Below are 56401 nucleotides of genomic sequence, written 5' to 3'. Positions count from 1 at the left end.
CAGGAAAGTTCGAGCCTGAGCACAACAAGGCGCTGCCAGATACGCTCGACCCGAGATCGAACATCGAGGTTAAAGTCGGCGATCTGCTGATCACCTGCGCTGGCCCTCGCGCGCGCTGCGGGATTCCGGCGCTAGTTCGGCACACGCGCGAGCGCCTGATGATGTCCGGGAAAATGTATCGCCTCCGTCCCAAGGATCGCATCGACGCCCGTTTTCTCGAAATGTATCTGTTGAGCCCGTTCGCGCAAGAACGTATCGACGACATGAAAACCGGAATCTCCGACAGCGGCCTCAATCTGACTCATGACCGTTTCGTGCAGCTCCCGGTGCCGGTCCCGCCACTTGAGGAGCAGCTCAGCATTGTCTCCATGCTTGAGGATCACCTGTCCAGGATCGACGCCGCAGACGCCTATCTCAGCGCCGCTGAGCGCCGAGTCGCGGCATGGCAGTCCGCCGCCAGCGCCCAGGAACTCTGGCATGGTGACCCGCCGATGATGGCCGTCGGACGCATGCTCCGCGAGCCGATGCGGAACGGGCGCTCGGACCGGGCAGCCGAAGGCGCCGCGGGTGGCACTCGAACGTTGACCCTCACCGCAGTCACGCAGAACAGCTTCACGGACCAGTTCACCAAGGAGACGGTCACGCCTGCATCGGTCGCTCAGGGGCTATGGCTCGAGCCCGGCGACATCTTCGTGCAGCGGGCGAATACGCCCGAGCTGGTCGGGACGGCGGCGCGCTTTGACGGCCCCCGGAACTGGGCAATCTTCCCGGACCTACTGATCAGGGTGCGCCCAGACGAATCGCTCGTCGACGGACGCTATCTGGTTGCTGCCCTTCGTGCTGAGCGAGTACACCGCGCACTTCGCGCGCGCGCAAAGGGGCTGGCGGGCTCGATGCCCAAGATCGATCAGCGCGCTGTCGCCGAAACGATGGTGCCTTTCCCAGATGCGGCCCGCCAGCGCGAGGCTATTGGTCGTCTCATCAAGATCGACGCGGCAGCTGGCGCCGCGATTGATCAGCTCCGCATCCAGCGACGCCGATCGGCTGCGCTCCGTAACTCGCTCCTGAATGCTGCGTTCGCCGGCGAACTCACTAATTCGACAATCCGTCCTGATCGAGGAGGTCTCAATGACTGACGCACGCCGTCTGGTTGACAAGCTCGATTCGTTCCGCAACCTTCTCCGTGATGACGGCGTCGGAGTGCTCGACTACATCGAGCAGCTCACGTACTTGCTGTTCTTGAAGATGGCGCATGAGCGTGGCACGCGGAAGCTCCGCCCCCGGCAGATCGTGCCCGACGAGTATTCGTGGCAGCGGCTGCTCGACGCCGAAGGTGCGCAGCTCGAGTTCGAGTACACACGGATCCTCGTCGGCCTCGCGCAGCAGCCCGGCACACTCGGCGTGATCTTCCGGAAGGCACAAAACCGCATTCAGGACCCCGCGAAGCTCAAACGACTCATCGTCGACCTGATCGACCGCGAGCAGTGGTCCGCATCGGGCACCGACCTCAAAGGCGATGCCTACGAGCAGCTGCTGGCTAAGGGGGCGTCCGACAAGGGGTCCGGCGCCGGCCAGTACTTCACGCCGCGTGACCTGATCCAGGCTATCGTCGACGTGATCCAGCCCTCGCCGGATGACACGGTGCTCGACCCAGCCTGCGGTACCGCCGGATTCCTGCTCGTCGCTCACGACTACGCCTCGCGCGCGGCCGAGCACCTCACGCCGACCCAGCGGGATCATCTGCGCGACGGGTTCGCGCACGGGACGGAACTGGTAGACGGTACAGCGCGCCTCGCCGCGATGAACCTGCTGTTGCACGGCATCGGTACGCCACAGGGCGAGTCGCTGATCGACGTACGCGATGCGCTGATCGCTGATACGGGCGAGCGGTACTCGGTCGTGCTGTCCAACCCGCCGTTTGGCAGGAAGTCGTCGCTGACCATGGTCGGCGCGGACGGGCGCGAGGCGCGCGAGGACACCGAAATTGAGCGCGCCGACTTCGTTGCGACGACTTCGAACAAGCAACTCAACTTCGTGCAACACATCATGACCGTACTCGACATCAACGGCCGCGCGGCCGTCGTGCTGCCCGACAACGTGCTCTTCGAGGGCGGCGCAGGCGAGGTGCTGCGCCACAAGCTGCTCGACGACTTCGACCTGCACACGATGCTCCGACTGCCCACCGGCATCTTCTACGCCCAGGGCGTAAAGGCCAACGTGCTGTTCTTCGACAAGAAGCCAGCCAGCGAGACACCGTGGACGCGCAAGCTCTGGGTCTACGACCTGCGCACAAACATGCACTTCACGCTCAAGCAGAACCCGCTCCGCCGTGCGCACCTCGATGAGTTCGTCGCATCGTTCCTACCCGGCGCATCCCGGAGCGAGCGCCTCGAGGCGGCCGAGGGTGGCCGTTGGAAGTCGTTCACGTACGAGGAACTGATCGCACGCGACAAGGTCAACCTCGACATAACCTGGCTACGCGACGACTCGCTTGATGATCTCGAAAGCCTGCCGGCGCCCGATGCTATCGCCCGCGAGATCATTGAGGACCTCGCCGCAGCTCTCGCGGAGTTCGAAGCCGTGGCGACGGCGCTCGAAGGGACAGCGGCCGTCGACGAAGACTGATCTCGTCGGGTATTCCGAACCGTTTCGAGGCTCCGTCGACCTCGTGCGGCTAGCGCCGTCGACGCCTCCGTCGCGCCGTTGAGCCGGCTTCCCGCCGCAGGCCCGTCACCGACACGCTCAGCCGATGGCACGCGTGGCCGGAGCGAACCGGGTCGACCGAGTTTCCTAGGCCTCGATTTCGCGCGGCGGGGCCCCAGGGGTTGCGATGCCGAGAAGGGAGTCCACAGCGCCAGGAGCGAGATCTCGTCCGAGCTCCAACACGTTCAGAGCCGCTGAGCTTAAGTCCGTCAAGGTAGCACCGGTATCCGCGACGACCAGGCCCTCGTCGTAACGAATTTCGAGATTGGTCAAGCCCTCTTGATTACCGGGCGCGGGGGCCCGGACTGTTACTCGGTCGACGAAGTAAGCGTCGTCCAATGACTGGGTCACCTCCTCGACGTCGGCGCGGATGTCAGGACTCTCCTCCGCAGTCAGCCGAACGGAGCGGCGGATTCCTTTGAGCTCGATACTCCCAATCCTTTGTCCATCGAGCGTGGGCTGCACGCGGGCCCACGCCGGAGAGACGCTTCCTGGTCGCTTCTTCAACATCGTTCCGCGGTGTGCGAGGTAGAGACGGTGGCTGCCGATGTCCACCCCCAGCGCCCCGTTCTCAAAGGACCACTGACCATCCCGCGGTTTTTCCGGTTCGTCAGAGGAAACGAGAAGGACGACGTAAGCACGCTTTGCATGCCACTGGCCCGCGTTGGCGTGTACGAGCGGGGAGACGTCCAGACCGGCGAGATCGTGTCGGATGCCCTCGAGGTCCTCAAATGTAAACAGCGTGCCCGCATAGCGCCAGAAGGCGGCATTCGATCGGGCGTTCTCCTGCCGCAGCAACCAAGGCAGCAAGCTGCGGAGCTCTGCCAGGGAGAGCTGGCCCCTGACCGTCGGGGCGGCCTGCTGCTCCCGGTCGAGTGCAAGAGCGATGAGCTCCGCTGTACGTGTGATTCGAGCTGCGGCGTCCTCGGCGAAGCTCTCCGCGATGAGCGACTGGGTCTGCTCTCCGGCTGCGGGGGTGAGCGCCTCATCCATCTGGAGCAGCTGTTCGGCTCTGGCGGGCCCTACATGGCCTCGAGCGCCTCGCAAGAAGTTCGCCTGCACAAGCGTGGTGAGCGGACGGGCTTGGGCCGACTCGTGGGATCCGATGACGTCGACGGCAGCGGTGTCCGTAACCAGAAGGCGCGATCCGACGGTGAACGATGACTCTCGAGCTTCGGGCTCCTCGTTTGCGGGCCGGAGCGCTACGACCATCGCATCGGCGTCCGCGAGGTATTGCTCGTCGTCGGCGTCATCGACGGACTCATAGGAGTGGCGGAGGAATACCTCTCGCTTGGCCCGTTCACCCTCCCAGGTCACGACGAAGTCAGGAATGGCACTGTGATTGAAGTAGTGGGTGTCTTCGATCCTGGCCGTTGCGTCGAGACGCTCGAACTCGGCCATGACGGTCTTGACGCGACTGATGTAAGCACGGGGGTCTGGGGTGTCCTCGGCGGATGCGAGGAGATCAGCAAGCGTCACAGTGTCGATTCCTTACGCTTGAGGGCTGCGAGGGCCAGGTCGAGCTCGTGCCGCTCGAGAGATAGCCGCGCCTGTTTCCTGTTGAACACCAATACCCACGTTCGCTCTGCGACGACGGCGGCGAGGTCAGGGTCGATCGGAGCGCCGCCAAGAAAATCTCCATCCTCCTCCAAAGCAGCCTCGAGGGCAGAAACGACGGTCTCGCGGGTAGCAAGCTTCGACCACTGCGTCATGGAACCGAAGGGGTGCGTCGTGACCCAAAGGAATTCGGCGTTCTCTTCGCCCACGTCCCGAATCCCTCGCGCGGTTGCGCTGTAGCAGTTGACCAGGAACTCCCGGAACTGGTTGGGCTGGTCGCCCGCCGAGCTGTAATCCTTGTTCTCCACAAAAACCGCCTGCCGATCTCCGGTGAGGAAGTAGCCGGCGAGATCCCACCGCTTCCTGGAGCCGTTGAGCAGCGGGATGGTGCAGTATCGCGTGTTCTCGTAGACGTTCCACTGGAGCTCAATGAAAGTTGTTGCCTCGAGCCAGCGCTTGACCATCTGGACACCGCGTCGGCCCTGCTCTTGGACGGCTTCGGCGGGCATGGTTCGGACACTAGAGGATGTCTTCGAGGAACCCCGCACGCCGCGCTGAGCGTTAGCGAGCAACGCTCAGCGGGAGAGCCCTCCGCGTTCGCGCTGCAACGCGCGGTCGTGCGTGCCTTTCTCCCGCGACCCGTGTGCGCCGCAGCCCAGCCGACCTCGGTCCGGCGATTGCGCGGTCGAGCGCCCGACACCAGGTACGGGGTGATCAGGCCCGAGGATGATTGTGTCCACCAGGATCGCGAATCACGTCGACGCGGGCAACCAGGTTTAGCGGCCTTGATCGTGCCGCCGATGTCGCAAACGGGTCAACAGATCCGTCGAGTGCTTGTGTTCGACTTTGGGCGTACCGGATGTACCGCGAAGGTGGCGTTTTCCGCAACGATGACACCTTGGGCAGGCCCCCATGCCTCATGCTGAATGTGCAGGAAAGTGTGTTCATGAGGTCAGCGGCAGCAGGCAACCCGCGCGCGGTCGTATGGAAGTCTTGTGTTGACGTCGCGAGGTTGTGCACGAATTCCAAGCGGCCGTCGGCCCGCATCGTTGCAATCTCGGGCCAACGACGCTTCGGGCTCAGTGCAAGAACTTCGCGACGAGTTTGTGCACGGTCGTGTATTCGGCGCCCTGTTTCGCCCTCGGTGAGCTCATGCAGCTAGCGCCGCCGCCGCTTCCGTCGCGCTGCGTCGCGCTCCCGTCGCAGTCCGGGGCTGAGTTCCTCCGGCACGTCAAGGGTGAGCGAGTCGACATGAAGGATCGCGACGCTTCGGGCCGTGCGGTTGCGATCGAGAAGTACGCTCCGGATCTCGAACGGCTCCTGGTCGGCAGGTTGCAGCAAAACCTTGGTGTCTAGGTGTCGGTGATAGTGCCCCGACACGACGAGCTTCGGTCGCACTTGTTCGACGCCGCGGTGAAACATGACCTGTCCCGCACGCGCGTATGCGGAACCCTTCTTTGTCCAGAAGTGCCGATTCTTCGCGATGTGTCGATCGAGTGCAGCTGTGACCGGAGCGTCATGACCGAGGAGCACGTCGACGGTTTCGGTCCCGAGAGCGCATAGATCCTCTTCCGTGATCTGCTCTTCCGCGTGCCATTGGCCGATGTGACCGCCGATGGACTCGCGGCTGCCGCGGCTGATGCTGTTCGCACCGCCGAGGCTGGCGATCACAGTTCCGGCAGCTGTTCTGCCGCGCCAGCCTCGGGGGAGCCAGATGATGCGACGTTCGAGGCGTCGGTAGCCGTACTTGTCGGGTTGGCGCCACTTGTAGAGCGTCGGATAGCCCTCGTGGTTCCCGCCGGTGACGAACATGTACTGGTCGCGGGCGAGGAGTGCGTTGTTGAGTTGCCTGATTCGCTCGCGCTCGTAGGGGTTGCCGTTGGAGAGGAAGCCAAAGTCGCCGAGTGCGTGAACCTGTCGGATGCCGGCTCGAGACAGATTTCGGATGGCGAGTTTCGTCCACTGGAAGTCTGCGTGCGGGTCGCCGAGGAGTCCGATGCGGTCGTCGACCTTCGCGTGTCGATCAGGCTTCACGACGCGAGTTGTGTGCGGGCGTCATTCTCCGTCGTGACCGAACCGGCCCGCACGTCGGGGAATGAAACAGGGTTGGGCGCGAGCCGGACCAGCAGGGGCGCGTCCCCCTTCGTGCGGACGCGGCCGGTGCGTCTCGCTCTGCCGCGTGGCCATCCTTTAGCCGGCAAGCTGGGCAAGAACGTGAGGTGGTCGTCGTTGGACTCCTCTTCGACCAGCTCGAGGCCGGCTTCTTCCATCGTGCGGATGAAGTGGCGCCGGGCGGTGTTGTCGCGGCTCTGCTGGGTGATCTCGAGCACACGGCCTGGTGTCCGGTTGTAGATATTGATGCCCAAGTGGGGAAGGCTGTACAGGGCGCCGATCCGGCGCGCGAGGATGCTGCCGTATGGCGTTTCGTGACTCCGATCCGTGGCGATGGACGCAGCTTCCTCTGGCGTCACGGGGCCGCCCGTCAGAAACACGAGGTCGTCGTCTGGGTTTGCGAAACTCGTGATGGTCTCAGACCAGTCGCGATCGGACACTCCTGCCAGGACCACAGTGGCGTCGATGCCCTCTTGGAAGAGCACGACGCCCCGGTTGCTGGGACCGTGTCGTAGCGCCGGGATCCCGTTGGCCCAGCAGCCGCCTTCGAACGACGGGTTGATGCGCCATGCGAGTTGCCGAATGTTGAGATCTGGGCCCGGGTGGATGACGAGGAGTCGTTCGTAGGGCTCGACGTACTCGATGGCGCGTTCGACGCTGCCGGGCGTATGGCCGAAGGCGAGCGAAGGGAAACGATCGAAGATTGCGCCTTCCAGCCGCGCCTGGTCTCCGGTCGGAGTCATCGACAGCTCGTTCGCCTCGAGAAGCTCACGAGCTCTGCGTTCCGGCATTCGCGTCAGTCGAGTCAGCGTGGTGATGTTCACGTTGTTTCCAATCTGTTGTCATTGAGAGGGTGCTTGGAGAGCGGCGGTGTTCAGTTCCGCGGTCGTCTCGTTCTTGCGACTGCGCGTGGCCATGCATGCGCGAGTGCGTACCGAACGACGAGCACGGCCTCGACTGATTCGTTTCGTTCGGCCCAGGGCTTGACCTGACTGCCCGGCCGATTGGCGTATGAATTCGCGATCAGTCGTGCCGTTTCCTCGCCGAGTACCGCCTCGAATTCGACCGACCCGGGAGGGTGCGGTCAATCCGTTGCTTCCTCGCGGGAGTCATTCCTTAATGGCTGCCGCCTGCGAATTGGCGAAACCATTCGTAGAAGCGATGCGGTCGAAGATCATCGGCTCGCAATCCTTCTGACCGCCTCCGGGTCGCCGCCGTCCTCAAGCCAGGCCGCTGGCGTCTTGCGCCCTTCCCCGTAGAGGTCTTCCTGGCGAGTCTCGAAAAAGAAACCGATCTGGAGCGGAGCCCACCTTCGAAGCAGCGCTGGGATGAGTTCCTCGAGATGTGGCAAGGTACGACCTACCGGGCGGGTATTGAACTGCCACGCGGGGATGCGCATCTCTCCGCCGATTTCGACCCCGATGAGGCGGCCCGCCTTGATGAGCGCACGAACGTCCGCGGGTTCGATGTGGAGGAAGGTCGAAACGCTGCGGACGGATCGCGTCTCCCACGCGCCCGCAATCCACGTCTCCATCGGCCCGAGCGCTGCGCCGCCCCGGGCGACGTCCTCGTCCGCCGCCGCGAGAGCCGATTCCGAGATCGCGCCGGAACCTATAACGGCAGCTCGCTGCGCGCCGACGAGCGTGCTCGGGATCACTCGCGGCAGCGACCGGATGAGGGTGACAAGGCCTGCTCTCAACCAGCCGGCATCTCCACCGAGATCCTCGATCGCTTCAAGAAGTTCTGTCTCAGATGCCGTTGTAAGGTTTCTTCTGGGGGCGGATGCTTCCCCGGAGCTAGGCTCGCTGTCTTGATTTCGCATACGACAAGCCTCGCCCGATAAATCGGCCACCACATGGCGGTTTGGAAATCGGGTTCGAATCCGCTCGTTTATGAGCAAAGATAGTTGGACAGTCCGGGCGTGTCGGCATCGACTATATGTAGGCCGCCGAGATCGCTGCGATCTCTGACCCGTCACTTGCCGGGGCTCGCACTCTGATCCCCACCTCGGCCAGCTAGGCGAACTGACGTCGACGTCGACATGTCCCGGGCGCCCCCGGATTGGTGACTGCCGCTCGGATTGTTGTGCTGCTTACGCTGAGCGGATGACCACCACCGGAACAACGCGGCGCTATCTCGTCGACCTCCGTCAGGACCTCATTGCCGAGCTTCATCCCACGCTCAACGGTGACATCGATCCCTCGAAGCTCACGCCCGGCTCTGCCCGGAAGCTTTGGTGGCTAGGTCCGTGCGGGCACGAGTGGGATGCCGCGATCAACAACCGCACGAACGGGAGCAACTGCCCGTTCTGCTCGAACACCCGTGTGCTCGCGGGCTTCAACGACCTCGCCTCCCAGCGCCCCGACCTCGCCGCACAGTGGCACCCGACCAAGAACGTCATCAACCCCGCGGCGATCTCGCCGAAGTCGAACAAGAAGGCGTGGTGGGTCTGCCCCGAGGGGCACGAGTGGGAAGCGAACATCGGCAACCGCTTCTACGGAAACGGCTGTCCGGTGTGCAAGGTTCCGCGCGGTGGGGAGTTTGCCGCGGCCAAGCGCGCCCGTCGCGCTCTCGGCCTGCCCGTGAAGCACCGCGAGAAGGTGGCGGGGAAGCTACCGCAGGGACTCCTCCCGGGCATCAACGACATGGAAACAATCCGCCCGGACCTCGCGCTCGAGTTCCACCCGACGAAGAACGCACCCTCAACTCCGGCGACGACGAGCGCCGGGACCGGTGCCCGCCTCTGGTGGCGTTGCGAAGAGGGTCACGAGTGGCAGCAGACCGGCAATGCCCGCACATCGATGGGGCTCGGCTGCCCGAAGTGCGGCGCTCAGGCAGCGATCGAGTCAGGCAAGAAGCGCTCTGGCTCCGGCCGCAGACTCCACGTCGGCATCAACGATCTCGCCTCGCGTCGGCCCGACGTGGCGGCGCAGTGGCACCCCACGCGGAACGGCGACCTGGCACCTTCCGACGTCACCTCGTCGACCGGCGTCAAGGCATGGTGGCTCGATGAGTTCGGCCACGAGTGGGAGTCGGTGATCGCCAGCCGCACCGGTGGCGGGGTTGGCTGCCCGATTTGCTCTGGGCACAAGACGCTCGCGGGCTTCAACGACCTCGCGACCGTCCGGCCCGACGTCGCCGCCGAATGGCACCGCATCAAGAACGGCGAGCTTCTACCGTCGGTTCTCACCCAGTTCTCCAACCGGATCGTGTGGTGGGAGTGCACCAAGGGGCACGAGTGGAAGTCGACGGTCAACAACCGGTCGCACGAGCAAGGCTGCCCCGTCTGCGCCGACCGAGGCTTCCAGCAGTCAAAGCCGGGCTTCGTTTACTTCCTCGAGCACCGCGGCCTGCGTTCATTCAAGGTCGGCATCACCAACGAGGGCACCGTGCGCCTCGACCTGTTCCAGATCGAGGGCTGGACGATTCTGAACCTCGAGCGGTTCCAGAATGGTGCCCAAGCCCTTCAGGTCGAGTCGGCCATCAAGCGCTGGTGGCGCAAGGACCTCGGTCTCCCAATGTGGCTCGGCCCAGAGGATATGGCGCGCACGTCCGGCTGGACGGAGACCATCTCGAGCGACGAGCTCACCGCCCGAGAGTGCATCGAGCGCATCCGCACAGAGGCGGCAGCGCTGCGCTTACCCGTGCCGCATCAGTTCCCATAATGGTTCTTGACGGATCCCAGAGGTGGGAGGAGATAGGCTCCTCAGTCCTGAACGTCGTCCGGACCATCGGCGTCTGAGTCTGTCATCCGTCGCCAAGCACCGTATTCGGCGAGGAGGACGAACCCGATGCCTAATCAACCCGCTCCGGATCTTCCGGACCTCGGTGTCCATGGCGCGGCCCCAACCCTCGCTCTTCGACACCCGCTCTGGCGATGAGAAACCCGTTCCCCGAGAGCGCGAACAGTCCAGCAGGATGGAGTCATGATCACCGTCGTCCCGGACACGAATGCCCTCTTCGGGGCTCGATGGATGTCTTCGGTCTCCGGCAAGAAGCTCCTCTCGCTCGCGGAGACTGGTGCGTGTCTTGTGCTCCTGCCGGAGGTCGTCGTCGACGAGCTCGAGCGGCAGTACACGGACACCGTCGATGAAGCACGCAAGAAGGCCGTGAGCGGCCTGAAGCTCATCCCGGATGACGTCGACTTGAGCGTCATCGAGGCCGCGTTCGAGAAGCGCGTAAATGAGATCGCCGCCGGCCGCGCGGCTCTCGTCGGGCGGAAGGGATTGAGCACCGCTGCAGCCCCGAACGGCATCGCACGCAACCTCGTCAAGCGCGATCTCGCACGACGTCGCCCGTTCCTGGAGACAGAGCAGGACAACAAGAAGAAGTCGTTCGGCTTCCGCGACGCCGTCATCTGGGAGACGATCCTCGCCTACTTGCAAGCGGACGGGTCTAATGACTCGATCCACTTCGTCACGAAAGACCGTGGGTTCACAGGTAAATCCGCTGGCAAGGCGGTCCTGCATCCGCATCTCCTCGAAGATCTCAATCACCTCGGTATCGATGCAAGCCGCGTCGCGGTCGTCGACACCCTCGAAAACGTGGTGGGGATCGTCGAGACGGCGGTCACCGAAGCGGCGGCTGAGAAGGCCGCAGAGGAAGCAGCCACGACACCATCAACGCTCGCCCTGCACACGGCTGCGGAGGCGAGGATTCGAGCGACGAACGCAGCGCGGCGGGCCGGTCTCGTGCGTGTCGCGTCGTATGCGCTCGAATCGCTGATCAACAAGGAGATCACCGAAGAGATCGGGTACGGCGGCGACTACCAACGGCCGGACTTCGTGCAGTTCGACTTCCCGTCTGCGATGGAGACCGCGATGATCGTCGCGATCGACCTCGAGTCCGACTTCGAGTTCGACGAGCCGAACGGCGACATCGTCACGGCGCGCGCCGACGTCGTCCTGTCCATCGACGGCAACACCTACAAGGGTGACTTCTTCGGCGAGGACGACGATGAGCTGCTCCTCGTCGGAGAGCTGAACGACCACTACTTCGAGACGTCGACCTCAGTCCGGGCGAAGGCAGTCATCGAGATCGACACCGAACACGGGCCTGACGAGCTCGACGTCGCGTCGGTCGTGCTGGAAGACAACCCACACCCGCCGCGCCCGTTCGTGCTGTCCAGCACTGCATTGGACGTGGAGATCGATCCGGAGCTGTCCCCGGAGGTGAGTGCCGAGATTGATCCCGATCCGGGGAACCCAGATCCCTCCGAGTGATCCGTCAAGCCCTGGGGCGTGTGCCGGATCGGCGCCCGGTGGCGTTCAGCAGGCCAGGCAAGAGTCGAGCCCACGAGCAGAGCGCGAGTTCAGTTCTCGCACCCCAGGAGAGGTTAGGTCAGCGTGACTCCTTGGCTGTCGGCGCCTCTCTGGTTGGCCATGTCGCGCCTCCACCGTTATCGAACTTGGCCGGGGGAGTGAGGCCGCGAAGCAGGACGTTCGTGTTGAGGACCGCCCTCACAGATCGGCGGCCTGCCCGGCCCGGCGTGCCTCTTCGACGAGGTCGGCCAGTTCCGGACTCGACAACGCAGCGAGCACCTCGAGCGCCTGCTCGCGATTGCGCGTCCAGCGGGCGTCGTCGGTGACGGGCATCGCTGACTTCGTCGTGACGCGACCCATCGCTGCGGACGCCGCGGGCTTACGCTGCGCTACGGTGCCGGACGGCGCAACGGTCCGCGACCTTTTCGCGCTGTTGCGGAGTCGGCTGGCCATATGGGCACTCTAGGCGAGCAGCAACGAGGAGCACCGAAAAGTCTTCGCGAGCAGCAACGAGGAGCACCGAAAAGTCTTCGCGAGTGTGTCGTGACGTCGTCCGCCTAGGATTCCGTCATGGACACGAACCCAGGCGCCATGTCGCCGAAGGACGCCTACGACGAGCAGGTCGCGGAGGAAGAGCTCGAGTGGCTCGGCGAGGGTGCCCGCCTCGAGATGCTCAGCAACGACTGAATCGGCCGTTGTGACGATCTACGCGCCGCGAGACCTTGCCCGTGAGCTCGGCTACACCGATGAGGCGAGGCCCGGACTCGTCGTGCGGGAGTACCTCAGGGAGCGGTACCCGGAGCACCCGAGACATCAGCGCAGGGTGCTCGACGAGCAGCAGGCCGACGACGTGCGAGCGAAAGTGCCACGCGCGGACGCATGAACCTCGTCGCTCGATCGGGGACCCTCAGCTGCCAACACACGCTTTGTGGGAATCGCGCAGAACGTCGCGACTGGGTGCGCGCCACCCTTGGGGTGTGAGCGACTTTGAGCGTCCCGTGTCCGACCGGTACTTCGAGGACTACACGCCGGGCATCGATGTCACGTACGGTGCCGAGCAGGTGCTCGAGAGCGACGTGCTGCGGTTCGCGCGTGAGTTCGATCCGCAGACGATCCACACGGATCCGGAGGCGGCAGACGGCGGGCCGTTCGGTGGGCTGATCGCGTCGGGCTGGCACACGGCATCTCTGATGATGCAGATCTTCGCGACCGAGATTCTCAATGACCGGGCGAGCCTCGCTTCGCCAGGCGTCGACGAGCTGCTTAGCGCGACTTCTTTGCTGCCGGCGCGGGCTTCACGGGCGTGGCGGCAGGACGGGGCGCGGGGCGGAACTGCATCTGAGCCGGCTGCATGCCGTGCTCGATGACCCGACCCTTCATGTTGTCGGACTTCACCCAACGACCGCTGCTCTGGTTCGCCATGTCGCACCTCCTTCCAGCATTATTGCTTGCGGAGGGGTGAATTGCCTACATCAGTGCTGGGGGTCGCGTTCTATGTGTTCGCGCTGTTCCCGGGCGTCGCGTTCATCTTCGCGCGAGAGGGTCATCAGCCAGCCGCGAAGCGGTCCGTCCTCCGCGAGACGGCGGCACTCGTGTTCGTCAGCGCGATCTGCGACGCGGTGGTCGCGCTCGGCCTGGCCCTCGTCGCCAGCTCCTCGGGCTGGGTCCGGTCGCACCTGGATCAGCTGTTCGCGGGTGACCTGTCGTGGGCACGCGACCACCTGTTGCCGTCGGTGGCGATCGTGGTCTTGGCGGCTGCTGCCGCCACGGTGCTCGGCTACCTGTTCGGCACCAAGTGGATGCACGACCACGGCCTGAAGTGGCTCTGGAAGTCAGCGGTCCCACGCGACACGTCTGCATGGAAGTCGCTGCTCGACCCGGACGAACAAGTCATCGTCGAAGTGACGCTCGTGCTCAGGAGCGGCGCGTGGGTGACGGGCACGATGTACTCGTTCGACAACGATCCCGATCCACACCCGCACAGGTCGATCGTCCTCACGCAGCCGACATACCGGGCGCCTGGCGCAGCAGAGGACTCTGACCCCACTACGCTCGGTGACTACTTCGTCGTCGAGGCCGGTGAGATCGAGGTGCTCCAGGTTGTCCATCGGACCCCGTCTCAGGAAGAGATTGAGGCGGCGGCAACCTCGACGGACGCATGAATCAGCAGGACCTCCTCCACGCGGTGTGCGACGAGGAGCTCATGGGCGGCGTGTGGATGCGGCCGCCGTCGAGCGACGTCTGGTCGCTCGTGATTTGGCTCGCAGCCGACGGCCGGCACGTCGCGATGACGGAGGAGCGCGCCTCGGTCGAGGACGGCTCCGAGCTTGTGACGGACGACGAGTCCGAGGCACTGGACAACCACCTCGAGCGGCTGCGGGCGCTGAGCGCGCTCATTCGCGACGGGCTGCTGTAGCTAACGGCAGCAGCGGTCCGATGTTGAACAGGCAGATCATCGCTCCGAAGAACGCCATGATCACCGCGACAGGGCGTCAGTGCCCCAATCTATGATTCGCTCGTGGGGATGTCGGAGGAGGACGCCAGGCTGCACGCAAAGTTCGTGCACGAGGGCGAGCGTCGCTTCATCTACGCCGCGAGGCGGGACGGCGCACCGGGGTTGGTGCTGCTGCCCGAGGGTGAGGCGCAGAGCAGGCGGTCGGAGACCAAGCGGGCGCTGACGTGCCCCGTGACCGGCTGCGCGACGCCGGAACTCACCACGGTCGACCGTAGCAAGGCAGACCGGCGAGACGGCTACCGGCACTTGGCGAAGGGCGTCGATCACGGCGCCGAGCGGATGCATCACGTTCTCGCGAAGGGGCTGCTCGCGCGGTGGGCGCGGTGGGCGATGCCGGGGGCAGTCGCGATCGAGGAGCATCCCTCGAACGACGTGCGAGAGAGGATCGCCGATGTGCTCGTGACGCTGGCGGACGGCACTCGGTTCGCGCTCGAGGTGCAGTACTCCGGCCTCAGCATCGACGCCTGGCGGGAACGCCACGAGTCGTACCGGCGACAGGGCACCGTCGACGTGTGGCTCTTCGGTCATGCCGGCGAGCAGTCCCGGTGGCGCGACGGGATCATGCGGCTCAACGCGACGCAGCGGGAGATCGCGGCGTCCGGGGCGCCGGTGCTGTGGATCAACCCGCTCACGGACCAGGTCGCCTAGGCGACGAGCAGAGCTTGGTCGAACGGTGCTAGGACGATCCTGGCGCAGGACGAGGGCGAGCTCCGGGTCGTGCCGCTGAGGCAGTGGCGCCTCCTGCCGGAGGGGATGCTCATACGAGAGCTCGTCGCTCTGAAGAAAGCCACCGCTGAGCATCTGGCCTGGGAGGCAGCGGAGGCCGCGCGCCGCGCCGCCGAAGAGGCCGCCCGTCAAGCCCGGCGAGACCAGATCGTGGCGGCACGTGAGCGCGACCATGATGCGTGGTTGACAGGCACGGAGCGGGCCGCGGCGCTGTCGGTGCTCGGGGAGTGGCCTGCGTGGCTGACCGGCGAGGATCCGAAAGGAGCCCGTGTGTCCGGCGAGCGATGGCGATGGTTCCTGTGGTTCGAGGTGATCCGACCATTGACAGCCGATGAGAACGTCCGTTCGGACGACGTTCTCGCGAACCTCGTGGAACGCTTCGGCAGCGCTGTCGGGCCGGTCACTCCTACGCCTGTACCGGGATCTTTGAGGGAGGCGGTCATTGCGATGTTGAACGCGATGAAGCGGACGAGTCTGGTGTCGAGGCATGAGCAGAAGCGCTACGGCAAGAAGCACTTCTGGTTCACGAGAGGGAGTGTCCACGAGCCGCTGACGCCGGATCAGCAGGCGGAGATCACGCGGCAGGCCTCGGAGCGCGAGGCAGCGCTGCGGGACCAGCGAGCCGCCGGCCGGAGCACTCAGGGCGCCGATTACCGCCGAGGACCTGGGAGCAGTGCAGGAGGCGGGTACCGGAGGTCATTCTCAGGGCCGCCATCGACGTCGTCTGCTCCGCAGGCTCGGAAGCCGGGGGAGGGGATCTGCTCGCGTTGCGGGGTCCCGGTCGCTGCATTCCTGGTTGAACAGGGCCTGCTCGCCCATCCGGTCTGCATGAGATGACGGGACAGCCCGTCGAACTGATGCGGCCGACGATTATCCCCTGGGCGGGGATAATCGGGGATAGAGAGACAGACTGCCGGATCGAACGACCGATTGCCCGCGGACCGGGGATCGCGACTTGGCTCGTGACCTACGCGACCAGCTCGGCGACCTTCGCCAGCGTCGCCACGAACTTCTCCCTCGCGCCGGCCTGCGCGAACGACTGCCCGGCCGGGTGCACAGTGCGGAGCACGCGGTAGCGATCGCCGATGTGCAGATCGAGGTGGGCGTCCCAGCCCTCCTGCGCCTTCTGGCCCGAGAGCACGATCACGCGAAGGTCGGGCAGCAGCTCGAGCAGCCCCCGCAGCTCGATCGAGCCCTGCGCGAGATCGGCTGGCGAAGGCTTCACCGACGCTCGGCCGAGCACCCACGGCACGATGTTCACGCGAGCACGTGGTCGTGAAGGCCCACCTGGTTCCGCGTCTCCCAGGCGTTCTTCGCCGTTGGGTCCTCGTTGTCGAGCGAGATGAAGCCTGAGCCGCCCCACTCCAGGACGGTCTTCCGCCCAGGGGCGTCGAGCAGCAGCAGCGCGCGTGCCTTGACGCCGGCCTCCGCCGGATCGAAGTGCGGCAGTACGATGTCGGGCTTCCGAGCGCGACGTCGGTCCTCGACATCTCGGGTCCATGCCTCCGGGGGCAGCGTGCGCTCGGCGGTCGCGAGCATCGCCATGCGGTAGGCGATGAGATCGGGATCGCGGAAGCCGCGCGGGGCGTTGAGGAACATGCCGCGAGCGTAGCGAGAGCGAGTGATGCTCGGCCTCGCTCGATGGAATTCGCTCAGAGTTCCGCGATGGGAGTTCCGCAGACTCATGCGGCGTCGACTGCTTGCCCAAGCCGCCGCATTCGCGCAGCGTCGAGTGCTGCCGCAACATCATCGAGGTCATCCTCGAACAGGTCGGTATAGGTGTCGAGAGTCATGGCCGCCGAGGCGTGCCCAAGCATGCGCTGCAGCGCCTTGACGTTCGCGCCGGCGCTGATCGCGAGTGACGCAGCTGTATGCCGGAGGTCGTGTGGCGTAATCCACGGGAAGAGAGGCGGCGTCTTCTGCCCTCGAAGCTTGGCCTCGGATACCGCCGCAGCGCTCGTGGCCTGCATCCGCTTCACTGCGCCGACGAACCACCCGCGCCGGGAGTCCCCCGGGCGCATGTGCTCATAGCCGTTGCCCCACACGAGGTCGTCGGACGCCTTGCCCGCACAAGTAGCTTCGAACGCTGCGTCGAGGAACGAAGGGTAGGCGACCGAGCGACGCTCATGAGACTTTGGGGTGCCGACCACGATCTTCCCGTTCACGCTGACGGCGTTTTCTTCGACGAGGACCCGTCGAAGCTCGCGATCGACGTGTTTGACTCGGAGACCAGTCGCCTCGCCCCAGCGCAGGCCGGTGTAAGCCAAGAACCGGATGAGGTCCGGGTACTTGGACGTCGATGCGAGTTGCTCCACCTGCTCGTGTGAGAGGTATGCGTGCTTGCCCTTGAGCTTCTTGGGAAGTCGGATCTCGAGCGCCGGGTTGAACATGAGACGACGGTCCTTGACCGCCCCGTCGAGGATCTTCTTGAGGACGCCGTGCACGCGTCGAACCTGGTTTGCGCTGTACCGCGTAGTGAGGTCCGAAATCCACCCCTGGATCTCGGTGTGCGCCAACGATCCCACGGGCCTGTCACCCCATTTCGGCTCGACGTGTATCCGCCAGGACGACTCCTCCGAGTGGAACTGCGACGCCTTCACCGTCGGCTTGTACGCCTCGATCCATTGAACGCCGAGCATGCCGACCGTTAGCTTGCCGGCGCTCGGAGCGATGTACGGCTCGAGGTCAGCGGCCTGCAGCGTGCTCGCGTTGAGCGCGATCGGCAGCACCGCGGCGATCGAACGGATCTCGGCGACGGAGAACCCGAAGTCGATCCGAACCCGCGCCACCCCGATCGACCGCAGGAACCCCCACGGCGAATCACCGAGCAACCGAGCGGAGTTGGGGGAGACGTCGGCCACGACCGCCAGGCCCGACGAAGTGGCTGCCGAGACGTTCGCGGCCGCCGCGGCACGAGCCTTATCGGCGGAGTCCTCGGGGATGTGCAACGAGGTGAACGCGAGCGTCGCACCCGCCTCCGCCGCGGCCGAGAAGGTCGGACCCGCCAACGAAGCGTGCGCCAGGTACGCGCTCGCGCCCAACCGCATCAGCGCGAAGCCCCCGCCCGAGCGGAACCAGCAGCCGAGCCGGCACCGGCACCGGCCGCAGGAGCACCCGCGGCACCGGCTGCAGGAGGCGCATCGATTGCATCAGCAGGCACGGCCGACGACACCAGGTCGAGCGGCGCACCCGGAGCAGACTGCTCTTCGAGGTCAGCCTCGACCGACGCGGACACCCCGAACAACAGCGTCGCCACGAAGCCGACGACGTACGCCACGACGAGCCCCGATCCGTACCCGAGCAGCGCCCATCCGTACCCGGACGACCCGTTCAGCAGCGGCAGGAGCGACAGGTCCGAGGCCCCGATGGCGATCGCCCCGACGGAGTGCCCGAGCTGATCGAACAGCCCGACGACACCGCCGCCGAACGCCCCACCGATGCAGGCCGTGATGAAGGGCCGACCGAGGGGGAGCGTCACACCGTAGATGCTGGGCTCGCCGACGCCGAGGAGCCCGGCGGGCAGTGCGCCACGGATGGTCCGCGAGAGCGCCTCGTTGCGACGGAAGCGCATCCACAGCGCGAGCGCGGCGCCGATCTGCCCGGCACCGCCCATCGCGAGCACGGGCAGCAGCACGGTCCATCCGGTCTGGTCGATCAGGGTGGTGTGGATCGGGGTGAGGGCCTGGTGCATGCCGGTCATGACGAGCGGCAGGAAGAACCCGCCCAGGACGAACCCGGCGAATGCGCCCCCGTTGGCGAGCAGCCACGTGGCAGCGGCACCGATCGCGACCGAGACGACCCCGGCGACCGACATCAGGATGCCCAGGGTGACCGACCCCGCGACGAGCACCGTGACGGTCGGCACGACGATGAGCGCGATGACGTCCGGCGTGTGCCGCCGCATGAAGCGCTCGACCAGCGCGGCGAGGATGCCGCCGGCCAGTGCGCCGAGTACACCGCCCTGCCCGGGAGCGAGCGTCTGCCCGAACACCGTCACGTTGGCGACCCCGGCCGCGACGACGATCGCACCGACGGCGCCACCGAGGATGGGCGTGCCGCCGAACTCCTTCGCGGCGTTCATCCCGACGAAGACGGCGAGCAGGGACAGGAACCCGGACGACAGCACGCCGAGGAACGGCGTCACACCGGGCAGCCACCCCAGGTTCGTCAGGATGCCGTTGATCCCGGCGATCAGACCGCACGCGATCAGCGCGGGGATGAGCGGGATGAAGATCGCGGAGATCTTCCGGATGGCACGCATGGTGCGGCCATCGGCACGGGACCGCGCAGTCGCTTTGATCGACGCCCCGCGCGCAGCGAGCTCGTCAGGCGAGGCCCCACCAGCCGCAGCCGGCGGGACGGACGCGCGCAGAGCCTCCAGGTCGACGGCCACGCGGTCGACGAGACCCGGGCCGAGCACGATCTGCAGGTTCGAGCCGGCCGCGATGGCGGCCATCACACCGTCGGTGGACTTGAGCTCGTCGAGCGCGACGGCGTCGGTCGAGACGACCTCGACCCGCAGCCGGGTCATGCAGTTCTCGACGTCGGCGATGTTGCCGGAGCCTCCGACGGTGTCGAGGATCCGCTGTGCGAGTTGCTGTGCATCGGTCATTGATGGTGCTCCTCGGGGGAAGGAAACGGAGTGGTGCAGGTTCAGAGGACGGCTCGGAGGGAGCCGGAGGCATCGGCGAGACGCTGGCGGACGGTGTCCGCGGAGGCGCCGGTGAGGATCACCGCGATGGCGGTCTTCACCTCGCCGTCGCTCTCCGCCAGGGCAGCGGAGACCGACGCATCAGAGGCCCCGGTCACGTCCTGCACGAGCGTGAACGCCCGGGCGACGAGCTTGGCGTTCGTGGCACGCACGTCGACCATGCGGTTGCCGTACGTCTTGTTGCTGCGCACCATCGCGAGCGTGGTGAGCATGTTGAGGACGAGCTTCTGCGCGGTCCCCGCCTTGAGGCGGGTGGACCCGGCGATGAACTCCGGGCCGACGACGACGTCGATGGCGATGTCGGCGTGCCGCCCCGCGGCCGAACCCGCGTTGCACGCGACCGAGACCGACAAGGCGGAGCGGCGGCGGGCCTCCCGGATGGCGGCGATCACGTAGGGCGTCCTGCCGGACGCGCTGATCCCGACGACCACGTCGTCCTGGGTCAGGCCGAGCGCGTCGAGGTCGCGGACCGCGGCTGCTTCGTCGTCCTCCGCACCCTCGACGGCGGTCGTCAACGCGACCTGGCCACCGGCGATCAGTCCGACGACCTGGGACGGGTCGGTGCCGAAGGTGGGCGGGCACTCGCTGGCATCGAGGACGCCCAGTCGGCCCGGCGTGCCGGCGCCGACGTAGACGAGTCTGCCGCCGCGCGCGAACGCTGCGGCGATCGCGAGCTGGCTCATCCGGCTGCTCATCGCGGCGGGACGGGGCGGAGCGGAGGTGGGACGGAGTGGTTTCGCACAACCGAAAGCACTCCGAACCGCGCCATTGCGTGGTGCGGAGTGTTTTCGGTTGTGCGGCGGCGGTAGAGCCGGGCACAGCCGCGGCTGGCGATAGGCTCCGGGCGATGGTCGAGCTCGTGGAACACCGTGCCGAGTGGGCGGAGGACTTCCGCTCGGAGGCCGCTCGCGTCACACGTGCGCTGGGCAGTGGCGTCACCGCGATCGAGCACATCGGAAGCACCGCCGTCCCGGGACTCCTCGCGAAGCCGGTCATCGACCTCGCCGCGCGTGCCGCAGCCGGGGTCGACCCGTTCGCCATCGGGTCGCTCCTGGAGGGGGTCGGGTATGTGCGGCACTCGAACGGGCCGAAGAACCACGGCGTGTACGTCCGGAGCTCGTCAGGCGCGCGGACCCACATCCTGCACGTGTTCGCCGCGGATGCGTGGGAGCACTGCAACCAGCGGCTCTTCCGAGATGCACTGCTGCGGGACCCGGTCGCTCGGCAGCGGTACGCCGAGCTGAAGCGCTCGCTCTCCGGCCTCGACGACGGACGGGACTACACCGCGGGCAAGCTCGACCTCGTCGAGGAGGTCCTCAACACCGGGCGTGCACGGCGGGGCCTCGGGCCGACGTCGGCGTGGGACAAGTGAGGATTCCCGTCAGGACAGCACCGCGCGGCGCGTTCGATCCGTCACGAAGACGGCTTCCAGTCCAGGTGCCGGCAGGACCGCGTCAACGAGACGCGTGCTCCCGGCGACGATGACCGACCGGTCGTAGAAGTCGGAGACGACACTCCAACTCCGGCTCATCGGAAGCCACCGAGTCGGTCCGCGACCGACCTGCTTGGTCAGCCTCGGGATCGCACCGAGTCGCGAGAGGACGAGCCACATCTCGCGGTCGTCGGGTGGCAGGAAGTCGAGGTGGGCGTTTGGTGGTGCAACGGTGTCGCCGTACCCAGACCACCAGCCGAGGACGACCTGTTCGTCACGAGCGACGCCCGATCTGACGAGGACGTCGATCAGGACCGAGGCCACCTCGGAGGGGACGTCGCCCGAGCACAGTTGAGACCCGAGGATCGCGCTCGCTCCTCTGGCCAAGCGGTGTCGGGGTCGGCGGTGCGGTGGCGAAGGCCTGCGACCACGTCCGTGCGTCCGGGCTCTCACTCGTCACCGGGGAGGACGGTTCGCCTCGCGCTCGTCATGAACTGTTCGTCTCCTGATCGCAACGGCCGTGAAACCAGAAATGTCAGGCACTGATCAACAGTACAGGTGATGACGACGAACACCACGAGGAAGCAATCCGTGATGATTGGCTCCGTCCAGCCGATGCGGCAGATCGCACCGGACCGCTGGGTAGCGGTGTGACGCGATGCCCGTGATGTCCTGTGAAGCTTTTCTCGTGTGGCGCGGGGGTGCCCTCGTGGCGGAGCCGACCGGCGGCCTCCCTCTGTTGTACGAGGGGAGTCCACCCTCGCGGTGGTGGGCCACGGTGGACGTGAGCCTCGGGACAGTTCCGTCCGATCTGCCGTTCTGCGTCGAAGTGGACGTTCCGTCTGAGCTGCCCGACGAGGGAGAGATCGGACGAGTCCGTCGAGTACTAAGTCCGGCGACACCGAAGAAGTTCCGCGATGCACCGCCATCAAGCGGCGACATCGACAGGGCCTTCGCGCTGCTCGAGCGCGTCCCCGAGGACTGGTTGCTGTACGAGACGCGCGTCGGTGCGTTGCCCGGGCTCGGGTGGGACGCGTTCGTCGGAACACTCCTCCGGGTCCCCGAGCAGACGATCAGCGCGGTCCTCGGCGGCGACTGGCGTGCGATCATCCGGATCGAGCCGTGGCTCCGGTCGGCCGACGATCCGGGAACTCGTAGCATCGAGGCGTGAGCAGCGACGTGACGCCCGGCCGGTACCGCCACTTCAAGGGCGGCGAGTACGAGGTGCTGCTCGTCGCGCGCGACACCGAGACCGAAGAACAGGTGGTCGTGTACCAGGCGCTCTACGGCGAACGCGGCCACTGGGTCCGCTCGCTCGCCGACTTCAGCGCACACGTCTCCCGCGACGGGTACGAGGGCCCGCGCTTCGTGCCGACGGGACCCGACGTCAGCGCGACCGACCCCGAGCGGCGTCGATCGCCGCGATGACCGTCGGGACGCCCCAGACGAGGAAGCGCGGCCGGGCACCGGACCGCATCACGACCTCGATCTGCCGCGACAGGCCCCGGGAAGCGTTCCGTACCTCGACGATCTGATCCAGCGGGATCCCGAACTCGGCACGGATGAAGTTCAGCCGGTGCGCGTGGAACCACAGCGCTGTCGACGTCAGGGTCAGACGACCGCCGATGCCCTCCATGCCGCGAGTGCCGAACATGCCGCGCGCCACCCCGCCGGGAGGCTCGAACGCCTCGACGTCGAGCTCCACGCGCCGGTACGCAGCGACGTTGATGAAGCACGTCGCGTTCTTGCGGAGCAGCACGGTGCTCGAGTCCCTGTCGGTCATTGCGTCGACGCTACCGGTGGACGGGTGCTCTGCCGCGCCGCCGAACCGCAGCGAACCCGCTCCCGTAAGTTCGAGCGATGACCTCCGTTTCGCCGGCCGTGATCTCGCTCCTGGCGTTCGCGCCGGCGGTGGCGTCGCTCAGATGACGCACTCGGTTCGTGACCTGCAGCCGGACGACGTCGACGCCCTGCAGGAACTGCTCGAGTCCTTCCCGGCGTACGCCGAACGGATCACCGGCTACCCGCCCGGCCCCGCCGATGCACTCTCCGCGCTGATCTCCGTGCCGCCCGGGTTCGACCCGGCGGGCAAGCGGAGCATCGGACTCTGGGACGACGAGGAGCTGGTCGCGTTCGCAGACGTGCTGCTCGGCTACCCCGACCCGGAGACCGCGTACATCGGGCTGCTGATCGTGCACGGCGCCCACCAGGGCAAGGGCCTCGGCCGGCGACTGCACGACGCGGTACTCGACCGGGTGCGACAGGAGACCGGCGCCTCCCGGATCCGCCTCGGCATCGTCGAGCGCAACGCCGACTGGGCCGCGCCGTTCTGGACCACCCTCGGCTACGAGCCCACCGGAGAGACGAAGCCGTACCGCTACGACAAGCTCGAGAGCACCGTCACCATGTGGGAGCGACCGACGGCCGGCTGAGGGTACGACGGCCGACGGCGGTGTCGGCCCCCGCCCCTAGGGTGAAGCCGTGCAGATCACCTCCGAGGGCCGGGCGCTCCTCAGCCCCAGCGACCTCACCACGTGGGCGTCGTGCGAGTGGGCGTTCCTGCGCCGCCTCGACGCCAAGCTCGGCCGCGGAGCAGCCCTGCCGGACGAGCACGACGACATGCTCGACCGCACGGCGAAGCTCGGGGACCAGCACGAGCTCGACTACCTCGAGATCCTCAAGACGACCCACGACGTCGTGGAGTTCGACCGCCCGGCGCCCCCGCAGTACCCGGAGGCAGCAGCGGCAGCACTGGACGCCATGAGGAACGGCGCGGACGTCCTCTACCAGCCGACGTTCTTCGCACCGCCGACACCGGACAGCGCGGGCTTCATCGGCTTCGCGGACTTCATCATCCGCAACGCTGCGGGGGAGTACGAGGTCTACGACACCAAGCTCGCCCGCCACGCCAAGATCAGCGCACTCCTGCAGCTCGCCGCCTACGCCGAGCAGATGCAGGCGCACGGCATCCCGACGGGGCAGCAGGTCCACCTGGTCCTCGGCGACCGCACGACGACCACGCACGACCTGGCCGACATCGCGCCGGTGTACCGCACGCAGCGAACGGAACTGCGAAGGGTGATCGAAGAACGGCTGCGCGCAGACGAACCCCTCGCCTGGGGCGACCCGCGCTACGCCAGTTGCGGCCGGTGCAGCGCCTGCCAGCAGCAGGTGGAGCAGCACCGCGACCTGGTCCTCGTCGCCGGGATGCGCCTCGACCAGCGTACGAAGCTGATCCGGCAGGGTGTCCTGACGATCGACGACCTGGCGGTCCGCACCGCACCGGTGCCCACCATGGCGAAGTCGACGCTGGACCGACTCGTTCGTCAGGCGAGCCTCCAGATCGACTCGGAGCACGCGCGTGACCACCGCCCGCGCTTCGAGGTCCTGGACCCGTCAGCCCTGGACGCGATCCCGGTGCCGGACGCAGGCGACGTCTTCTTCGACTTCGAGGGCGACCCGCTCCACACCGAGGACGGCGTGCACTGGGGACTCGACTACCTCTTCGGTCTGGTCGACGACCGGGCCGACTTCACGGCGTTCTGGGCCCACACGATCCGCGACGAACGCCAGGCGCTCGTGGACTTCCTCGCGTTCATCGCGGAGCGTCGCGCGCAGTACCCGGGCATGCACATCTACCACTACGCGGCGTACGAGCGGACGCACCTGCTCTCGCTCGCCGCCCGCCACGGGGTCGGCGAAGAGGCGGTCGACGACCTCCTCCGCGCGGGCGTCCTGGTCGACCTGTACCCGATCGTCCGCAAGGCGCTGGTCGTCGGCAGCCACAGCTACTCGATCAAGAAGCTCGAGCCGCTGTACATGGGCGAGGACCTCCGCCTCAGCGATGTCACGAACGCCGCGGACAGCATCACCGCCTACGTCGAGGCGATCGAGGAACTCCGGAACGGTGACCCCGCCGCAGGGCAGCGGATGCTCGACCAGGTCGCGGACTACAACGCCTACGACTGCCGCTCGACCCTGCGCCTCCGCGACTGGCTCCGCTCGCTGCGCCCGCCGTCGACGGACGCGCCGGCCGAGCTCGACCTGCCGCCGATCCCCGTCGAGCGCGAGCCGAACCCGGTGTACGTCGCGCTCGCGGAGCACCTCGAGGGCGTGGTCGCGCTCGACCGCACCCCCGACGAGACGGCGCTGGCGCTCGCCGCAGCCGCGATCGACTACCACCGGCGCGAGGCCAAGACCTTCTGGCAGGACCACTTCGACCGCCTCCGCAACCCCCTCGACGAGTGGGCGGACACCCGCGACGTGCTGGTCGTGGAGCGCGCGTCCGTTGAGCGTGACTGGGACACCCTGCCTCGTGCCCGTTCGCAGTCCCGAGAACTCCGGTTGTCGGGGACGCTCGCGCCCGGCAGTCGTCTCCGGCCGGGAGGCTCGCCCCACCTCGTCTACGACACCCCGCCTCCGCCATCGGTCGGCTCTCCGGGCCCCGGGTCGAAGGGCGCGACGGATCGCGCTCAGATCATCGACGTGCGGGACAACGGGGAGGCGACGGAGGTCCTGCTCCTCGAACGGCTGCCCGTCGGTGGGGAACCCCACCACGAGTTCCCGGTCGCGCTCGCGCCGTCGTCCCCGCCGCGGGCGAAGCCGCAGCCCGAGGCCATCGCCGAGTGGGGCGCGTCCGTCCTCGACGCGCTGCCGTCGATGCTGCCGGACCCCGCGCTCGACCTGCTCCGGCGGGTGCCGCCACGGGGAACGCTCACTCCGGTCGTCGGCGACGACACCGTCACCGCCGTGGTCACGACGCTGCTCGGGCTCGACCGGTCGTACCTGGCGATCCAGGGCCCTCCCGGCACGGGCAAGACCTACGTCGGCTCGAACGTCGTCGCGCGGCTCGTCCGGGAGTACGGCTGGCGGGTCGGTGTCGTCGGGCAGTCGCATGCCACGTCGGAGAACTTCCTCGACGCGGTCATCGCGGCCGGGGTGCCCGCGGACCGGGTCGTGAAGCAGCCGAAGTCCGGCGCCGATCCCGAGGAGGTCGAGGCAGCGGCGTGGACCCCCGTGAAGAACGGTGCGGCGATCGCGGCGTTCCTCGCCTCGTGCGAGCAGAGCGGCACCGGGGGCGTCGTCGGCGGGACGGCGTGGACGTTCGCGAACGAGTCCACGATCGAGCGGCGGTCCCTCGACCTGCTCGTCGTGGACGAGGCCGGGCAGTTCTCGCTCGCGCCGACGATCGCCTCGTCGATCGCGGCCTCGCGGCTGCTGCTCCTCGGGGACCCGCAGCAGCTGCCCCAGGTGTCGCAGGGGTCGCACCCGGAGCCCGTGGACGAGTCCGCGCTCGGGTGGCTGGCGGACGGCGAGCACGTGCTGCCGCCGGAGTTCGGGTACTTCCTCGCACGCACGCGGCGGATGGAGCCCGCGCTGACGGCGTCCGTGTCGGGGCTGTCCTACAACGGGCAGTTGACGTCCATGGCGTCGGGGCGGCACCTCGAGGGCGTCGAGCCCGGCGTGCACCCGGTGCCCGTCGTGCACGCGGGCAACACGACCTCCTCGCTCGAGGAAGCGCAGCGCGTCGTGGTCCTCGCGCAGGACATCGTCGGGCGCACCTGGACGGACGGCGACACCGTGCGGCAGCTCACGGACGAGGACGTCATCGTCGTCGCGCCGTACAACGCGCAGGGTGCGGTGATCCGGCAGGAACTCGACCGGGCCGGGCTGACCGGCACGCAGGTCGGGACGGTGGACCTGTTCCAGGGGCGCGAGGCCGTCGTGTCCATCGTCTCGCTCGCAGCGTCCTCGGCGGCGGACATCCCGCGCGGACTCGACTTCCTCCTGATGCCGAACCGCCTGAACGTGGCGCTCTCGCGGGCGAAGTGGGCGGCGTACCTCGTGCACTCGCCGGCGCTCACCACGGCGCTGCCGCCGTCGATCCCCGGCCTGGCCTTGCTCTCCCGCTTCATCGAGCTCGTCGAGCCCCGCTGACGCCCGGACGGGGACATGTCGTCTGAGGCCCACACTCATAATCTTGAGCTGTGATCGATTTCAGCAACGGCTCCGTCTTCAAGCTCTCGCAGTGCGACCCCGGGGAGATCGCCCCGCAGGTCTCAGCACTGCTCCTCGACGGTGAACAGATCCTCCTCGCCGCGAAGACCATCCGTGACTTCGTCGTGTTCACCGACAAGCGGATCATCGCGGTGAACGTGCAGGGCATGACCGGCAAGAAGCGTGACTTCACGTCGCTTCCCTACGGCAAGATCCAGGCCTTCTCCGTCGAGACGGCAGGCACGTTCGATCTCGACGCGGAACTCGAGCTGTGGTTCAGCGGGCTCGGGAAGGTGAAGCTCGAGTTCAAGGGCCGGTTCGACATCACCTACCTCGGCAAGCTCATCGCACACCACGTCCTCTGAGCACCGGGGAATGCAGCGAATGACCGAACCGACCGAAGGATGGGACGCGCCCTCTCCCGAACCCCTGCCAGGTGAATCGCGCCCGCACTGGCCGTCGTCGACGAACCACCACGGGTCGCTGGATGCCCGCGCACCCGGCTCGGTGAACGGCCCCAACGGAGCGCCGAACATGGTTTCGATCAACGGCGTCCCGATGCACCAGACGCCGTGGGGCTTCGTGCCTCTGGTCGCTGTGGCACGGACTCCCACGAACGGGCTCGCGGTCGCCGGGATGGTCCTCGGGATCGTCGGCGCCGGCACGTCGTTCACCATCCTGTTCACGTGGCTCCTCGCCGCACCCTTGGCGGTGCTCGGCCTCGTCTTCGGCGTCGTCGGACTTCGGCGAGCTCCGTCCCGAGGGAACAAAGGTCGCGGCCAGGCCATCACGGCGATCGTGCTCTGCGGCATCCCGGTCGCGATCTTCGCGCTGTTCATGCTGGCGGCGCTCGTCGGCGCCAACGACTGACGTGGAACGGCACACGACGACCGGTCCGCGCGGTGGCACGCCCCTGACGCTCCGTGCGCGGAGGCCCGGATACGCGGTGATGCAGCAATGCCTCGTCATCCAGGCCGACGGACCGCCGCGATCCGGGTGGGCGCGGTTCTGGGGCCGGCATCCGCTCCGCCCCGAGGCGGAATCTTGGTTCAAAGGTGCGCAGGGCGAGCGGCAAGTAGCCGCGCAGTTGGACATGCTGGGCTCGGAGTACACGGTCTTGCACGCGGTCCCGGTCGGCGCAGGTGATGGCGACATCGACCACGTCGTCGTGGGGCCGACGGGGGTCTTCTCGATCAACACCAAGAACCATGCGGACCGATCTGTCTGGGTCGGCGGACACACGCTCGTCATCAGCGGGCGAAAGCTCCCGCATGTCCAGAAGTCGCTGAAGGAGGGAGCGAAGGCAAGTCAGCTCCTCTCCGCCGCCGCTGGCGGTCCGATCCGGGTCCAGCCGCTTCTGGTCATCGAGTCCGCGCGCCTGAAGTTCGGCGACAAGGTGCCTGCAGTCCCCGTCCTTCGCCCGCACGAGGTCGCCCGGCACGTCAATTCGCAACCGCGGGTCCACTCGGATGCGGCCGTTCGGTATCTCTCGATGCTTGCCGAAGAGCGGGGAACGTGGCACGTGGACGCTGTCGTGATCAACGACACGCTGCGACACGTGCAGCGGTTCGAACGGCTCGAACGGGAGATCACCGCCGCCGCACGTCAGCGACGGTTCATGCGGAAGGCTGTTGCGGTCGCGATCCTGGCGGTGCCGGCGGGAGCGCTGCTCGGGTACTGGTGGGCGGTGGCCGTCAGCTCGATCCAGCAGTAATTCAGCGCTATGGCCGATCCAGTCCTCGGGAGCCGGGTTGCGGGTACCGGATCGGCCAAAACACAGAACGAACTCGTCCTTCCGACGGGTTCTGACGAATCCGGTCACTGCATGAAGGAACCGAATTCGTCACACCGGAGAAGGAAAACGTGCTCCAGACAGCGGCCCCCGCACCACCGTCGAACAGCGCCGGGCGCCGGGTGTTCAGCTCGTCGAGGCCGTCGTCGCGGTCGTGGCGGCGACGATGGCCATCACGGCGGCCATCTGGATCTCCTCCAGGACAGCCTTGACCGCCGGCGACGCCCAGTTGCCGGACGTGATCTCACGCACCAGGGCCTTGTCGACCTTGCCGAACTGCTTCCGCAGGGTGTTCGTGGCATCGAGCAGCGCGATCACCGCGGCGGTGGAGGGCGTCGGCGCGGAACGAGTCGCGAGGACGTCGGCGATCGAGGACCGGAGCAGCGCCTCGGGGCCGCCGTCCCGCTCCGGGTACGCGGTCGAGGGGAAGATGCCGAGCGTCTTCCGCTGCTCCTCGCTCAGGAGCCCGCCGGCGACCAGCGAGGCGAAGACGTCGTCGCGGAGCTGGCGCTTGCCGAGCCGCGAGACCCACCACTTCGCCTTGCGGGGCGCTCCGGCCGCCGCGATCGTGCCGAGGACGCCGTCGAGTACGGGGTCGCCCGTGGTCGATCCGTCGACGACGCGGACGTCCTTGCCCTCGAGCGAGACGGCACCGCGCAGGGCGAGGTCCGCCAGGACCGCGCCGGCGAGGCCGGGGTCGAACGTCTGCGCGTCCGTTGCCCGGCGCCCGTCGGCGTCGGTCAGGAGGAGTGCGAAGGCCTGGGGGACGGTGAGCTCAGCCATGTCCGAATCGTTCCACGCGGGGCGGAGTCGGGTCGAGCCTCCAGGCCGATGCCCAGCCGACCGTCTCAGTAGGCGGCGGACTGCCCGCCGTCGATCGGGACGACCGTCGCGTTGACGTAGCTGGCGTCGTCGGAGAGCAGGAACGCGACCACCGCGGCGATCTCGGGGGCCTCGCCGTAGCGCTTCGCGGGGTTCACCTGGATGAACTCCTCGGCGGCCTTGCGCGGGTTCTCCGGGTCGAGCTGCTTCATCGAGTTCTCGACCATCGGGGTCCAGATCGCGCCGGGGGCGATGGCGTTGATGCGGATGCCGTGGCGGCCGTACTCGATCGCAGAGTTGCGGGTGAGGCCCACGACGCCGTGCTTGGCGGCCGCGTAGCCCGACTGGTTGCCGATGCCGCGGATGCCGCCGACGCTGGCGGTGTTGACGACCATGCCGGAGCCCTGCTCGCGCATCACCTTGAGGACCTTCTCGAGGCCGAGGAACACGCCACGGAGGTTGATCGACACGACCTTGTCGAACTCGGCGGCGGTGAAGGACTCCGTCGGGTTCTGCTTGCCCTCGATGCCGGCGTTGTTGAAGAAGCCGTCGATGCGGCCGAAGCGCTCCGTGGTCGCGGTGACGTAGGCGTCGACCTGGGCCTCGTCGGAGACGTCGGCGACGGTGGTGAGCACCTCCGCGTCGGGAGCAGCGTCGTGCACGGCGGCGACGGACGCCTCGAGCCCCTGCTCGGAGACGTCGACGAGGGAGAGCTTCGCGCCCTCGGTGGCGAGTCGGACGGCCGTGGCGCGGCCGAGTCCGGAGCCGCCGCCGGTGATGAGGACGACACGGTCGGTGAAACGGGAAGAAGACATGGTTTTTAGGCTACACCTGTCGTTTTGGTGCGTTGTCTGGTCAGCAGGCCGCGAGGATGCGCTCGATGGCGTCGCGCTCCGCGGGCACGACCCACAGGCGGTACTTCGTCTTCACCGTGACCTGGTGCTCGACGTAGGTGCACCGGAAGGGCGTGCTCGCGGGGAGCCACGTCGCGGCGTCGCCGGATCGCTTCTGCGCGTTCGAGTGCTGGTCGACGGCGAAGAGGTTCTCCGGGTCGTTCGCCAGGGCCTCGCGTTCGTCCTGGCTGAGCTGCTGCGCGCCCGTCGTCCAGGCGTTCTCGAGCGCGACGACGTGGTCGATCTGCACCAGGGTGGACGTCGTGTTCCCGCGGACGAAGTCGATCGTCTGCGCGGTGTACGGCGAGACGAGCTCACCCGACATCACCCTGCAGGGGCCGCTCCGCACGAGGTCGGTGAGGTCCCGCGCCAGGACGTCGTTCCGGGTGTCGCAACCGTTCCGGTCGACGTCGAGCCAGGCGCTGCCGAAGTCCCCGGTGCGGTCGTACCCGGTCGCCGGCGCCCTCCCCTTGACGGGCAGCGCGGCGAGCAGCGCACGGGCCTGCGCTGCGTCCGTCGTCGCCGTCGCGGAGGCATCCGGACTGGAGGCTCGCGTCGGCTCCGGCGCGTCGGCATCCGTCGTGGTCGTGGTGCCGTGCAGCGCGTAGCCGGCCACGGCGATCACGACGAGGATCAGGGTGGAGGACAGGGTGATGCGGGTGCGGCGTCGGCGGGACGTCATGCGGGATGGTGCTCCTGTTGCTCGGTGGTCCACCCGATCCTGGCGGACTCCTCCGACATCGCCGCGTAGACACGAGTGCATGACCGACTACGCAGAACCGTCCGTGCCGGTGACCGGGGGAGCGATGCCGCTCCTCGGGTTCGGCACCTGGCAGATCGACGACGCCGATGCACCCGCAGCCGTGGGCGCCGCACTCGAGGCGGGCTACCGCCACATCGACACCGCCACGGGGTACTCGAACCAGCGCGGCGTGGGGAAGGCGATCGCGTCCTCCGGGCTCGACCGCGACGACGTCTTCGTGACGACGAAGCTCCCGCCGGACAACGCCGACCGTGTCCGGGAGACCATCGAGGAGAGCCTGGAGCAGCTCGGGCTCGACCACCTCGACCTGTGGCTCGTGCACTGGCCGCCGAACGGGGAGGCCCGACCGGACGTCTGGCAGCAGCTCGTGCAGGCGCAGCAGGACGGCCTGACGAAGGCGATCGGCGTCAGCAACTACTCGCTCGCGCAGATCGACGAGCTCATCGAGGCGACCGGGGTCACGCCCGCCGTGAACCAGGTCAAGTGGAGCCCGGTCGAGTTCGACGCGGCGTTCGCCGACGGACTCCGCGAGCGTGGTGTCGTCCTCGAGGGCTACAGCCCCTTCAAGGCGAGCAACCTCGACGACCCGACGCTGGTGTCCATCGCCGAGGCGCACGACGTCGACGCCGCCCAGGTCATCGTCGCGTGGCACGTGGCGCACGGCTTCGTGGTGATCCCGAAGTCCTCGAACCCGGAGCGCATCCGGTCGAACGCCGCCGGCGCGACCGTGACGCTCTCCGACGACGAGGTCACCCGGATCGACGCCCTCGGGCACTGACCCGCGCACAGGCCGAGGCGGTACCGGAGCGGTACTGTCCGTGCGGTGAGCACTGCACTCCTCGTCATGGACTACCAGAACAGCATCGTCGACCGGCTCGGGACCGAGGAGGTCCTCGCGGCGGCGACCGCTGCCGTCTCGGCCGCTCGGGAGCGGGGCATCCCGGTCGTGTTCGTCCGCGTGGCGTTCCGGCCGGGTGCTCCCGAGGCCGCGCCGACGAACAAGATGTTCGGCAGGATGCGGGAGCGGATCGCCTACCAGACGCCGGGATCCACGCAGATCCACTCCGCGTTCGGGGTCGGCGACGACGACATCGTCGTGACGAAGCTCCGCGTCAGCGCCTTCGCCGGGTCGGACCTCGAGGTGCTGCTCCGCGGGCTGGAGGTCCGGGACCTCGTCCTCGCCGGCATCGCCACGAGCGGTGTCGTGCTCTCGACGCTGCGGCAGGCGGCGGATCTGGACTTCGGGCTGACCGTGCTCGCCGACGCGTGCTCGGACGGCGACCCCGAGGTGCACCGGGTGCTGCTCGAGAAGGTGTTCCCGCGCCAGGCGGAGGTCACCACGACCGCCGGGTGGACCGCGTCCCTCAGCTGAGGAGCGAGCGGATGTCCTCGGGGGAGAGGTCGTCGGCGAACAGTGCGTCGTCGTCGATCATCGCCTGGAACAGCTGCGCCTTCCGCGCCGCGAGTGCCAGCACCTTCTCCTCGATGGTGTCCTCCGCGATGAGCCGGTTCACGTTCACTGACCGGGTCTGACCGATGCGGTGCGTCCGGTCGACCGCCTGGGACTCGGCCGCCGGGTTCCACCACGGGTCGAGCACGAACACGGTGTCCGCCTCGGTCAGGGTGAGCCCGAACCCGCCGGCCTTGAGCGAGATGAGGAACGCGGGCGTCGAGCCGCTGCGGAAGCGCTCGATGACCTTCGTGCGCCCCCGGGTCGACCCGTCGAGGTAGTCGTACCCGATCCCGCGCGCGTCGAGGGCGTCGGCGACCATCTTGAGGAACGACGTGAACTGGCTGAACACGAGCGCGCGGCGCCCCTCGGCGGCGAGCTGTTCGAGCTCGTCGAGCAGCAGCTCCAGCTTCGCCGAGGGGATCTCCGACGCACCCTCGGCCGGGTCCGCGACGAGCGCCGGCGAGAGCGCCAGCATCCGGAGCAGCGTGAGCGACCGGAACACGATCATCCGGTTGCGGTCGAGGTCGTCGATGAGGTCGAGGACCTTGAGGCGCTCCCGGTTCAGGGTGCGCTCGTAGACCTCGCGGTGGGCGGGGTCGAGCGTCACCCGGACGACCTGTTCCTGCTTCGGGGGCAGGTCCGCGGCGACGCTCTCCTTCGTCCGCCGGAGCATCAGCGGGCGGATCCGCCGACGGAGCCGGGCGGTGAGTTCCCGGCGGGCTTCGCCACGGAGGTCCGGCGACGCGAGCGGCTTCACGTAGTCGTCGCCGAACCGTGTCCACGACGACAGCAGCCCGGGCGCGACGATCGAGAACAGCGCCCAGAGGTCGGTCAGCCCGTTCTCGAGCGGCGTGCCGGTGATCGCGATCTTCACCGGCGCGCGGAGCTCCGCGGCCACCCGGTGCGTCTGCGACTGCGGGTTCTTCACGAACTGCGCCTCGTCGAGCAGCACGGCCGACCACGACAGGTCGGTGTACGCCTGCTCGTCGAGCCGGAGCAGCGCGTAGGACGTCACGACGACGTCCGCCGCCGCGGCCTGCCGGGCGACGAGTGCCGGGTCCTTCAACGAGGTCGTCGTCACGGTGGCCACCCGGAGCGAGGGCACGAAGCGGGCAGCTTCGAGCGCCCAGTTCCCGACGACGGAGGTCGGCGCGACGACGAGGAACGGCGGTGCGTCCGGTGCGGCCTGACGCTGCTCGGCGATCATCGTGAGCGCCTGCAGGGTCTTCCCGAGCCCCATGTCGTCGGCGAGCACCCCGCCCACCCCGTGCGTCACCAGGAACGACAGCCACGCGTACCCGGAGAGCTGGTACGGCCGCAGGTCGGCGTGCACCGTGCCCGGCACCACGACGTCCGTCGGCGGTGCCGCGTCGAGCAGCCGCGCCGCCATCGCCTGCCACCGCTCGTCGTGGTCGGTCTCGTCGGCGAGCTGGTCGAACTCGGACCACAGCCCGGCCTGCAGCGGTGTGACCGTCATCGGCTGCGACGGTTCCCACTCGTTCTGCTCGCGGGCTTCCTCGATGAGCTCCTTGAGCCGGTCGAACGCGGGGTCCCCGAGCGACAGGTAGGAGTTGTCGACGAGCTTCAGCCGCCGCTGCCGGCTCGCGAGCGCGGTGAGCAGCGGCGTGAACGGGATCTCCTTGCCGTTGACGCTGACGATGATCCCGAGGCCGAACCAGTCGTGCTTGTCGGACGGCATCGTGGTGACGCGGATGTGCGGTCGGCCGCTCAGCCGCTCGTAGTCCAGCCGCTCGCCCTGCACCACGACACGGACACCGTGCTCGGGCAGCGCCGGCAGCAGCTCGTTCGCCAGGACGGCGACGTCGGCGCCGTCGACGGTGCCGTCCACGAACCAGTCCAGTCCACCCCCGGGACCGACGGGAGGCTCGGCTCGGCCCGCGTCGTCGGCCGTCGGCTCCGACGGGGTCGCGTCGTCCGCCGCGCGCACGCCCGTCAGGTCGGGGAGCGGCCCGTGCATGGCAACGGGGTCCTTCCGCCCGTCGACGTTCCACCGCCACTGCAGGTGTGCGACGTCGTCGGTGCGGGGTGCCCGCGCCGGCTCGAACGTCACCGTGAGCACGAGTTCGGGCGGCGTCCGTTCCGGGAGCTCGATCGAGCCGTCGGAGCTCACGAGTCCGAGCGCTCCGCGGAGCCGCGGTGACCAGTCCGCGAGGAACTCGTCGACCTCGTTCCCCGGGACCTGGATGCGGGTGCCCTCGACGAGCATGCGGCGCTGGTCGTCCGGCACGGGCTCGGGCGTCGGGGCGAGCTCGACCCGGAAGTCGGGGGACTCCCGCGGGACGTAGAGGCCGTGGTCGCCGATGAGCCGAGCGGCTCCGTCCACGACCCGGCGCCCGTCGAGCACGGCGCTGGTGCCGATCACGAGACCACGCTCGGAGCGGGCGACGTCGAGCAGCACGCGGGCTTCGTCGCCGAGCACGACACCGCCCTCCCGCTTCCCGGTGACGAACGCGATCCCGAGCGTCGGGGCCTGGCGGAGCAGCGGCCAGAGCAGCGGGCTCTGGAAGTCGTCGAGGTGGATCCAGTCGCTCTCCCCGGGCAGCCCCGCGAGCGCACCCGCACGGTGCAGCGCGGCGAACTGCAGGAACCAGGCGTGCTGCTCCGCGCCGAGGCCGAGCCGGTTCATCGAGTAGGGGAGCGTGCCCCACGTCAGCTGCCCGCGCACCCAGTTGCCCGCGCCGCTCCGAGTGACCGGGCGGACCCCGAGCCGCACCGACCGTGATGCCGTGGGCAGCGCTCGGCCGGCGGCCCGCGCTCGTGCGGCCATCCGGGCCGGGACCGCGTCGCGGAGCTCGAACTGCAGACCGAGGGGTGTGACGCCCGAGGACGCGACCGGTGGCGGGGTGTCACCGGCGAGGCGGGCGACCTCGTGCCTCCAGTCCGGTGCCGGCGGAGCCGGTTCCTCGGAACGTGGGCCGGCGTGCGCGGCCAGGGCACGCGCGTTGATGGTGAGGAGCGCCGCGGCGACGTGCTTGCACTCGCCGCCGATGGGGCAGGAGCAGCGGGACCGGACCGGGCGGACGAACTCGCCGCGGGCGACGGTGGTGTCGACGGAGACGACGTAGGGGTCGTCCTCGGAGCCGGCGACGCTGGCGGTGATCGTGCCGTCGTCGTGGAAGGTGGCTTCCTCGACCAGGCCGCGGCGGACGATGTCCCGTGCGCGGCCGAAGGTCTGCGGCCCGACGAAGCGGATGACGTCGACGGCGTCGATCATCGGGGCGGCAGGCACACGCCCATCGTGCCAGCACCCACCGACCTCCGCGGACCGGGCCGCCGCGGAGCGGGCCGCCGCTGACCGGGCCGCCGCGGAGCCGGGCCACCCGGACAGGGGGCTGTCGCGCGCGGACCCGAGCCGTCAGGCTCGGGAGCACCATGCTGCAGTCACTGGTCTACATGAGCTCCGCCACCGAGCCGTTCGACGACGACGCCCTCGAGCGCCTGCTCGACCACGCCCGGACGCGGAACACCGAGGACGGCCTGACCGGGATGCTCGTGCACCGCTCCGGGCGGTTCATGCAGCTGCTCGAGGGACCGTACGACCGGGTGATGGCGACGTACTCGCGGATCCTCGAGGACGACCGGCACGGGGACGTCGCCCTGCTCGTCGAGGAGTCACTGCACACGCGGCGGTTCCCGGACTGGACCATGGCGTACGACCGATCGGACAACGCCGACGTGCCCGAGGGCTTCAGCACGTTCCTCGGCGCCGGTGACCAGAGCGCGGACCGGAGCCGCTCCCGCGAGCTGCTCCGCTGGTTCCGGAACCACCCGCTGGCGGACCCGACGGCGTCGGGCGGCAAGCACCGGCGCTAGCGCTGCTGCTCGTCGGCGGCCAGCTTGCTGTGCTTCCGGGAGTACCCGAAGTACACGCCGAGGCCGATCGCGAACCACACCGCGAACCGCACCCACGTCTCCCACTGCAGGAACGTGACGAGCCAGAGCGACGCGATCACGCCGATGATCGGGATGATCGGCATGAACGGGAGCTTGAACTGCCGCGGCAGGTCCGGCTGCGTGTAGCGGAGCACGATCACCGCGGTGCAGACGACCACGAACGCGAGCAGGATGCCGATGTTCGTCAGCTCCGCGACGACGCCGATCGGCAGCACGCCCGCCAGGACCGCCGACGCGATGCCGAGGATCCACGTCACCCGGGTCGGCACGTGCCGCTTCGGGTCGGTCTTCGAGAACCACTTCGGCATCAGGCCGTCACGGCTCATCGAGAACCAGACGCGCGAGGCGCCGAGCATGAACGTGACGAGCACCGTCACGATGCCGACGATCGCGCCGATGGCGATGATGTTCGCGACGCCGCCGAGCCCGACCGACGCGAACGCGGACGAGAAGCCCGACGCCGGGTCGATGTCCGTGTACTTCTGCATGCCCGTCAGGACGATCGTCGCGAGGACGTAGAGCAACATCGAGATCGCCAGGGACAGCAGGATCGCCTTCGGCATGTGCTTCCGGGCGTCGATCGACTCCTCGGCCGCGGTGGACATCGCGTCGTAGCCGAACACCGCGAAGAACACCGTCGCGGCACCCGTCATCACGCCGCCGAAGCCGAACGGGAAGTACGGGTCGTAGTTGGCGCTGTTGATGTGGAACACGCCGAGCACCACGATGAGCACGACGAGGGTGACCTTGATGCCGACGGCGACGAACTCGAAGCGGGCGGCGCTCCGGATCCCGCGGGTGAGGACGAACGCGGTCAGGAGGCACAGGATGATCGCGAAGACGTCGAGCACGTGGCCGTCCCCGGTGCCCGGCGCGCCGAGCATCCACGCGGGCAGGTCGATGCCGAACTGGCCCACCAGGAACCCGACGTAGCCGGAGATGCCGATCGCGACCACCGCGACGATCGCGGTGTACTCGAGCAGCAGGTCCCAGCCGATGAACCACCCGACGATCTCGCCGAGCACCGCGTAGCCGTACGTGTACGCGCTGCCGGCCTTGGGGATCAGACCGGCGAACTCGGCGTACGACAGGGCAGCGGCGGCGCTGGCGACCCCGGCGACGAGGAACGAGATGAGGACGGCGGGGCCGGCGACGCCGTGGGCGACCGTGCCGGCGAGGGTGAAGATGCCGGCGCCGATGATGCCGCCGATGCCGATCGCGGTGAGCTGCCAGAGGCCGAGGTGGCGTTTGAGGCCGTCCTCACCGCCGGTGTCGTCGTCGATCTCCTCGATCGGCTTGCGGCGGAACAGGGTGGCTCGGGGCGTCGTTGCCATGCGGACCACTCTGCACCTCGGGAGGCTCGCGCGCGCGGGGGCTCTTGCGTGGCGCTGCGCGCTGCGTGCTGCTTGCGCGGCGGCGCCCGCTGCGTGCGCACGGCAGCACTTCTTCGACACCGCACGAGTCGATCGACGCGTGCGGTGTCGAACGATGCAGACGCACACGATGCGTGTGCAACTTCCGACACCGCACGAGTCGATCGACGCCCGCGGTGTCGAACGATGCAGACGAACCCGAACCCGAACCCGCCGCCGGAACGCCGTCCGGGCGTCCGCAGTGCGTCAGTGCGTCGCGTACGGCGACCAGAACGGCGCCGGCAGCGCACCCCCGGTCGCCATGAAGAGCACCTGGTAGAGCAGCGCCACGAGGCCGATCCCGCCGAGCACGATCCCGACCCACGCCCACGCACGCGGAGCCCGTCGTCGGCCGGAGATCGCTATCGCGCGCCACCCGCTGAGCAGCCCGACCACGCCGAACACCACGGCGAGGACGACGTGCCGGACCATCGACTCCGACGGGATCACGAGCCCGAGGTACAGCGCGATGCAGCCGAGGAGGACCGCCACGAACGCCGGAGCGGCCGGCGGTTCCTGGTCACGCGTCCGGACTGCCATGATCCGAACCTACAGAGGCGCAGCGATGTCCGGGAGACGCCGGTTCGAGGGGCACCACGGAACCGAGGTCGACGTGTCCGGGCATGCTGGTGGCATGCGTTCGTTCGTCCGTGTCCTGCTCGGGCTCGCGCTGGTCTTCGCCGGCACGAGCCACCTCTCCTTCGCGCGGCAGGACTTCCGCGCCCAGGTCCCGGAGTTCGTCCCGCTCGACGCCGACACCACGGTGCTGGCATCCGGCGTCGCGGAGATCGGCCTCGGGTCGGCGCTGGTGTTCGCGTCGCGGCGTCGGCGGTTCGTCGGCACGGTCGCCGCACTGTTCTTCGTGGCGGTCTTCCCCGGCAACGTCTCGCAGTGGCTGAACCGCCGGAGCGCCTTCGGGCTCGACTCCGACGAGAAGCGCATCGCCCGGCTGTTCGGGCAGCCCCTCCTCATCGCCGCCGCACTGTGGTCCACGCGCGGCGGCACTCGGCGTCCCTGATGGACGCGCGGGTGGCGGACCCTGCATCCTCCGTCCCCGGACGGGAGGCTCGGCACCCGCTGGTCGGCGGCCGTCGCGTCGCGGACATGGTCGCCACCATCGCCCTGCTCACGACGGCGACGGCGGCTGCGGTCCTCGCGGGGTGGGGGATCGTGTTCCTCTCGCTCGGGTTCCACTCGTGCATCGCTCCCGGGAACCGGTGCGACGAGACGCTCGGCGGCACGGTGGTCTACGCGGGGCCGATCGTCGTGGCGCTGGTCCTGGTGCTGACGATCGTGTTCTCGGTGCTCCGGCTCGTGCGGCGGCACGTCGCGTGGCCGATCGCGGCGGTGGGGCTCGTCGCCGTGGTGGCGGCCTTCTTCGCGGCGCTGCTGCTCGTGGACAGCGCCATCACGCACGGGATCTAGGCCGTTCCTCCACAGGGCGGTCCCGGCACCGCGTTGTGCACGGATCGTGATGGTCGCCGGTGTCGGGGGAGCTGTTCCGCGAGCGTTGGGGCATGCCAGACACCGACGTGCTCGACCGACTCGAGCAGACCGCAGTCCGTACCGATGACGACGTCGTCGACCTCGTCGTCGCACTCATCGAACGTCCGTTCCGACGACAGTGCTGGGTGCTGTTCCTCGGCGCCGACGCCATCCCGATCCGCCTCGTGATCCCCATCGCGGACCTGCCCTACCAACCCGACGACCACGTCGAGGACTTCGGCGCGCTCGTCGCCGACGTCGTCGAACAGGTCGACGCGGCCGACGTGGTGCTCGCCTGGGAACGACCGGGCGCCACGGCGTTGTACCCGGTCGACTGGGAGTGGGTCGACGCGATGGCGTGCGTCCTCGACGAGCACCACGTGCGGCTCCGCGGTCAGGTGGTGGTGCACGACGCGGGTGCCGCGATGATCGAGTTCGACGAGGACGATGTCACCGAGGCGGTGGCGTGAGGTGCTGTCCCCGTACCGGCTGTCCCTGTACCGACGAGCCCCGTACCGACTACCCCCGTACGGACTAGCCCTGTGGCGCCGTGTCGGGGACCGTCTCCCCGGTCAGGCCCTCGACGACCTGCTTCGCCGTGGGCCAGAACTTCGCGTAGTGGTCGGGGTCGGCGTTCACCTGGACGGCGTGGGCCATCTGCGTCGGGGTCATCGTCTTCCACCCCGGGGTCTTCACGAGCTTCGCGTAGAACATCGACGCCGCGGTGTACGGGTCCATCCGCTGCGCGTACGTGCCCCACGCGCCGTTGTCACGCTGCTGGAAGAGCCCGCGGCTGTCCGGGCCGGCGGCGTCCCCGTGGTCGAGGTTCACCAGACCGGACTCACCGATCGCCGTCATCACGCCGACGGCCTGGGTGTGGGGGCCGATGCCGAGCGCCTCGGCGGCCTCGATCACGGACGCGGCGTTCACCAGGCGGTCCTGGCAGTAGCCGGCGACCGGGCCCTCGGGGACGACGATCCCGCCGACGGTCTTCGATGCAGCCGATGGACACGTCACGGCCCTCGGCGTGGACGACGAGCCGGTGATCCCGGAGAGCGAGTTCACCGCGATGACGACCAGGACCACGACGCCGATCCCGACGGCCACGATGCCGGCGCCGAACACGGACGCCAGGGTGATGCCGACGCGGTGCATGCACGGGTCCTCTCGTCCGGGGTGCCAGAACGAGGGTACGAGGAGTCGCTGGGAAGCGCAGCACCCGCCATGCCCCAGTCCGGGGCATGGCGGGCAGGATCAGCGCTTGTGCTCCTCGTCGTGCACCACCTTCGTCGGTTCCGTGACCAGGCCGGTCGGCGCCTTCTCGGCGGTCTGCTTCCGGCCGTGGGTGAACCACGTGACGATCCACAGCAGGATCCCGAGCGCCAGCAGCGCGCCGGCGATCTGGTACTGCTCGATGTCCCGCCCGGACGAGAACGGCAGCACCAGCCACAGGCAGGTGACGACGCCGATGACCGGGATCACCACGCCGGCCTTGAAGTGCCGGTGGTCGACCTTGTCCCGGCGGAGCACCAGCACGGCCAGGTTCACGACCGCGAACACCGACAGCAGCAGCAGCGACGTCGTGCCGCCGAGGACGACCACGATGGGGGAGTCCGGGCTGAGCGACACCCAGCCGATCAGCGCGAGCGAGATGAGCGTGGTGAAGACGATGGCGGTGGACGGGGTGCGGCGGGTGCGGGACACCTTGCCGAGGAACCCGGGCAGGACGCCCTGCTTGCTCATGCCGTACAGCAACCGGGACGCCATCATCATGTTGATCAGGGCGGTGTTGGCGACGGCGAACATCGAGATGAAGGGCAGCAGGTCGGCGATCGGGAAGTCCGGCGCCGCGGTCTGCACCACGGTGACCAGCGGCGTCTCGTTGCCGGCGAGCTCACCGATCGGCACGACAGCGACGGCGCAGATGGACACCAGCACGTAGATCACGGCCGTGATGCCGAGGCCCGTCAGCATCACCTTCGGGAAGATCCGGGACGGGTCCTTCGTCTCCTCGGCCATGTTCACCGAGTCCTCGAAGCCGACCATCGCGAAGAACGCCAGCGACGTCGCGGTGGACACCGAGAGCAGCAGGCTCTTCTCCTCCGGGGTCTCGAACATCACCACACGAGAGAAGTCCGCGTTGCCGCCGGCCATCGCCCAGAAGCCGATGAGGATCACCATCACCAGGCCGCTCAGCTCGACGAGGGTCAGCACGACGTTCGTCTTCACGCTCTCGCTGACACCACGGAAGTTGATCGCCATCACCGCGAGCATGAAGCCCATCGCGATGAGCATCACGACGGCGTTCGGCAGTTCGAGGCCGAAGCCGGCGCCGAGGTTCGCGGCGAAGGCCCTGGACGCCGTCGACGCCGACGTGATCCCGGAGCACATCACGATGAAGGTGACGATGAACGTGACGAAGTGGATCCCGAACGCCTTGTGCACGTAGAGCGCAGCACCGGCGGTCTGCGGGTACTTCGTGACGAGCTCCAGGTAGGAGAACGCCGTGAGCAGGGCGACCGCGAAGGCGATGAGGAAGGGGAGCCACGCTGCTCCGCCGACCTCGGCCGCGACCTGACCCGTGAGGGCGTAGACGCCCGTGCCGAGGATGTCCCCGACGATGAAGAGCAACAGGAGCTTGGGTCCGATGACACGGCGGAGCTCGGGCTGCTCCGTGTCCGGCCGATCGGTCTTGGTGGTGGTCATGCACCACCCTCCACCAAGCACGCTTCCCTGTCCGGCTTCTCAGGGTTCTCCCCGTCGATCGCAACCTGTCCGTGTCCTGCCGGAAACCGGTCGCGCCGCGATCAGCACGGATAGCATCCGCTGCATGTACGACGAGTCGAACACCACCGAAGAACCAGTCGAGTTCGCGGACTTCAACGCGAAGCTGCTCGTCCTCGACGTGCTCTGCTACGACCTCGACGTGATCGAGCCGTACGACGGGGACTCCGCCGACGAGACCGACGAGGACCTCGACGTCGAAGGGCAGGACGACCGGGCCCGCGAGTACTACGACGACCTCGACCTCCTGCCGTCGCATCTGTCGCTCGTCACCGAGGTCACGGTCGACTCCGCGCTCGAGATCCTGCAGGACGTGCACCCCGGCTGGGAGGGCTCGGACGACCGCTACGACCCGCAGAACTGGGACGATGTGATCGACCTGCCGGCGCTGCACACCGTGTACGTCGCCACACGCCTGCCCGCGCACGTGGCCGAGGCGCTCGCCGCGAAGGGCGTCGACATCCAGTCCGCCTGACGCCCGCCGCCCGTCCGCGCGGAATGGTCGGCGAAAGCGACAGATCTCGCGGGGGAGGCGCCCGATCACTGTCGCTTTGCGGGACCTCTCTCGGACACCGCGGCCCGCGGCGCGGCGCGGCCCGACCCGGCCTGGCCCCAGTCCGCCTGACGCCCGCCGCCCGTGCGCGCCGTCAGCGCGACAGCGCCGCCAGCTGCTCCGTGAACTGCCGCGCCCCGCCCTGCGCCGGGTGCCGCACCGCGATCGCGTCGATGCCCGCGGACGCCAACGCCCCCTGCGCCTTCCGCCCGACCGCGACCACGCGGGACACCCCGAGCGCAGCCACGAGCGCCAGCGCGACCGGCGCCCCGTCGCGGACCTCCGACGGCCGCGGCGTCCGGTTCGTCAGCCGGTCACCGGCGACGAACGGGTGGTGCGGGAAGATCGCCCACGCCACGGGGAGCGGCCCCGACCAGGTCGCGAGCGCAGCGTGCACGATGCGCGACGAGGCCTCCCACGGCGCGGTCGGCGCCGGCGGCACGAGGTACTCCGACCCGAGCTCGCGGACGCTGGTGAACGGCACCCCGGTGTTCGTCATGCCGCGCCACCCGGGAGCCTCGGCGACGAGCAGCGTGTCCGCGCCCGGCCCGACAGCGTCGAGGTACCGCGACAGGTTCGTCCGCCGCAGCGACCCCTCCGCCGTGCTCGGGTCGTACAGCGCCTCCGCATCGTCAGCGACCGGGACGGCATCGAGCGCCGCCCAGAACGCGTCGAGCGGTGTCACGCCACACCTCCGCGTCCGCCTCCGCGAAACGCCCTCGTGCCCGCGAGACGCCGCGGAAGGGGGCGGCGTCTCGAGCGGACGGCGGTGTCTCGCGGCAAGAGCGGCGCCGCAGCACCCATCACGCGCGCCCGAGAACCCGGCGGTACACCTGCTCGAGTCCGCCGGCCGAACGCTCCCAGCTCAACCGCTCGGCGTGCTCCCGCCCCGCTGCCGACAGCGCCGCGGCGTACGACGGCTCCGTGAGGATCCGCTCGATCTCCGCCGCCCACACCGCGGGCGCGCGGGACTCGAGCACGACCCCGGTCTCGCCGTCGAGCACCGCTTCCCGGAGGCCACCGGCAGCGGCGGCCACGACGGGCACCCCGGAAGCGGAGCCCTCCAGCGCGACGAGCCCGTAGGTCTCCGAGTGCGACGGGACGAGCACCGCAGCCGCGCCACGGAACAGGAACGCCAGGTCCGCACGCGACTGCGGACCGATGAAGGTCACACGGTCGGCCACGCCGTGCTCGGCGGCGAGCCGACGCAGTTCGGCGACGTAGTCACCGGCCTCGCTCGAGGAGTCGCCGGCGATGACGAGGGTGGGGCGGGCCTCCCGGGAGATGCCGGCGATGGCCTCGATCGCCAGGTCGAGCCCCTTCAACGGCTGCACGCGCGCCGCTGCGACGACGTAGGGCACGTCGGCCCGACGCGCGTCCGGGGGCGCCGGGCGGAAGACGGACCCGTCGACCCCCGGCGGGACGATCCAGACGCGGGCCGGGTCGCCGCCGAGGCGCGAGCGGACGGTCTCCGCCTCGGCCTCGCTGACCACGACGACCGCGTCCGAGTCGCGCGCGAGCGTCGACTCGCCCGCCATCCGGCCGGCCGACTCGGGGCGCTCGCCCTCGGACAGCGGCGACGCGGAGTCGGCGGCGATGGAGTGGAAGGACTGCACGTGCGGGATGCCGCGCTGCCGGGCGACGGGCAGGGCCGCGGCGCCGGAGAACCAGTGGTGCGAGTGCAGGACGTCGAACGGCCCGAGCGCCGCGAGTTCGTTCCGGAACGGTTCGATGAACGCGTCGTGCTCGCCCTTGGGGACCGTCTCGGCGGGACCGGCGGACAGGAACCGCAGGCAGACGCCCGGGACGAGGGACACCGAGTCCGGCTGCGTCGGCGACGACCGTCGCGTGATGATCTCGACGTGGTGGCCGCGGTCGGCGAGTGCTTCGGCCTGGTGCCGGACGACGACGTTCATGCCGCCGACCTCACCGGAACCGGGTTCGTCGCCGGGGGAGGTGTGCAGCGAGACCAGCCCGATGCGCAGGGGTTCGGAGGTCCTCGTCACACGCTCAACCCTAGCCGCGGGGCCGCCGCTGCGACCCGCGGGCCGGTGTCACGACGACGGGCGTGCGGCCCGCCTCGTCGAGCGGATCGGACGGGAGGCTCGGATCACCGCCCAGGATCTGCACGCGCTCGTCGCCGTGCCGGTCCCAGAACGCGGCGGTCCAGGCACACAGGACGCCGTCCAGCAGGTCCTCCCGGTGCTTGTGCGTGGGGCCGTGCAGCACCGAAGGATCTCGGAGCGCAGCGGTCAGCGGGTGCGCGTCGAGGTGGAGGGGCGGGTCGAGCGGCGTCTCCCGGAGACGCCGGACGAGGTCGTCGAACGCCACCGCGCGACGAGCCCTGGCCGTCGCCGCCGGGATGCTCGTGTCGAGGCGCTTGTAGCGGGGACGCTCGTCGTCGTAGCCGAGCTCCTCGACGCCCACGAGGGTCGTGTACGGGTAGCACTCGAAGACCTCCGGCCCCCGGCGCTCCCGCATCGCCGCGGTGTCGCTGACGTACCCGACGCCGAGCGCGGTCAGCCGGTCGAGCAGCCGGGCGCCGGCGCTCGCCGCGGACGCGAGGTTCGTCGGGTTCGCCGCGACCTTCCACCGGCCGTAGCGCTGTCCGACCTGCCGCTCCGCTTCGCGGATGCCGGTCGGGTTCGTCACGACCAGGGACGCGTCGACGCCGATGAGCGTGCGCGGGCCGAGGTGCTGCGCGATCCAGTCGGTGACGTCGTCGACGCCGCGGGCCCACCCCGCGTCGAGCACCCGCCCGTCGGTGTCGAGCGCTGCGAGCCCGGTCTCGTTCGGTCGCCGCGTCGCGGTCCCGAGCCCCCACGCCAGGTCCACTCCGAGGTACGCGCTCACCCGCCCATCCTGCCCCGCACGCCCGACACCCCGGCCGCGGGAGTAGGTTCCGCTGCATGGCGAGCGAAGCGACGACGCTGACCGTACCCGGCCCGGACGGCGACCGGGAGGTCCGGCTGTCGAGCCCGTCGCGGGTGCTCTGGCCGGACGCCGGCATCACGAAACTCGACCTCGCGAACTACCTCATCGAGGTCGGCGACGCCTTCGTCCGCGCCAACGGCGACCGTCCGGTGTCCCTGCAGCGGTTCCCGGGCGGCGTCGACGGTGAGCAGTTCTTCTCGAAGAACCCGCCGAAGGGCGCGCCCGACTACGTCCGTTCGGTGACGGTGACGTACCCGAGCGCCCGGAAGCACCCGCAGCTCGTGCTCGACGAGCCGGCCGTCGCGGTGTGGGCGGCGCAGATGAACACCGTCGTGTTCCACCCGTGGGCCTCCCGCGCCGAGGACAGCGACCACCCGGACCAGCTCCGCATCGACCTGGACCCGCAGCCGGGGACGGACTTCCACGACGCGGTGCCGGCGGCCGAGGAGCTGCGGAAGGTCCTCGAGGAGGTCGGCCTGACGGCGTGGATCAAGACCAGCGGCAACCGCGGGCTGCACGTCTTCGCGCCGATCCGGCCCGAGCACGAGTTCCTCGACGTGCGGCACGCGGTGATCGCGGCGGCGCGGGAGCTCGAGCGTCGGATGCCGGAGCAGGTGACGACGGCGTGGTGGAAGGAGGAGCGCGGGCAGCGGATCTTCGTCGACTTCAACCAGGCGAACCGCGACCGCACGATGGCCGGCGCCTACAGCCCGCGGGCGCTCCCGCACGCCTCGGTCTCGGCGCCGATCCGGTGGGAGGAGCTCCGCGACGCGGACCCGACGACGTTCACGATCCTGACGATGCCCGAGCGCCTGCGGACCACGGGTGACCCGTGGGAGTCGATGGGGCAGGAGGCAGGCTCGATCGCACCGCTCCTGGCGTGGTGGGAGCGGGACCTGGAGAGCGGGCTCGGCGAGCTGCCGTTCCCGCCGGACTTCCCGAAGATGCCGGGGGAGCCGCCGCGCGTGCAGCCGTCGCGGGCGAAGAAGCCCGCCTAGCGCGTGGGGCGGTCCGGGCGGCGGTCCGCGTCGTCGATGTGCTTCGTGTGCATCGGGAGCACGATCGTGGCGGTGTGCAGCCGGTTGAGCTTGGACCAGGTGCCGCGGTGGGCGGTGCTGATGCCGTCGATGTTCATGCGCCGAGTCCCATCGTGACGAGTGCCAGTGCGGTGGCGGTCACACCGGCGATGCCGCTGATGACCGCGCTGATCTGCAGCGCGCGCTGGTGACGCGCTTCGCGCACCTCGCTGAACGGGTGGCGCTGCGAGTGTCGAACGAGAGTTGCGTTGCTCATGTCGATCCGCTCCGATCCGTCCGGCACCCGTCCCGGGTGCCGCTGAGAACGATCATTCCACGGAGTTACTAGGACGTCTAACTACTGACGGAGATCGGACAGAGCGGGCCGGGCTCCGGCCCGCTCGTGGCATCACCGGCGACGGCGTGCGGCACGCCGCAGGACGAGTCCCGCGCCGAGTGCGAGCGCTGCGACGACGAGCATCGACATCGCGCCGGCACCGTCCATCCCCGTGAACGCCAGGTTCCCCGAGCCGGTCACGGTCCCCGACGAGCCACCCCCGCCGGTGCCCGTCCCGCCCGACGACGGCGTCGGCGCCGGGGCCGGCGGCGTCGGCGGCGTGGGTGGCGTCGGCGTGAAGTCGTAGGTGTTCGTGATCGTCACCACCTGCAGATCCGGAACGGCCTCGTCCGGCGTCGACCGGACCAGGATCCGCACCGTGCCCGGCGTGACCGTGCGGGAGTCCTCGCCGGACGCCCCTGCTGCGCCGTGTTCGGTGACGACGCAGTCGGCGCCCACCGGGATGCCGTCGACCCGTGCCTCCAACCCGTTCGCCGCCGTGAGCTCCAGCTGTGCCGCGTCGCCCAGGTCGAGCTCGACGCCGGCCACGGAACACCGGACGTCCGCCGTGAACCGGGTCGGCGCACGATCGGCGCCGGCGCCGGTCACGTGCTTCCGGACGAGGATCGCACCGGCCGTCGGCGCGACTCCCACCTTCACGGGCGCCTGCGAGATCGGCAGTCCGCCGTCGGCGAGCGTGACGGTGGTGCCGACCTGGTCGTACGCGATCGCGTCCGCGAGCGGGACGGTCGCCGGCACACCGTCGGGGTCCGCGGCGGAGGCGGGTTCGTCGACGGTGCGGTAGTCGGCGGACACCGAGCCACCGGGGACGACCCCGCCGGCTGCGGCGGCGTCGACGAGGATGCGGATGCCGGTGACCGCGTGCCAGTCGCCGGAGTAGTCGGCGCTGTCGGTCCAGGTGTTCGCGGCACAGGTCGGATCCGACGTCCACGTGGTCCCACCGGCACTCGAGCAGACCGTCGGGTCGGTGGTGACCTGCCAGCTCGTGGTCGATCCGGCCGGCGCCGTGATCTCGACCCCGAAGGTGCCGTCGAAGACCGGCCGGTAGGTGCTGCCGCGCGCCGAGCCGGTCGCGAGCAGGACGTCGCCGGGCTGCGGGAGCGGATCCACGAAGGTCACGGTGGTCTGGTCCACCGTGCCGGTGTTCGTCGCGGCGAGACGCCACTGGTCGGTCCCACCGACCCGGGTCTCGGCGACGCAGGGCGGCAGGAAGTAGCCGTCAGCGTCCGGTGTGCAGGAGCGGGTGGGGTCCGATGGGTCCGATGCGCCCGACACCAGCGGATCGACGACGTCCCCGCGGACGGCCTTGCTGGTGCGGAGGGCGGGCCCGGGCGTCGGTTGGACGTAGTTCGTCGTGCCGCACTGGTCGGCGGGCAGGTCGGGAACGATGCCCTGGCCGTTGCCGGAGTCGTTCGTGCAGCCGTCGAGCGCCGCGCCGGTCCGTGCGACGACGGTGTTCGTCGTGCGCTCGCCCTCGTGGAGTCCGGGCTGCAGGACGAGCGGGATGGTGATCGTGAAGGTCTCGTCCGGTGCCATCCGGTCGCCGTCGGTCGGCCAGGTGAACACGATGGCCCCGTCGTCGGCCCGGGCGGTGGTGACGGTGGTGGCGAGGGTCCCGCCGGCACTGGTGCTGAACGTCGGGTCGGTGCCGTCCCAGCTCAGGGCGTCCGGCAGTTCGTCGCGGACCGAGGGCAGGGTGATGATGCCGGTCCCCGTGTTGTGCATCGTGATGGTCCACGGGACGGGGGAGCCGACCGCCACGGTGTGCTGGTCGTTCGCCGGGGCCTTGACGATGTCCAGGGTCCGCGTTCCCGGGTCGAGCGTCAGCTCGTCCGTGCCGGTCGCCGTCGCGTCCGGGAACAGGGTGTCGTCGGTGCGGTGCGCGGTGACCGTGGTCGTGTCGTCGATCGTCCCGGGGAACGGGACGGGGTCGCCGTCGCGGGCGGTGTCGAGCACGCGGACGTGGAGCACCGCGGTGGCGGTCCAGGGTGTCGGCGGGCGGGCGTGGGAGAGGACGTCGCCGTCGGCACGGTCGAACACGAACCGGATGCCGGTGATCGCCGCGAGGTCGGACGTCGGCAGGGTCGCCGTCGCCGAGGCCGTGCCGAGCTGCCATGTGGACCCGCCGTCGGAGCGGACGTCGACCCGGACGCGGTCGGCGCCGGCGGGGAACGTGACGTCGTCGGGGGAGAAGGACACGAGGCGCACGTCGTTCCAGAAGCCGGTGTCCGTGTCCTCGACCGTGACGGTGTCCGGCGCGACGGTCGCGTCGGGGCCCTGCGCACCGGTGAGCGTCACGTCGACCGTGTCCGCCCGGTCGGCTTCGAGGAGGGTGTCCGGGTCGAACGTCTTCGTGGCGGTGGCGTCGAGCACCCCGCGGACGAGGGCGACGTCGGCAGCCGCCGAGTCGGTGGGGGTGCTCGTCTGTCCGGACGGAGCCAGGACCGGGTCGTAGGACTGCGCGAAGGCCCGGTTCGTGACGGTCGTCACCGTGACGGGGACGGCGGGGAAGCTCCGGAGGGTGGCGCGGAGCTGCGTGTGCATCGTCATGGTCAGCGCGTCGCCGGACGAGATCGTCCCCCCGGTCTCCGCGGGGTCCGTGCCCTGGTAGACGACACTGACACCGACGACGTCGGCGAGCTGGGCGGCGGTGGCAGCCCTGGCACCCGAGATCGACGTGGTGCTGGTCGAGGTCGTCCCGTCGTCGGCGCGGTGCAACAGCGTCACCGTCGACGCGTCGGCATCGACCTCGCTCGCGTCGAAGGCGAAGTCGAGACCGGTCAGTGTGAACCGTTCGAACGGGTTGCTGGTGGTGTACCCGGCATCGGCGAACGGGTCCGCCGCCCAGGCATCCGGGTCGCTCGTGCAGTCGGAGAGGGACGCCGGCGTGCAGGGCATCGGGTCGGTCACGCGGACGTACGAGGCGCGGGACGCGGAGCCGTTCCTGGCGGTGACCGTGACGTCGTTCGTCGGGTAGTCGCCCGGGTCGACGTCACCGCGGGCCGGGATGGTGACGGTGTCGTGTTCGGAGGCCTTGGTCACGCCGACGAGCGGCGGACGGTCGAGGATCACGAGGTCGTCGGATGCGGACGCGGTCTCCACGCCGTCGTCCGTCGTCGCGCTGACCTGCACGGTGTTCCGGATCGACCCCGCGGTGCTGAGGTCGTACTCGGTGGTGCCGTTCACCCAGCGGTCGCCGGCGTCCCCCGGCACCCGGAGGACGTTCCGCAGCTGCCAGGTGAGGTCGAACGGTCGCGGCGTGGTGCTGGTGGCGATACCGGAGCCCGGGACCGGCCGTGTCGGATCGGTGCTCGACGCTCGGGCGTCGTCGTTCGGGACGACGGTGATCCGGACGCCGGTCGTGACGGCGCTCTGGTCGGCGGAGAGCGTGTACCCGACGAAGCCGCTGCCGTCGACCCAGCCCGTGGCCGGTGCCGGGACCGTGGACCAGGTCCCGTCGCTGAACAGCTCGACGGACGCGACGGTGTCCCAGCGCCAGAGCGGGTCGACGCTCGTCGGCACCGGGGCGATCGCGCGGAGGTCGAACGCCTGGAACACGGTGTCGGCGGGGTCGTCCGCGTTGCCGGCCGGATCGGTGACGGTGATCGCCGAGGTGCCGGTCGTCCGGGCTCCCCACTGCAGGACCGTCCCGACCTGGGCACCGGACTGACTGTCGACGGTGGCACGGTCGGTGCTGAAGTCGGTGTCGGTCCACCGCTTCCCGGCGATGGTGCTGCCGTCGCCGGTGACCGACTCGATCGCGGCGTCGGCGTCGGCCTCGGCGGGGTCGCTGACGATGGTGGTGCCGCCGTCGACGCTGCCCTCGCCCTGCGCGGTGGCGTGGTTCGTGTAGGTGGTGGGTCCGGCGTCGGGGGTGCTCGTCGGGTCGCCGCCCCAGCGCTGGTCCGCCCGTGCCTGTGCGACGACGTTGGGTTGCACGGTCGTGCCCTGGGGGAAGCCGTCCGGGTCGGTGAACTCGAACCGGAGCCCGGTGACCTCGCCCTGCAGGTCCGCGGGGATCGTGCCGGAGAAGCTCGTCGGGCCGGTTGCCGGGAGGCCGTCGATCGGCAGGGGCTGCCACGTGTCGCCGTCGTCGGTCGTGTACTCGATGGTCAGCGTGGTGCCGGCGGGGACCTGCGTCGGCGCGATCGCGACCGGGTCGAACGCGTTCCAGAAGGAGCTCTGGTCGTGCGGCGTGGGTGCGACGTCCTCGACGGTGATCGTCGTCGGGGTGACGAACGCGGAGTCCGTGCTGGTGGTCGCCGGGAGCTGCGCCACGACCGTGCCCCCTGGTGCGATCGGTTCCTGCGGGCTGAGGGCCTTCGTCAGCGCGATCTCGATGTCCGGAGCGAACACGTCGAGGGGTGCGGACGCGGCGTCGTCCGCGGTCGCGTCGCCGTTGGTCACGACGGCGCGGGCGGCGTTCGTGGTCCGGAGTGTCCCGGCGTCGGCGGCGTCGGCGGCGGTGTCGATCCCGAACGGTGCCGTCGTGGTCGCGCCGGCGTCGACCGGACCGTCGTACACGAGCTCGAACCCGGTGACGAAGGTCCCCGCCGGCGCTGCGGGTGCGGGGGTGTCGCCGTCGGCGAACGGATCGGTCCGCGTCGTGCCGTCGCTGAAGTGCCAGACCACGTCGGCACCCGACGCGGTCGCGGGGTAGGTCAGCGGGCTCGTGAACCCGGCGAACGAGACGTCCTCGGTGAAGTAGTCGAGGTCGCTGATCCGCAGCTGCTCGACGGGGCCGTCCGACGTGTTCGTCGCGGTGATGGTCCCGGCCGCCGATGCGCCGGCGGGGAGACGTGCCGGTGTGATGCTCTTCGTCACGTCCGCCGCCAGGGTCGTCGGGGTGACGGTGTGGTCGGCGGACGCGCTCTCGGTCGCCGGGTCCTGCCCGGGCACGGCGACGGTGGCGTCGGCGGTGTTGGTGAGCGTCCACCCGGCGCCGAGCGGGGCATCGGTGCCGCGTTCGGTCTCGCGCTGGGCGACGTCGACGTGCACGGCCGCGGCCGGGGCTCCCGGCGTGAGCACGGCGCCGCCGTCGCCGGTGAAGGTGTACCGGATGCCGGCGACGTCGCCGGGGTCGACCCCGGCGGGGAACGCCGCCGAGCCCGCCGGTCCTGGCGTCCCGGTCACCCAGTGGTACGTGCCGGTCGCGGGGTCGAGGACGTACGCGTCGACCTGCACCGCGGTGGCGCCCGCAGGCAGGGTGACGGTACCGGGTCCGGCGACGTCGACGTACCGGAACGGGTTCGTGGCGGCGAGTGCCGTCGCGCCGTCCGCGGCGTCCGCCGGGTCCTGGACGACGATGGAGCTCGCCGGCGTGTTCGAGGTGTTCGTCGCGGAGAGGTCGACGGTGGACGTGACGCCGGGTGAGTACCGCTCGCTCGTGGGTGTCCAGCCCTTCGTCGTGTCGACGTCGACGGTGGTCGGTACGTCCACGGTGATCGTCGCGCCGCTCGACGTCGTCGCCGCGTTGTCGGCGGTGCCGGTGCCGGTGTTCGTGATCGGGGTGCCGTTGTACGCCCAGGTCGGGGGGAGGTCGTCGGGGACGCGGAGCGTCGCCGTGAGCGTGTAGGCCTGGCCGGCAGCGAGCCCCTGGGACCCGTCCGCGAGCGGCTGCACGAACTGGAGCGTGCCGACGCATGGCGGATCGGCGGTGACGACGGTGGGCGGTGTGCCGCCACAGCCGGTGTGCGAGACGACCCAGTCCGGAGCGGCCGGCGGTGCCGGGTTCGGCGGGCTCGCGCTGAGGTCCACGATCGGGAACCCGGCGAGCTGCACCGGGATCGTGTCGTCGATCCGTGCGTTGACGCAGTCCGCGTCGTCGCAGCCGAGGCGGATGGTGAACGTGAACTCGTCACCGGGACCGACGGTCGCGCTCTTCCCACCGTCCACCAGCTTGTTCACCTCGAGGGCTGCCGGATCGGCGGCCATCGCGGGGACTGCCGTCGTGGCGACGGCGCCGAGGGCGAGGAGCGCGACCGTGACGGCCGCGATCGTCGAGCGCAGTGCGTGGTTCCGGCCCATGGGTCCTCGTTCCTTGCGTGGTGCGACCTCCGTGGTGCCGATCATCGTGCTGCGGTTCGGGCCGGGAGCCGCCACCCCGAACGGGTGAGGATCGGGATCTCACCCGCACTGGGTGGCCCGTGCCGAGCGCCGGACGAGCAGGCTCCCCACAGGACCGCGAGCTGGCGCCGACGCCGTGCTCGCCACGAACCGAGGAGGGCGCGATGCCGAAGGACAAGCCGAACATCCTGGTGATCTGGGGCGATGACATCGGGATCACGAACCTGAGCGCGTACAGCGACGGGCTGATGGGGTACCGCACGCCGAACATCGACCGGATCGCGGACGAGGGGATGCGGTTCACCGACTCGTACGGGGAGCAGAGCTGCACGGCGGGTCGCTCGTCGTTCATCACCGGGCAGAGTGTGTTCCGGACCGGGCTGAGCAAGGTCGGCATGCCCGGTGCCGACCTCGGGCTCCGCTTCGAGGACCCGACGATCGCCGAGGTCCTGAAGCCCCACGGGTACGCGACCGGCCAGTTCGGCAAGAACCACCTCGGCGACAAGAACGACTTCCTGCCGACGGCGCACGGCTTCGACGAGTTCTACGGGAACCTCTACCACCTGAACGCGGAGGAGGAGCCGGAGTCCGCGAACTGGCCGTCGGTCGAGGAGTTCCCGGCGTTCAACGACCGCGCCCGTCCCCGCGGGGTGATCCACTCGTGGGCCACCGACGAGGACGACGACACCGTCGACGGCCGCTACGGCCGCCGGGGCAAGCAGCGCGTCGAGGACACCGGTCCGCTGACCAAGAAGCGGATGGAGCGGATCGACGAGGAGTTCGCGGACGCCGCGATGGACTTCATCGGACGTCAGGCCGAGTCCGAGACGCCGTTCTTCGTCTGGATGAACACCACCCACATGCACTTCCGGACCCACCCGAAGCCGGAGAGCATCGGGCAGGCGGGCCGCTGGCAGTCGACCTACCACGACACGATGATCGACCACGACCGGGTGGTCGGGTCGCTCCTCGACCAGCTCGACGAGCTCGGGATCGCGGACGACACGATCGTGATCTACTCCACGGACAACGGGCCGCACATGAACACCTGGCCGGACGCCGGCATGACCCCGTTCCGAAGCGAGAAGAACACGAACTGGGAGGGCGCCTTCCGCGTCCCGCAGATGATCCGCTGGCCCGGGCACATCGAGGCCGGGTCGATCTCGAACGCGATCATCCAGCACCACGACTGGTTCCCGACGTTCCTCGCCGCGGTCGGGGACACCACGACGGTCGACGAGCTCAAGGCCGGCAAGACCATCGGCGACCGCACCTACAAGGTGCACATCGACGGGTACGACTTCCTGCCGTACCTCACCGGTGCTGCGGAGAAGGGGCCGCGGCCGGGACTGGTGTACTTCTCCGACGACGGCGACGTCCTCGCGCTCCGGTTCGACAACTGGAAGGCCGTCTTCATGGAGCAGCGGGTCGCCGGCACCCTGCAGGTCTGGTTCGACCCGTTCGTCACGCTCCGCGTCCCGAAGCTCTACAACCTGCGGACGGACCCGTTCGAACGCGCGGACGTCACCTCGAACACGTACTTCGACTGGTTGTTCGAGAACGACTACCTGCTCCTCGCGGCGACGGCGCTGGTGACGGAGTTCCTCGACACGTTCGAGGAGTTCCCGCCCCGGCAGCGCGCGGCGACGTTCAGCATCGACCAGGCGGTCGACAAGCTGCAGTCGTTCCTGGCGGGCGACTGAGGATGCCGGCGAAGACCGTGACCCGCCACACCATCGCGATGGTCGGCATCGCCGGCGGGACGTTCACGATGGGCTCCGACGCGCACTACCCGGAGGAGGCCCCCGCTCGGCGGGTCACGGTCGACACCTTCGCGATCGCCCCGGAGCCCGTGACGAACCGGGAGTTCGCGGCGTTCACCCGGGCGACCGGGTACCGCACGGTGGCCGAGCGGCCGCTCGATCCCGCACTGTTCCCCGGCGCCCCGCCGGAGAACCTGCACGCCGGCTCCATGGTCTTCACCGGGACGAGCGGACCGGTGGACCTCCGGCACCTCAGCCAGTGGTGGGCGTGGACCCCCGGCGCGAACTGGCGTCGGCCGTTCGGCCCCGGCGCGACCATCGCGGACCGTGCCGACCACCCGGTCGTGCACGTGGCGCACGAGGACGCCGCTGCCTACGCCGACTGGGCGGGCGGTCGCCTGCCGACGGAGGCCGAGTGGGAGTACGCAGCGCGCGGCGGCCTCGACGGGGCCGAGTTCACGTGGGGGAACGACCCCGAGCGGCCGGGTGCGGCGGGCCCCCAGGGCGGCCCGCGTGCGAACTACTGGCACGGTGAGTTCCCCTGGCGCGCAGACCGCGGGTACGGCAGCACGATGCCGGTCGGGTCGTTCCCGCCGAACGGGTACGGCCTGCACGACACCGCGGGCAACGTGTGGGAGTGGACCAGCGACCCGTACGTCGAGCACGCCACCGCGCACGACTGCTGCGCACCCGAGACCGACGAGCACGCCGGGGTCGAGCGCCGCGTGGTCAAGGGCGGCTCGTTCCTCTGCGCCGACAGCTACTGCCGCCGCTACCGACCGGCCGCCAGGCGGGGACAGGAGATCGACACCGGGATGAGCCACATCGGCTTCCGCATCGCGGCCTGACGAGCGGCCCGACGAGCGGCCCGACGAGCGGCCCGACGAGCGCCCGACGAGCGGCCTGACGAGCGGCCCGACGAGCCGCCCGACGAGCCGGCAAGCACGGCTCAGTCCAGCACGTCCCGCAGGTCGTACGCCGCCGGGACCTCGAGCTGCTCGAACCCGCACGAGCGCGCGTCGCGGTCCGGCCGCCACCGCTCGAACTGCACCGTGTGCCGGAACCGCGCGCCCTCCATCTGGTCGTAGCGGACCTCCAGCACCACCGACGGCTGCAGGCGGACGAAGGACGTGTCGCGACCCGACGAGAACCGCGACCGTTCCCCGTCACCGGTGACGGGCCTCCCGTCCGCATCTCGGAGCACGACGGACTCGAGCTCGTCGACCAACTGGACCCGGCGCTTGTCCGAGAAGGCGGACACACCGCCCACCTGCCGCAGCTCCCCGTCGTCCCCGTACAGGCCGACGAGCAGCGAGCCGACGCCGGTGCCGCTCTTGTGGATGCGGTACCCGATCGCGACGACGTCGGCGGTGCGGTG

General features: G+C 69.2%; 55 protein-coding genes and 1 pseudogene (2 of these 56 only partly in view). 28 read left to right on the top strand and 28 right to left on the bottom strand.

Features of this window, described 5'->3' with window-relative positions; translation table 11 throughout:
* Window positions 1-1136, top strand: partial view of a restriction endonuclease subunit S gene (locus EDF27_RS13845; protein ID WP_165931504.1) — the 3' portion only. Its footprint begins 25 nt before the window's first position; only the last 1136 of its 1161 coding nucleotides appear in the window; its start codon lies off the left edge, out of view; the stop codon is at window positions 1134-1136.
* Window positions 1129-2625, top strand: coding sequence for a class I SAM-dependent DNA methyltransferase (locus EDF27_RS13840; protein ID WP_132049400.1), 1497 nt, complete (start codon window positions 1129-1131; stop codon window positions 2623-2625). The genes EDF27_RS13845 and EDF27_RS13840 overlap by 8 nt, the downstream gene beginning before the upstream one ends.
* A gap of 165 nt (window positions 2626-2790) precedes the next feature.
* Here EDF27_RS13840 and EDF27_RS13835 read toward each other — a convergent pair whose 3' ends face one another.
* From EDF27_RS13835 to EDF27_RS13815, 5 genes are all read right to left on the bottom strand, one after another.
* Entirely contained in the window at window positions 2791-4182 is a 1392-nt protein-coding gene (locus EDF27_RS13835) for a hypothetical protein (RefSeq protein ID WP_132049398.1), read from the bottom strand.
* Complete coding sequence (locus tag EDF27_RS13830; RefSeq protein WP_132049396.1) at window positions 4179-4769, bottom strand: hypothetical protein; 591 nt, start codon at window positions 4767-4769, stop codon at window positions 4179-4181. The genes EDF27_RS13835 and EDF27_RS13830 overlap by 4 nt, the downstream gene beginning before the upstream one ends.
* A gap of 649 nt (window positions 4770-5418) precedes the next feature.
* Window positions 5419-6294 (bottom strand): metallophosphoesterase, encoded by an 876-nt coding sequence (locus tag EDF27_RS13825; RefSeq protein ID WP_132049394.1) that lies wholly within the window; start codon window positions 6292-6294, stop codon window positions 5419-5421.
* Complete coding sequence (locus EDF27_RS13820) at window positions 6291-7196, bottom strand: hypothetical protein (protein WP_132049392.1); 906 nt, start codon at window positions 7194-7196, stop codon at window positions 6291-6293. The genes EDF27_RS13825 and EDF27_RS13820 overlap by 4 nt, the downstream gene beginning before the upstream one ends.
* A gap of 350 nt (window positions 7197-7546) precedes the next feature.
* Window positions 7547-8194 (bottom strand): hypothetical protein, encoded by a 648-nt coding sequence (locus EDF27_RS13815; RefSeq protein ID WP_132049390.1) that lies wholly within the window; start codon window positions 8192-8194, stop codon window positions 7547-7549.
* A gap of 283 nt (window positions 8195-8477) precedes the next feature.
* Between EDF27_RS13815 and EDF27_RS13810 the strand changes: the two genes are divergently transcribed.
* Together EDF27_RS13810 and EDF27_RS13805 are read left to right on the top strand one after the other, a co-directional pair.
* Entirely contained in the window at window positions 8478-10037 is a 1560-nt protein-coding gene (locus EDF27_RS13810; protein ID WP_132049388.1) for a zinc-ribbon domain-containing protein, read from the top strand.
* A gap of 261 nt (window positions 10038-10298) precedes the next feature.
* Window positions 10299-11594 (top strand): PIN domain-containing protein, encoded by a 1296-nt coding sequence (locus EDF27_RS13805; protein WP_132049386.1) that lies wholly within the window; start codon window positions 10299-10301, stop codon window positions 11592-11594.
* A gap of 237 nt (window positions 11595-11831) precedes the next feature.
* Here EDF27_RS13805 and EDF27_RS20275 read toward each other — a convergent pair whose 3' ends face one another.
* Window positions 11832-11966, bottom strand: coding sequence for a hypothetical protein (locus EDF27_RS20275; RefSeq protein ID WP_279433192.1), 135 nt, complete (start codon window positions 11964-11966; stop codon window positions 11832-11834).
* Between the two features lie 364 nt (window positions 11967-12330).
* Between EDF27_RS20275 and EDF27_RS19960 the strand changes: the two genes are divergently transcribed.
* The 6 genes from EDF27_RS19960 to EDF27_RS13780 all read left to right on the top strand — a co-directional run bounded on the left by EDF27_RS19960 (window position 12331) and on the right by EDF27_RS13780 (window position 15711).
* Complete coding sequence (locus EDF27_RS19960; RefSeq protein ID WP_207909634.1) at window positions 12331-12516, top strand: hypothetical protein; 186 nt, start codon at window positions 12331-12333, stop codon at window positions 12514-12516.
* Between the two features lie 94 nt (window positions 12517-12610).
* Window positions 12611-13000 (top strand): MaoC/PaaZ C-terminal domain-containing protein, encoded by a 390-nt coding sequence (locus EDF27_RS19955; RefSeq protein ID WP_207909633.1) that lies wholly within the window; start codon window positions 12611-12613, stop codon window positions 12998-13000.
* A 108-nt stretch (window positions 13001-13108) separates the two neighbouring features.
* Window positions 13109-13795, top strand: coding sequence for a DUF6338 family protein (locus EDF27_RS13795; protein ID WP_279433191.1), 687 nt, complete (start codon window positions 13109-13111; stop codon window positions 13793-13795).
* On the top strand, window positions 13792-14049 hold the full coding sequence (locus EDF27_RS13790; RefSeq protein ID WP_132049380.1) for a hypothetical protein: 258 nt from the start codon (window positions 13792-13794) through the stop codon (window positions 14047-14049). The genes EDF27_RS13795 and EDF27_RS13790 overlap by 4 nt, the downstream gene beginning before the upstream one ends.
* A gap of 102 nt (window positions 14050-14151) precedes the next feature.
* Window positions 14152-14796 carry a hypothetical protein gene (locus tag EDF27_RS13785; protein ID WP_132049378.1) on the top strand — a complete coding sequence of 215 codons (645 nt, stop codon included), beginning with the start codon at window positions 14152-14154 and terminating at the stop codon, window positions 14794-14796.
* A 69-nt stretch (window positions 14797-14865) separates the two neighbouring features.
* Window positions 14866-15711 (top strand): hypothetical protein, encoded by an 846-nt coding sequence (locus EDF27_RS13780; protein ID WP_132049376.1) that lies wholly within the window; start codon window positions 14866-14868, stop codon window positions 15709-15711.
* A gap of 130 nt (window positions 15712-15841) precedes the next feature.
* Here the strand turns inward: EDF27_RS13780 and EDF27_RS13775 are convergent, their stop codons facing one another.
* From EDF27_RS13775 to murQ, 5 genes are all read right to left on the bottom strand, one after another.
* On the bottom strand, window positions 15842-16135 hold the full coding sequence (locus EDF27_RS13775) for a hypothetical protein (protein WP_132049374.1): 294 nt from the start codon (window positions 16133-16135) through the stop codon (window positions 15842-15844).
* Complete coding sequence (locus EDF27_RS13770; RefSeq protein WP_132049372.1) at window positions 16132-16473, bottom strand: hypothetical protein; 342 nt, start codon at window positions 16471-16473, stop codon at window positions 16132-16134. The genes EDF27_RS13775 and EDF27_RS13770 overlap by 4 nt, the downstream gene beginning before the upstream one ends.
* A gap of 83 nt (window positions 16474-16556) precedes the next feature.
* The gene (locus tag EDF27_RS13765) at window positions 16557-17921 is read right to left on the bottom strand and encodes a MupG family TIM beta-alpha barrel fold protein (protein ID WP_132049370.1); all 1365 of its coding nucleotides are present in this window, start codon (window positions 17919-17921) and stop codon (window positions 16557-16559) included.
* A complete protein-coding gene (locus EDF27_RS13760; protein ID WP_132049368.1) occupies window positions 17921-19486 on the bottom strand; it encodes a PTS transporter subunit EIIC in 1566 nt (521 codons plus the stop codon). Before EDF27_RS13760 ends, EDF27_RS13765 begins: the two co-directional genes overlap by 1 nt.
* Window positions 19487-19527: 41 nt before the next feature.
* On the bottom strand, window positions 19528-20268 hold the full coding sequence (murQ, locus tag EDF27_RS13755; protein ID WP_132049366.1) for an N-acetylmuramic acid 6-phosphate etherase: 741 nt from the start codon (window positions 20266-20268) through the stop codon (window positions 19528-19530).
* Window positions 20269-20432: 164 nt separating this feature from the next.
* Between murQ and EDF27_RS13750 the strand changes: the two genes are divergently transcribed.
* Window positions 20433-20957 (top strand): GrpB family protein, encoded by a 525-nt coding sequence (locus tag EDF27_RS13750; RefSeq protein WP_132049364.1) that lies wholly within the window; start codon window positions 20433-20435, stop codon window positions 20955-20957.
* Window positions 20958-20966: 9 nt separating this feature from the next.
* On the opposite strand, the gene EDF27_RS13745 is transcribed toward EDF27_RS13750, so the two are convergent.
* The gene (locus tag EDF27_RS13745) at window positions 20967-21341 is read right to left on the bottom strand and encodes a hypothetical protein (protein WP_132049362.1); all 375 of its coding nucleotides are present in this window, start codon (window positions 21339-21341) and stop codon (window positions 20967-20969) included.
* A 460-nt stretch (window positions 21342-21801) separates the two neighbouring features.
* On the opposite strand from EDF27_RS13745, the gene EDF27_RS13740 reads away from it, so the two are divergent.
* Complete coding sequence (locus EDF27_RS13740; RefSeq protein WP_165931502.1) at window positions 21802-22188, top strand: hypothetical protein; 387 nt, start codon at window positions 21802-21804, stop codon at window positions 22186-22188.
* Window positions 22185-22445 carry a DUF1653 domain-containing protein gene (locus tag EDF27_RS13735; protein WP_243698354.1) on the top strand — a complete coding sequence of 87 codons (261 nt, stop codon included), beginning with the start codon at window positions 22185-22187 and terminating at the stop codon, window positions 22443-22445. The genes EDF27_RS13740 and EDF27_RS13735 overlap by 4 nt, the downstream gene beginning before the upstream one ends.
* Here the strand turns inward: EDF27_RS13735 and EDF27_RS19755 are convergent.
* Window positions 22405-22800 (bottom strand): hypothetical protein, encoded by a 396-nt coding sequence (locus EDF27_RS19755; RefSeq protein ID WP_165931501.1) that lies wholly within the window; start codon window positions 22798-22800, stop codon window positions 22405-22407. The two genes, EDF27_RS13735 and EDF27_RS19755, sit on opposite strands and share 41 nt — an antisense overlap.
* Before the next feature lie 142 nt (window positions 22801-22942).
* Between EDF27_RS19755 and EDF27_RS19750 the strand changes: the two genes are divergently transcribed.
* The 5 genes from EDF27_RS19750 to EDF27_RS13710 all read left to right on the top strand — a co-directional run bounded on the left by EDF27_RS19750 (window position 22943) and on the right by EDF27_RS13710 (window position 28728).
* The gene (locus EDF27_RS19750) at window positions 22943-23449 is read left to right on the top strand and encodes a GNAT family N-acetyltransferase (protein WP_165931500.1); all 507 of its coding nucleotides are present in this window, start codon (window positions 22943-22945) and stop codon (window positions 23447-23449) included.
* A 49-nt stretch (window positions 23450-23498) separates the two neighbouring features.
* Window positions 23499-26954: a TM0106 family RecB-like putative nuclease gene (locus EDF27_RS13725; RefSeq protein ID WP_132049356.1), complete on the top strand. Its 3456-nt coding sequence runs from the start codon at window positions 23499-23501 to the stop codon at window positions 26952-26954.
* Between the two features lie 50 nt (window positions 26955-27004).
* The gene (locus EDF27_RS13720; protein ID WP_132049354.1) at window positions 27005-27379 is read left to right on the top strand and encodes a PH domain-containing protein; all 375 of its coding nucleotides are present in this window, start codon (window positions 27005-27007) and stop codon (window positions 27377-27379) included.
* A gap of 169 nt (window positions 27380-27548) precedes the next feature.
* Window positions 27549-27884 carry a DUF4190 domain-containing protein gene (locus EDF27_RS13715; RefSeq protein WP_132049352.1) on the top strand — a complete coding sequence of 112 codons (336 nt, stop codon included), beginning with the start codon at window positions 27549-27551 and terminating at the stop codon, window positions 27882-27884.
* Between the two features lie 79 nt (window positions 27885-27963).
* Window positions 27964-28728 (top strand): nuclease-related domain-containing protein, encoded by a 765-nt coding sequence (locus EDF27_RS13710; RefSeq protein WP_132049350.1) that lies wholly within the window; start codon window positions 27964-27966, stop codon window positions 28726-28728.
* Window positions 28729-28932: 204 nt separating this feature from the next.
* Here the strand turns inward: EDF27_RS13710 and EDF27_RS13705 are convergent, their stop codons facing one another.
* From EDF27_RS13705 to EDF27_RS13695, 3 genes are all read right to left on the bottom strand, one after another.
* Window positions 28933-29589 carry a GPP34 family phosphoprotein gene (locus EDF27_RS13705; RefSeq protein ID WP_132049349.1) on the bottom strand — a complete coding sequence of 219 codons (657 nt, stop codon included), beginning with the start codon at window positions 29587-29589 and terminating at the stop codon, window positions 28933-28935.
* Window positions 29590-29654: 65 nt separating this feature from the next.
* Window positions 29655-30443 carry an SDR family oxidoreductase gene (locus EDF27_RS13700; RefSeq protein ID WP_123704462.1) on the bottom strand — a complete coding sequence of 263 codons (789 nt, stop codon included), beginning with the start codon at window positions 30441-30443 and terminating at the stop codon, window positions 29655-29657.
* Window positions 30444-30483: 40 nt separating this feature from the next.
* A complete protein-coding gene (locus EDF27_RS13695; protein ID WP_132049347.1) occupies window positions 30484-31203 on the bottom strand; it encodes an HNH endonuclease family protein in 720 nt (239 codons plus the stop codon).
* Between the two features lie 79 nt (window positions 31204-31282).
* Here EDF27_RS13695 and EDF27_RS13690 point away from each other — a divergent pair, with 79 nt between their 5' ends.
* Window positions 31283-32062, top strand: a complete 780-nt coding sequence (locus tag EDF27_RS13690; RefSeq protein WP_207909631.1) for an aldo/keto reductase — start codon at window positions 31283-31285, stop codon at window positions 32060-32062.
* Window positions 32063-32107: 45 nt separating this feature from the next.
* Window positions 32108-32656 (top strand): isochorismatase family cysteine hydrolase, encoded by a 549-nt coding sequence (locus EDF27_RS13685; RefSeq protein ID WP_132049345.1) that lies wholly within the window; start codon window positions 32108-32110, stop codon window positions 32654-32656.
* On the opposite strand, the gene EDF27_RS13680 is transcribed toward EDF27_RS13685, so the two are convergent.
* Window positions 32649-35987 carry a DEAD/DEAH box helicase gene (locus EDF27_RS13680; RefSeq protein ID WP_132049343.1) on the bottom strand — a complete coding sequence of 1113 codons (3339 nt, stop codon included), beginning with the start codon at window positions 35985-35987 and terminating at the stop codon, window positions 32649-32651. The genes EDF27_RS13685 and EDF27_RS13680 overlap by 8 nt on opposite strands.
* A 143-nt stretch (window positions 35988-36130) precedes the next feature.
* Between EDF27_RS13680 and EDF27_RS13675 the strand changes: the two genes are divergently transcribed.
* Window positions 36131-36571, top strand: a complete 441-nt coding sequence (locus EDF27_RS13675) for a BLUF domain-containing protein (RefSeq protein WP_243698353.1) — start codon at window positions 36131-36133, stop codon at window positions 36569-36571.
* Here the strand turns inward: EDF27_RS13675 and EDF27_RS13670 are convergent.
* Window positions 36568-37986, bottom strand: a complete 1419-nt coding sequence (locus tag EDF27_RS13670) for an amino acid permease (RefSeq protein ID WP_132049341.1) — start codon at window positions 37984-37986, stop codon at window positions 36568-36570. The two genes, EDF27_RS13675 and EDF27_RS13670, sit on opposite strands and share 4 nt — an antisense overlap.
* A 285-nt stretch (window positions 37987-38271) precedes the next feature.
* Window positions 38272-38604 carry a hypothetical protein gene (locus tag EDF27_RS13665; RefSeq protein ID WP_123653003.1) on the bottom strand — a complete coding sequence of 111 codons (333 nt, stop codon included), beginning with the start codon at window positions 38602-38604 and terminating at the stop codon, window positions 38272-38274.
* Window positions 38605-38698: 94 nt separating this feature from the next.
* Between EDF27_RS13665 and EDF27_RS13660 the strand changes: the two genes are divergently transcribed.
* The 3 genes and pseudogenes from EDF27_RS13660 (at window position 38699) to EDF27_RS13650 (ending at window position 40019) form a co-directional block, all read left to right on the top strand.
* Complete coding sequence (locus EDF27_RS13660) at window positions 38699-39082, top strand: hypothetical protein (RefSeq protein ID WP_132049339.1); 384 nt, start codon at window positions 38699-38701, stop codon at window positions 39080-39082.
* A pseudogene (locus EDF27_RS13655) lies at window positions 39025-39489 on the top strand (hypothetical protein); the annotation flags it as partial. The gene EDF27_RS13660 and the pseudogene EDF27_RS13655, both read left to right, overlap by 58 nt.
* Before the next feature lie 92 nt (window positions 39490-39581).
* Entirely contained in the window at window positions 39582-40019 is a 438-nt protein-coding gene (locus tag EDF27_RS13650) for a hypothetical protein (RefSeq protein WP_132049335.1), read from the top strand.
* 64 nt (window positions 40020-40083) lie between these two features.
* Here EDF27_RS13650 and EDF27_RS13645 read toward each other — a convergent pair whose 3' ends face one another.
* Together EDF27_RS13645 and EDF27_RS13640 are read right to left on the bottom strand one after the other, a co-directional pair.
* Window positions 40084-40704 (bottom strand): hypothetical protein, encoded by a 621-nt coding sequence (locus EDF27_RS13645; protein WP_123704478.1) that lies wholly within the window; start codon window positions 40702-40704, stop codon window positions 40084-40086.
* Between the two features lie 99 nt (window positions 40705-40803).
* Window positions 40804-42255, bottom strand: coding sequence for an APC family permease (locus EDF27_RS13640; protein ID WP_123704480.1), 1452 nt, complete (start codon window positions 42253-42255; stop codon window positions 40804-40806).
* Window positions 42256-42379: 124 nt separating this feature from the next.
* Between EDF27_RS13640 and EDF27_RS13635 the strand changes: the two genes are divergently transcribed.
* The gene (locus EDF27_RS13635; RefSeq protein WP_123653009.1) at window positions 42380-42808 is read left to right on the top strand and encodes a hypothetical protein; all 429 of its coding nucleotides are present in this window, start codon (window positions 42380-42382) and stop codon (window positions 42806-42808) included.
* A 172-nt stretch (window positions 42809-42980) separates the two neighbouring features.
* On the opposite strand, the gene EDF27_RS13630 is transcribed toward EDF27_RS13635, so the two are convergent.
* The 3 genes from EDF27_RS13630 to EDF27_RS13620 all read right to left on the bottom strand — a co-directional run bounded on the left by EDF27_RS13630 (window position 42981) and on the right by EDF27_RS13620 (window position 45739).
* Window positions 42981-43571 (bottom strand): uracil-DNA glycosylase, encoded by a 591-nt coding sequence (locus tag EDF27_RS13630; protein ID WP_132049333.1) that lies wholly within the window; start codon window positions 43569-43571, stop codon window positions 42981-42983.
* A 118-nt stretch (window positions 43572-43689) separates the two neighbouring features.
* Window positions 43690-44892 carry a glycosyltransferase gene (locus tag EDF27_RS13625; RefSeq protein ID WP_123704485.1) on the bottom strand — a complete coding sequence of 401 codons (1203 nt, stop codon included), beginning with the start codon at window positions 44890-44892 and terminating at the stop codon, window positions 43690-43692.
* Window positions 44893-44902: 10 nt separating this feature from the next.
* Window positions 44903-45739 carry a DUF429 domain-containing protein gene (locus EDF27_RS13620; RefSeq protein WP_132049331.1) on the bottom strand — a complete coding sequence of 279 codons (837 nt, stop codon included), beginning with the start codon at window positions 45737-45739 and terminating at the stop codon, window positions 44903-44905.
* A 56-nt stretch (window positions 45740-45795) separates the two neighbouring features.
* On the opposite strand from EDF27_RS13620, the gene ligD reads away from it, so the two are divergent.
* Entirely contained in the window at window positions 45796-46818 is a 1023-nt protein-coding gene (gene ligD, locus EDF27_RS13615; RefSeq protein WP_132049329.1) for a non-homologous end-joining DNA ligase, read from the top strand.
* Here ligD and EDF27_RS19745 read toward each other — a convergent pair.
* The 3 genes from EDF27_RS19745 to EDF27_RS13610 form a co-directional block, all read right to left on the bottom strand.
* Entirely contained in the window at window positions 46815-46955 is a 141-nt protein-coding gene (locus EDF27_RS19745) for a hypothetical protein (RefSeq protein ID WP_165931498.1), read from the bottom strand. The two genes, ligD and EDF27_RS19745, sit on opposite strands and share 4 nt — an antisense overlap.
* Window positions 46952-47113, bottom strand: coding sequence for a hypothetical protein (locus EDF27_RS19740; protein ID WP_165931497.1), 162 nt, complete (start codon window positions 47111-47113; stop codon window positions 46952-46954). Before EDF27_RS19740 ends, EDF27_RS19745 begins: the two co-directional genes overlap by 4 nt.
* Window positions 47114-47245: 132 nt before the next feature.
* Window positions 47246-53221, bottom strand: a complete 5976-nt coding sequence (locus EDF27_RS13610; protein WP_165931496.1) for a DUF5979 domain-containing protein — start codon at window positions 53219-53221, stop codon at window positions 47246-47248.
* 203 nt (window positions 53222-53424) lie between these two features.
* Between EDF27_RS13610 and EDF27_RS13605 the strand changes: the two genes are divergently transcribed.
* Both EDF27_RS13605 and EDF27_RS13600 read left to right on the top strand, forming a co-directional pair.
* Window positions 53425-54963, top strand: a complete 1539-nt coding sequence (locus tag EDF27_RS13605) for an arylsulfatase (protein WP_123653015.1) — start codon at window positions 53425-53427, stop codon at window positions 54961-54963.
* 17 nt (window positions 54964-54980) lie between these two features.
* Entirely contained in the window at window positions 54981-55871 is an 891-nt protein-coding gene (locus EDF27_RS13600) for a formylglycine-generating enzyme family protein (RefSeq protein WP_347812802.1), read from the top strand.
* Window positions 55872-55972: 101 nt separating this feature from the next.
* Here the strand turns inward: EDF27_RS13600 and EDF27_RS13595 are convergent, their stop codons facing one another.
* Window positions 55973-56401, bottom strand: the final stretch of a protein-coding gene (locus tag EDF27_RS13595) for an ATP-dependent DNA ligase (protein WP_132049323.1). The gene runs 615 nt beyond the window's last position; 429 of the gene's 1044 nt are visible here — the last part of the coding sequence; its start codon lies off the right edge, out of view; its stop codon occupies window positions 55973-55975.

It is taken from the genome of Curtobacterium sp. PhB136 (assembly GCF_004346855.1).
In the GTDB taxonomy this organism is placed as follows: Bacteria; Actinomycetota; Actinomycetes; order Actinomycetales; family Microbacteriaceae; genus Curtobacterium.
This window is presented reverse-complemented; position numbering and strand designations above follow the sequence as displayed.

Coding starts and splice junctions, on each gene's coding strand:
- EDF27_RS13840 (WP_132049400.1), top strand. CDS start 1,129: ATGACTGACGCACGCCGTCTGGTTGACAAGCTCGATTCGTTCCGCAAC.
- EDF27_RS13830 (WP_132049396.1), bottom strand. CDS start 4,769: ATGCCCGCCGAAGCCGTCCAAGAGCAGGGCCGACGCGGTGTCCAGATG.
- EDF27_RS13815 (WP_132049390.1), bottom strand. CDS start 8,194: ATGCGAAATCAAGACAGCGAGCCTAGCTCCGGGGAAGCATCCGCCCCC.
- EDF27_RS13810 (WP_132049388.1), top strand. CDS start 8,478: ATGACCACCACCGGAACAACGCGGCGCTATCTCGTCGACCTCCGTCAG.
- EDF27_RS13805 (WP_132049386.1), top strand. CDS start 10,299: ATGATCACCGTCGTCCCGGACACGAATGCCCTCTTCGGGGCTCGATGG.
- EDF27_RS20275 (WP_279433192.1), bottom strand. CDS start 11,966: ATGCCCGTCACCGACGACGCCCGCTGGACGCGCAATCGCGAGCAGGCG.
- EDF27_RS13790 (WP_132049380.1), top strand. CDS start 13,792: ATGAATCAGCAGGACCTCCTCCACGCGGTGTGCGACGAGGAGCTCATG.
- EDF27_RS13770 (WP_132049372.1), bottom strand. CDS start 16,473: ATGTTCCTCAACGCCCCGCGCGGCTTCCGCGATCCCGATCTCATCGCC.
- EDF27_RS13765 (WP_132049370.1), bottom strand. CDS start 17,921: ATGCGGTTGGGCGCGAGCGCGTACCTGGCGCACGCTTCGTTGGCGGGT.
- EDF27_RS13760 (WP_132049368.1), bottom strand. CDS start 19,486: ATGACCGATGCACAGCAACTCGCACAGCGGATCCTCGACACCGTCGGA.
- murQ (WP_132049366.1), bottom strand. CDS start 20,268: ATGAGCCAGCTCGCGATCGCCGCAGCGTTCGCGCGCGGCGGCAGACTC.
- EDF27_RS13750 (WP_132049364.1), top strand. CDS start 20,433: ATGGTCGAGCTCGTGGAACACCGTGCCGAGTGGGCGGAGGACTTCCGC.
- EDF27_RS19755 (WP_165931501.1), bottom strand. CDS start 22,800: ATGACCGACAGGGACTCGAGCACCGTGCTGCTCCGCAAGAACGCGACG.
- EDF27_RS19750 (WP_165931500.1), top strand. CDS start 22,943: ATGACGCACTCGGTTCGTGACCTGCAGCCGGACGACGTCGACGCCCTG.
- EDF27_RS13715 (WP_132049352.1), top strand. CDS start 27,549: ATGGTTTCGATCAACGGCGTCCCGATGCACCAGACGCCGTGGGGCTTC.
- EDF27_RS13710 (WP_132049350.1), top strand. CDS start 27,964: ATGCAGCAATGCCTCGTCATCCAGGCCGACGGACCGCCGCGATCCGGG.
- EDF27_RS13705 (WP_132049349.1), bottom strand. CDS start 29,589: ATGGCTGAGCTCACCGTCCCCCAGGCCTTCGCACTCCTCCTGACCGAC.
- EDF27_RS13700 (WP_123704462.1), bottom strand. CDS start 30,443: ATGTCTTCTTCCCGTTTCACCGACCGTGTCGTCCTCATCACCGGCGGC.
- EDF27_RS13695 (WP_132049347.1), bottom strand. CDS start 31,203: ATGACGTCCCGCCGACGCCGCACCCGCATCACCCTGTCCTCCACCCTG.
- EDF27_RS13690 (WP_207909631.1), top strand. CDS start 31,283: ATGACCGACTACGCAGAACCGTCCGTGCCGGTGACCGGGGGAGCGATG.
- EDF27_RS13675 (WP_243698353.1), top strand. CDS start 36,131: ATGCTGCAGTCACTGGTCTACATGAGCTCCGCCACCGAGCCGTTCGAC.
- EDF27_RS13670 (WP_132049341.1), bottom strand. CDS start 37,986: ATGGCAACGACGCCCCGAGCCACCCTGTTCCGCCGCAAGCCGATCGAG.
- EDF27_RS13665 (WP_123653003.1), bottom strand. CDS start 38,604: ATGGCAGTCCGGACGCGTGACCAGGAACCGCCGGCCGCTCCGGCGTTC.
- EDF27_RS13660 (WP_132049339.1), top strand. CDS start 38,699: ATGCGTTCGTTCGTCCGTGTCCTGCTCGGGCTCGCGCTGGTCTTCGCC.
- EDF27_RS13650 (WP_132049335.1), top strand. CDS start 39,582: ATGCCAGACACCGACGTGCTCGACCGACTCGAGCAGACCGCAGTCCGT.
- EDF27_RS13645 (WP_123704478.1), bottom strand. CDS start 40,704: ATGCACCGCGTCGGCATCACCCTGGCGTCCGTGTTCGGCGCCGGCATC.
- EDF27_RS13640 (WP_123704480.1), bottom strand. CDS start 42,255: ATGACCACCACCAAGACCGATCGGCCGGACACGGAGCAGCCCGAGCTC.
- EDF27_RS13635 (WP_123653009.1), top strand. CDS start 42,380: ATGTACGACGAGTCGAACACCACCGAAGAACCAGTCGAGTTCGCGGAC.
- ligD (WP_132049329.1), top strand. CDS start 45,796: ATGGCGAGCGAAGCGACGACGCTGACCGTACCCGGCCCGGACGGCGAC.
- EDF27_RS19745 (WP_165931498.1), bottom strand. CDS start 46,955: ATGAACATCGACGGCATCAGCACCGCCCACCGCGGCACCTGGTCCAAG.
- EDF27_RS19740 (WP_165931497.1), bottom strand. CDS start 47,113: ATGAGCAACGCAACTCTCGTTCGACACTCGCAGCGCCACCCGTTCAGC.
- EDF27_RS13610 (WP_165931496.1), bottom strand. CDS start 53,221: ATGGGCCGGAACCACGCACTGCGCTCGACGATCGCGGCCGTCACGGTC.
- EDF27_RS13605 (WP_123653015.1), top strand. CDS start 53,425: ATGCCGAAGGACAAGCCGAACATCCTGGTGATCTGGGGCGATGACATC.